57 protein-coding genes (1 of these 57 running past the window's edge) are annotated in these 57,671 nt (G+C 31.9%); 19 read left to right on the top strand and 38 right to left on the bottom strand.

Going from position 1 to position 57,671, the window contains the following annotated elements; translation table 11 throughout:
* The 7 genes from FOF46_RS14110 to uvrC all read right to left on the bottom strand — a co-directional run.
* On the bottom strand, window positions 1-1,021 hold the 5' portion of the coding sequence (locus tag FOF46_RS14110; protein ID WP_143916879.1) for a peptidoglycan DD-metalloendopeptidase family protein. The gene continues 233 nt to the left of window position 1, outside the view; only the first 1,021 of its 1,254 coding nucleotides appear in the window; it begins with the start codon at window positions 1,019-1,021; its stop codon lies beyond the left edge, outside the window.
* 12 nt (window positions 1,022-1,033) lie between these two features.
* Window positions 1,034-1,999, bottom strand: a complete 966-nt coding sequence (locus FOF46_RS14105; RefSeq protein WP_109434986.1) for a tryptophan 2,3-dioxygenase family protein — start codon at window positions 1,997-1,999, stop codon at window positions 1,034-1,036.
* On the bottom strand, window positions 1,996-2,778 hold the full coding sequence (locus FOF46_RS14100) for a DUF3108 domain-containing protein (protein WP_143916878.1): 783 nt from the start codon (window positions 2,776-2,778) through the stop codon (window positions 1,996-1,998). Before FOF46_RS14100 ends, FOF46_RS14105 begins: the two co-directional genes overlap by 4 nt.
* Window positions 2,779-3,176: 398 nt before the next feature.
* Window positions 3,177-4,316, bottom strand: coding sequence for a 4-hydroxyphenylpyruvate dioxygenase (gene hppD, locus FOF46_RS14095; RefSeq protein ID WP_143916877.1), 1,140 nt, complete (start codon window positions 4,314-4,316; stop codon window positions 3,177-3,179).
* 162 nt (window positions 4,317-4,478) lie between these two features.
* Complete coding sequence (locus tag FOF46_RS14090) at window positions 4,479-5,636, bottom strand: homogentisate 1,2-dioxygenase (protein ID WP_109434989.1); 1,158 nt, start codon at window positions 5,634-5,636, stop codon at window positions 4,479-4,481.
* Window positions 5,637-5,816: 180 nt separating this feature from the next.
* Window positions 5,817-8,105 (bottom strand): patatin-like phospholipase family protein, encoded by a 2,289-nt coding sequence (locus tag FOF46_RS14085; RefSeq protein WP_244299617.1) that lies wholly within the window; start codon window positions 8,103-8,105, stop codon window positions 5,817-5,819.
* Between the two features lie 2 nt (window positions 8,106-8,107).
* Window positions 8,108-9,907 carry an excinuclease ABC subunit UvrC gene (gene uvrC, locus FOF46_RS14080; RefSeq protein ID WP_143916876.1) on the bottom strand — a complete coding sequence of 600 codons (1,800 nt, stop codon included), beginning with the start codon at window positions 9,905-9,907 and terminating at the stop codon, window positions 8,108-8,110.
* 166 nt (window positions 9,908-10,073) lie between these two features.
* On the opposite strand from uvrC, the gene FOF46_RS14075 reads away from it, so the two are divergent.
* The 5 genes from FOF46_RS14075 to FOF46_RS14055 all read left to right on the top strand — a co-directional run bounded on the left by FOF46_RS14075 (window position 10,074) and on the right by FOF46_RS14055 (window position 13,393).
* Complete coding sequence (locus tag FOF46_RS14075; RefSeq protein WP_109434992.1) at window positions 10,074-10,502, top strand: ATP-dependent zinc protease family protein; 429 nt, start codon at window positions 10,074-10,076, stop codon at window positions 10,500-10,502.
* Window positions 10,502-11,374, top strand: a complete 873-nt coding sequence (gene rimK, locus FOF46_RS14070; protein ID WP_109434993.1) for a 30S ribosomal protein S6--L-glutamate ligase — start codon at window positions 10,502-10,504, stop codon at window positions 11,372-11,374. The genes FOF46_RS14075 and rimK overlap by 1 nt, the downstream gene beginning before the upstream one ends.
* 4 nt (window positions 11,375-11,378) lie before the next feature.
* Complete coding sequence (locus FOF46_RS14065; RefSeq protein WP_109434994.1) at window positions 11,379-12,359, top strand: succinylglutamate desuccinylase/aspartoacylase family protein; 981 nt, start codon at window positions 11,379-11,381, stop codon at window positions 12,357-12,359.
* Window positions 12,352-12,921, top strand: a complete 570-nt coding sequence (locus FOF46_RS14060; protein ID WP_143916875.1) for a 5-formyltetrahydrofolate cyclo-ligase — start codon at window positions 12,352-12,354, stop codon at window positions 12,919-12,921. The genes FOF46_RS14065 and FOF46_RS14060 overlap by 8 nt, the downstream gene beginning before the upstream one ends.
* A 70-nt stretch (window positions 12,922-12,991) precedes the next feature.
* Window positions 12,992-13,393, top strand: coding sequence for a response regulator (locus FOF46_RS14055; protein WP_143916874.1), 402 nt, complete (start codon window positions 12,992-12,994; stop codon window positions 13,391-13,393).
* Between the two features lie 119 nt (window positions 13,394-13,512).
* Here FOF46_RS14055 and FOF46_RS14050 read toward each other — a convergent pair whose 3' ends face one another.
* From FOF46_RS14050 to FOF46_RS14020, 7 genes are all read right to left on the bottom strand, one after another.
* On the bottom strand, window positions 13,513-13,911 hold the full coding sequence (locus tag FOF46_RS14050) for a hypothetical protein (RefSeq protein WP_143916873.1): 399 nt from the start codon (window positions 13,909-13,911) through the stop codon (window positions 13,513-13,515).
* Window positions 13,912-14,069: 158 nt separating this feature from the next.
* On the bottom strand, window positions 14,070-14,672 hold the full coding sequence (locus tag FOF46_RS14045; RefSeq protein WP_109434998.1) for a lipoprotein signal peptidase: 603 nt from the start codon (window positions 14,670-14,672) through the stop codon (window positions 14,070-14,072).
* 178 nt (window positions 14,673-14,850) lie between these two features.
* Window positions 14,851-16,287, bottom strand: coding sequence for a S41 family peptidase (locus FOF46_RS14040; RefSeq protein WP_143916872.1), 1,437 nt, complete (start codon window positions 16,285-16,287; stop codon window positions 14,851-14,853).
* Window positions 16,288-16,386: 99 nt separating this feature from the next.
* A complete protein-coding gene (locus FOF46_RS14035; RefSeq protein ID WP_109435000.1) occupies window positions 16,387-17,100 on the bottom strand; it encodes a DUF4097 family beta strand repeat-containing protein in 714 nt (237 codons plus the stop codon).
* Between the two features lie 59 nt (window positions 17,101-17,159).
* On the bottom strand, window positions 17,160-17,915 hold the full coding sequence (locus FOF46_RS14030) for a DUF4097 family beta strand repeat-containing protein (RefSeq protein ID WP_109435001.1): 756 nt from the start codon (window positions 17,913-17,915) through the stop codon (window positions 17,160-17,162).
* A gap of 26 nt (window positions 17,916-17,941) precedes the next feature.
* Window positions 17,942-18,733, bottom strand: a complete 792-nt coding sequence (locus FOF46_RS14025) for a HEAT repeat domain-containing protein (protein WP_109435002.1) — start codon at window positions 18,731-18,733, stop codon at window positions 17,942-17,944.
* 6 nt (window positions 18,734-18,739) lie between these two features.
* Window positions 18,740-19,273 (bottom strand): RNA polymerase sigma factor, encoded by a 534-nt coding sequence (locus FOF46_RS14020; RefSeq protein ID WP_143916871.1) that lies wholly within the window; start codon window positions 19,271-19,273, stop codon window positions 18,740-18,742.
* Window positions 19,274-19,492: 219 nt separating this feature from the next.
* Between FOF46_RS14020 and FOF46_RS14015 the strand changes: the two genes are divergently transcribed.
* Window positions 19,493-20,386: a carbonic anhydrase gene (locus FOF46_RS14015; protein ID WP_109435004.1), complete on the top strand. Its 894-nt coding sequence runs from the start codon at window positions 19,493-19,495 to the stop codon at window positions 20,384-20,386.
* A 120-nt stretch (window positions 20,387-20,506) separates the two neighbouring features.
* On the opposite strand, the gene FOF46_RS14010 is transcribed toward FOF46_RS14015, so the two are convergent.
* Window positions 20,507-20,890: a TraR/DksA family transcriptional regulator gene (locus tag FOF46_RS14010; RefSeq protein ID WP_109435005.1), complete on the bottom strand. Its 384-nt coding sequence runs from the start codon at window positions 20,888-20,890 to the stop codon at window positions 20,507-20,509.
* A gap of 4 nt (window positions 20,891-20,894) precedes the next feature.
* Complete coding sequence (gene ileS, locus FOF46_RS14005) at window positions 20,895-24,299, bottom strand: isoleucine--tRNA ligase (RefSeq protein WP_143916870.1); 3,405 nt, start codon at window positions 24,297-24,299, stop codon at window positions 20,895-20,897.
* A gap of 631 nt (window positions 24,300-24,930) precedes the next feature.
* On the opposite strand from ileS, the gene FOF46_RS14000 reads away from it, so the two are divergent.
* Window positions 24,931-25,713, top strand: a complete 783-nt coding sequence (locus FOF46_RS14000; RefSeq protein ID WP_143916869.1) for a nitrilase family protein — start codon at window positions 24,931-24,933, stop codon at window positions 25,711-25,713.
* A gap of 46 nt (window positions 25,714-25,759) precedes the next feature.
* Here FOF46_RS14000 and FOF46_RS13995 read toward each other — a convergent pair whose 3' ends face one another.
* Window positions 25,760-27,112 (bottom strand): short-chain dehydrogenase, encoded by a 1,353-nt coding sequence (locus tag FOF46_RS13995; RefSeq protein ID WP_143916868.1) that lies wholly within the window; start codon window positions 27,110-27,112, stop codon window positions 25,760-25,762.
* A gap of 205 nt (window positions 27,113-27,317) precedes the next feature.
* Here FOF46_RS13995 and FOF46_RS13990 point away from each other — a divergent pair, with 205 nt between their 5' ends.
* Window positions 27,318-27,620: an ArsR/SmtB family transcription factor gene (locus FOF46_RS13990; protein WP_143916867.1), complete on the top strand. Its 303-nt coding sequence runs from the start codon at window positions 27,318-27,320 to the stop codon at window positions 27,618-27,620.
* Window positions 27,621-27,667: 47 nt separating this feature from the next.
* Complete coding sequence (locus FOF46_RS13985) at window positions 27,668-28,621, top strand: proline dehydrogenase family protein (protein WP_143916866.1); 954 nt, start codon at window positions 27,668-27,670, stop codon at window positions 28,619-28,621.
* 27 nt (window positions 28,622-28,648) lie between these two features.
* On the opposite strand, the gene FOF46_RS13980 is transcribed toward FOF46_RS13985, so the two are convergent.
* Both FOF46_RS13980 and FOF46_RS13975 read right to left on the bottom strand, forming a co-directional pair.
* Window positions 28,649-30,265: an Ig-like domain-containing protein gene (locus FOF46_RS13980; RefSeq protein ID WP_143916865.1), complete on the bottom strand. Its 1,617-nt coding sequence runs from the start codon at window positions 30,263-30,265 to the stop codon at window positions 28,649-28,651.
* Window positions 30,266-30,398: 133 nt separating this feature from the next.
* Window positions 30,399-31,079, bottom strand: a complete 681-nt coding sequence (locus FOF46_RS13975) for a ComF family protein (RefSeq protein ID WP_143916864.1) — start codon at window positions 31,077-31,079, stop codon at window positions 30,399-30,401.
* Between the two features lie 76 nt (window positions 31,080-31,155).
* On the opposite strand from FOF46_RS13975, the gene FOF46_RS13970 reads away from it, so the two are divergent.
* From FOF46_RS13970 to FOF46_RS13960, 3 genes are all read left to right on the top strand, one after another.
* Window positions 31,156-32,037, top strand: coding sequence for a hypothetical protein (locus tag FOF46_RS13970; protein ID WP_109435013.1), 882 nt, complete (start codon window positions 31,156-31,158; stop codon window positions 32,035-32,037).
* A gap of 121 nt (window positions 32,038-32,158) precedes the next feature.
* Window positions 32,159-33,694 carry a glycine--tRNA ligase gene (locus FOF46_RS13965; protein WP_143916863.1) on the top strand — a complete coding sequence of 512 codons (1,536 nt, stop codon included), beginning with the start codon at window positions 32,159-32,161 and terminating at the stop codon, window positions 33,692-33,694.
* 318 nt (window positions 33,695-34,012) lie between these two features.
* Window positions 34,013-37,006 carry a T9SS type A sorting domain-containing protein gene (locus FOF46_RS13960; RefSeq protein ID WP_143916862.1) on the top strand — a complete coding sequence of 998 codons (2,994 nt, stop codon included), beginning with the start codon at window positions 34,013-34,015 and terminating at the stop codon, window positions 37,004-37,006.
* Window position 37,007: 1 nt separating this feature from the next.
* Here the strand turns inward: FOF46_RS13960 and FOF46_RS13955 are convergent, their stop codons facing one another.
* Complete coding sequence (locus tag FOF46_RS13955) at window positions 37,008-37,367, bottom strand: hypothetical protein (protein WP_143916861.1); 360 nt, start codon at window positions 37,365-37,367, stop codon at window positions 37,008-37,010.
* 158 nt (window positions 37,368-37,525) lie between these two features.
* On the opposite strand from FOF46_RS13955, the gene FOF46_RS13950 reads away from it, so the two are divergent.
* The gene (locus tag FOF46_RS13950) at window positions 37,526-38,302 is read left to right on the top strand and encodes an exodeoxyribonuclease III (RefSeq protein ID WP_143916860.1); all 777 of its coding nucleotides are present in this window, start codon (window positions 37,526-37,528) and stop codon (window positions 38,300-38,302) included.
* A gap of 236 nt (window positions 38,303-38,538) precedes the next feature.
* Window positions 38,539-39,498 carry an OmpA/MotB family protein gene (locus FOF46_RS13945; protein ID WP_143916859.1) on the top strand — a complete coding sequence of 320 codons (960 nt, stop codon included), beginning with the start codon at window positions 38,539-38,541 and terminating at the stop codon, window positions 39,496-39,498.
* Window positions 39,499-39,575: 77 nt separating this feature from the next.
* Here the strand turns inward: FOF46_RS13945 and FOF46_RS13940 are convergent, their stop codons facing one another.
* Entirely contained in the window at window positions 39,576-39,986 is a 411-nt protein-coding gene (locus FOF46_RS13940; RefSeq protein WP_143916858.1) for a hypothetical protein, read from the bottom strand.
* 301 nt (window positions 39,987-40,287) lie between these two features.
* Between FOF46_RS13940 and FOF46_RS13935 the strand changes: the two genes are divergently transcribed.
* The 3 genes from FOF46_RS13935 (at window position 40,288) to FOF46_RS13925 (ending at window position 43,271) form a co-directional block, all read left to right on the top strand.
* Complete coding sequence (locus FOF46_RS13935; protein WP_143916857.1) at window positions 40,288-40,800, top strand: hypothetical protein; 513 nt, start codon at window positions 40,288-40,290, stop codon at window positions 40,798-40,800.
* A gap of 304 nt (window positions 40,801-41,104) precedes the next feature.
* A complete protein-coding gene (locus FOF46_RS13930) occupies window positions 41,105-41,785 on the top strand; it encodes a TerB family tellurite resistance protein (protein ID WP_109435020.1) in 681 nt (226 codons plus the stop codon).
* Window positions 41,786-42,059: 274 nt separating this feature from the next.
* Window positions 42,060-43,271 carry a site-specific integrase gene (locus FOF46_RS13925; protein WP_143916856.1) on the top strand — a complete coding sequence of 404 codons (1,212 nt, stop codon included), beginning with the start codon at window positions 42,060-42,062 and terminating at the stop codon, window positions 43,269-43,271.
* Window positions 43,272-43,275: 4 nt separating this feature from the next.
* On the opposite strand, the gene FOF46_RS13920 is transcribed toward FOF46_RS13925, so the two are convergent.
* Together FOF46_RS13920 and FOF46_RS13915 are read right to left on the bottom strand one after the other, a co-directional pair.
* Window positions 43,276-43,515 (bottom strand): hypothetical protein, encoded by a 240-nt coding sequence (locus FOF46_RS13920; protein WP_208746779.1) that lies wholly within the window; start codon window positions 43,513-43,515, stop codon window positions 43,276-43,278.
* 35 nt (window positions 43,516-43,550) lie between these two features.
* Window positions 43,551-43,673, bottom strand: a complete 123-nt coding sequence (locus FOF46_RS13915) for a LuxR C-terminal-related transcriptional regulator (protein ID WP_143916894.1) — start codon at window positions 43,671-43,673, stop codon at window positions 43,551-43,553.
* A gap of 607 nt (window positions 43,674-44,280) precedes the next feature.
* On the opposite strand from FOF46_RS13915, the gene FOF46_RS13910 reads away from it, so the two are divergent.
* Entirely contained in the window at window positions 44,281-44,763 is a 483-nt protein-coding gene (locus tag FOF46_RS13910; RefSeq protein WP_143916854.1) for a hypothetical protein, read from the top strand.
* 380 nt (window positions 44,764-45,143) lie between these two features.
* Here the strand turns inward: FOF46_RS13910 and FOF46_RS13905 are convergent, their stop codons facing one another.
* The 5 genes from FOF46_RS13905 to FOF46_RS13885 all read right to left on the bottom strand — a co-directional run bounded on the left by FOF46_RS13905 (window position 45,144) and on the right by FOF46_RS13885 (window position 48,705).
* Window positions 45,144-45,890: a hypothetical protein gene (locus FOF46_RS13905; protein ID WP_143916853.1), complete on the bottom strand. Its 747-nt coding sequence runs from the start codon at window positions 45,888-45,890 to the stop codon at window positions 45,144-45,146.
* Between the two features lie 87 nt (window positions 45,891-45,977).
* Entirely contained in the window at window positions 45,978-46,622 is a 645-nt protein-coding gene (locus tag FOF46_RS13900) for a response regulator transcription factor (protein WP_143916852.1), read from the bottom strand.
* On the bottom strand, window positions 46,619-47,398 hold the full coding sequence (locus FOF46_RS13895; RefSeq protein ID WP_143916851.1) for a sensor histidine kinase: 780 nt from the start codon (window positions 47,396-47,398) through the stop codon (window positions 46,619-46,621). The genes FOF46_RS13900 and FOF46_RS13895 overlap by 4 nt, the downstream gene beginning before the upstream one ends.
* Window positions 47,377-48,030 (bottom strand): hypothetical protein, encoded by a 654-nt coding sequence (locus FOF46_RS13890; protein ID WP_143916850.1) that lies wholly within the window; start codon window positions 48,028-48,030, stop codon window positions 47,377-47,379. The genes FOF46_RS13895 and FOF46_RS13890 overlap by 22 nt, the downstream gene beginning before the upstream one ends.
* A gap of 6 nt (window positions 48,031-48,036) precedes the next feature.
* A complete protein-coding gene (locus FOF46_RS13885) occupies window positions 48,037-48,705 on the bottom strand; it encodes a hypothetical protein (protein ID WP_143916849.1) in 669 nt (222 codons plus the stop codon).
* 250 nt (window positions 48,706-48,955) lie between these two features.
* On the opposite strand from FOF46_RS13885, the gene FOF46_RS13880 reads away from it, so the two are divergent.
* Window positions 48,956-49,210 (top strand): hypothetical protein, encoded by a 255-nt coding sequence (locus FOF46_RS13880; protein WP_143916848.1) that lies wholly within the window; start codon window positions 48,956-48,958, stop codon window positions 49,208-49,210.
* 175 nt (window positions 49,211-49,385) lie between these two features.
* Here the strand turns inward: FOF46_RS13880 and FOF46_RS13875 are convergent, their stop codons facing one another.
* The 10 genes from FOF46_RS13875 to FOF46_RS31570 all read right to left on the bottom strand — a co-directional run bounded on the left by FOF46_RS13875 (window position 49,386) and on the right by FOF46_RS31570 (window position 57,158).
* A complete protein-coding gene (locus tag FOF46_RS13875; protein ID WP_143916847.1) occupies window positions 49,386-50,168 on the bottom strand; it encodes a hypothetical protein in 783 nt (260 codons plus the stop codon).
* Between the two features lie 494 nt (window positions 50,169-50,662).
* Complete coding sequence (locus FOF46_RS13870) at window positions 50,663-51,061, bottom strand: hypothetical protein (RefSeq protein ID WP_143916846.1); 399 nt, start codon at window positions 51,059-51,061, stop codon at window positions 50,663-50,665.
* A gap of 40 nt (window positions 51,062-51,101) precedes the next feature.
* Window positions 51,102-51,446: a hypothetical protein gene (locus FOF46_RS13865; RefSeq protein ID WP_143916845.1), complete on the bottom strand. Its 345-nt coding sequence runs from the start codon at window positions 51,444-51,446 to the stop codon at window positions 51,102-51,104.
* 44 nt (window positions 51,447-51,490) lie between these two features.
* Window positions 51,491-51,934 carry a hypothetical protein gene (locus FOF46_RS13860; protein WP_143916844.1) on the bottom strand — a complete coding sequence of 148 codons (444 nt, stop codon included), beginning with the start codon at window positions 51,932-51,934 and terminating at the stop codon, window positions 51,491-51,493.
* A gap of 36 nt (window positions 51,935-51,970) precedes the next feature.
* Window positions 51,971-53,227, bottom strand: coding sequence for an ImmA/IrrE family metallo-endopeptidase (locus FOF46_RS13855; RefSeq protein ID WP_167571839.1), 1,257 nt, complete (start codon window positions 53,225-53,227; stop codon window positions 51,971-51,973).
* A gap of 432 nt (window positions 53,228-53,659) precedes the next feature.
* Window positions 53,660-53,854, bottom strand: coding sequence for a hypothetical protein (locus FOF46_RS32330; RefSeq protein ID WP_208746778.1), 195 nt, complete (start codon window positions 53,852-53,854; stop codon window positions 53,660-53,662).
* A 215-nt stretch (window positions 53,855-54,069) separates the two neighbouring features.
* Window positions 54,070-54,654 (bottom strand): hypothetical protein, encoded by a 585-nt coding sequence (locus FOF46_RS13845; protein ID WP_143916842.1) that lies wholly within the window; start codon window positions 54,652-54,654, stop codon window positions 54,070-54,072.
* 156 nt (window positions 54,655-54,810) lie between these two features.
* The gene (locus FOF46_RS13840) at window positions 54,811-56,049 is read right to left on the bottom strand and encodes an antirestriction protein (RefSeq protein WP_143916841.1); all 1,239 of its coding nucleotides are present in this window, start codon (window positions 56,047-56,049) and stop codon (window positions 54,811-54,813) included.
* Between the two features lie 171 nt (window positions 56,050-56,220).
* The gene (locus FOF46_RS13835) at window positions 56,221-56,991 is read right to left on the bottom strand and encodes a DNA adenine methylase (protein WP_143916840.1); all 771 of its coding nucleotides are present in this window, start codon (window positions 56,989-56,991) and stop codon (window positions 56,221-56,223) included.
* On the bottom strand, window positions 56,991-57,158 hold the full coding sequence (locus tag FOF46_RS31570; protein ID WP_167571837.1) for a hypothetical protein: 168 nt from the start codon (window positions 57,156-57,158) through the stop codon (window positions 56,991-56,993). The genes FOF46_RS13835 and FOF46_RS31570 overlap by 1 nt, the downstream gene beginning before the upstream one ends.
* Window positions 57,159-57,671: the final 513 nt, after the last annotated feature.

The raw sequence follows: 57,671 nt of genomic DNA, 5'->3' as shown, positions 1-57,671 counted from the left end.
CACCTACTTTTACTGCTTGTCTGCTCATATGCAGATATTGAGTATCATAGGTTGCATTATGTCTTATTTTTACATATTTTCCATTGCCTCCTCTGCGTTCTGATTTGGTAACAATTCCGTCTGCCGTGGCTAATATAGGAGTTCCTATAGGTGCAGCAAAATCTGTTCCCCTGTGAGGTCTTATTTTATTTCCGTAGTATTTGATTCTTCGTCTAAGGTTATATCTTGAAGAAATTCTACTGAATTTTACAGGAGCGGTAAGAAATGCTCGTCGTAAATTGTTAGCTTCTTCGTCAAAATAATCTACTCCCCCTGTTATCGAATCATCTTTAAATCTAAATGCATAAATGGGTTTGTTGATATGCTCAAAATAAGAAGCTTTGATTTGATCAACCCCTGCAGGAATGGTATCATCAATAAACTTTTCAACATAAATGATTTTAAACCTATCGCCTGCTTGTAATCTTGTAAAATCTATAGTCCAGGCGTAAATATCTGCCATATTGTATGCAACCAGAAAATTGAGATCTAAATCATCAAATGTTTGCATTAGGCTACTATTAATAATCCCAGATGCAGTTTTTTCTACAAGTTTTACCGGTTTTTTTCTTTTTTTGGCAATTATACTATCTCTAAAATCAATTACAGTGTAATCGATTTTATTGTTCTGATATACAAATACCTGCGCTTTTTCTGTAGTATCTTTTGATTTAAGGAGCATATATGGTTTTCCAGCCATAATTCTTGCTACATTAAATGTGTCTTTAATCTTATTTGTAATTTCGAATACTTTAGTTCTACTTATGCCATGAGTATCCATAATAGCTCCAAAACTATCACCGGGTCTAATGGTGTCTTTCACAACATTAAAATTATCTAGAACATAGCCAAATTCCTTAATTACAGGAGGTGCCTTTTTTTCTTCAACTACCTCTGGAATAGTGACTTTAGTTTCTTTTTTTTCTTTTTGACATGAAAATAATACTACCACAATTAGTAGTAAGTAACCTATTTGTTTCAACTGACGACTATTTTATTTTGCGGTATTAAATTGATGAGTAACCCATTGTTGACCCCAGTTTTCTTTTTCTTCTTCATTCCAAAGATTAGGGAAAAACATAATTCTTTGAAAGCTAGGAGGTAAGAAACTTTTCCAGTTTGTTCCTCCCGTGGCCAAAACTTCGCCTTTATCTTTATTAAGGTATCTAAAGGCGGCACCCATATGCATTAATAACCAATTAATATTCACATTGGTGTCAAAAGTACGTAATGCTTCGATAAGGTGCACATTATTTTGCTCTTTTTCTGGTAGTTCGAGATATTTATGGAATATTGTGCTATGTTGTACTTGTTTAGCAATACGCATCATTCTGGGAGTATACCGATATTCGAATTGTTTAAGAGTAAGTGTTTTTTCACCTGTTTCTTTATCGGTTGCACCAGATTTCCAGTATAAATGCTCAAATACTTCCCCAAGAGGGTCTTTTTCTGAAAATTGGGTTCTCTCCTTTGTATTTACAAGATTTGATAAAGGAGTGGAGTAAATTTCAATAAGTCTGAATTGTACAGATTGAAATCCACTGGCAGGAAGAAGTGACATTCTGTATTTAAGAAATTGATCTCTATCCATTCCTTTTATCATGACATCAAAAGAGTTGATTAAAACTCTAAAATATCGATTTACCCGATTGATTTTGGCAGTAAAGAACTCTGCAGTTTGTAATTTATCATCAATAATTTGCTTTAATTCATGTATAATGAGTTTAAAATAGAGTTCTGTAATCTGATGATAAGTGATGAATATTTCTTCGTCGGGGAAATGTGTTCTGGGTATTTGTAAGCTTAATAGCGTGTCAAGATGTATGTAATCCCAATAGGTAAGATAACGATCATGAAGAAGACCATCTAGATATGATCCTAAATCTTGACCAGAGTTTTTAAATTTTTTTTCTAATTGCTTTATTTTCTCAGCAATTTCGGGTTTGATGATTTCACTCATTGATCTATTACAATTTTGAATGGGTGTTTGAGTCCTTTAAATGCATCCAGGTCAGCTTTTATTGAGCCAACAAGGATGTCAGCTTTTATTCTCACTGGCATTCGGTTGTCATCATCACTTACCCATACAGTCATACTTTCTTCTTCTTTAAAGATTCTATCAGCTTGTACATAAGGCCTGAACTTTAAACATGCAATTTTACCCATTTTAGTTTTAATGATCTCTCTTCCTAAGAATTTTAACTTAAATCGGTAGTTTTCGTTATCAAAAAACATGTTTACATATTGTTCATCTCCTTTTTTTAATGAAGTTGTATTGATATTATTACGCAAATAATAAAAAGAAGACATCATATCCTGCACATTAGACTTTACAGGGAAAGATTTTTTGGTGTTATATTTTTTGTTAAATACTAAAGCTTCGCTTTGGTTGTGATCAAAATTAATTTCTATATCCTTAGTATGCCCTCCTTCATTGATTTTTCGAATAAACCTGTAGGGTTTAACTTCATTTTTATCGATATAGGTTTCATAATAATCCTCAACTTTAAAAAACACACTTAAAAGACCAGTAGATTTACCAGTGCCTACTACATGATGAACAGGCTTGTTATTGATAATATCATCTTTAACTTCTAGTGTTGCATAGCTTGCTGTAAAAACTCCATAATGGATCCTGAATCTAAACCATTCACCTGCATCAAAGGCTTTATGGCTTTTCTGAGCTATTGCAGGAAGAGCGATTATAACCAAAAGGCAAATTGTGATATACTTTTTCATAGTTTAGGGTATTGTTGAATTTGATATACATGCTAAATTGGTGATGTAAATACAATATCCATTCCAAAAGTACTATTTAATGTGAAGAGATAAAAATGAATACTGTTATCAAATGTAAAAATATGAACAAAAAAAGAGAGCCACCACAGCTCTCCTTTTTACTTTTATTAACCAACTAAAAACTTAAATTATGAGAATAATTATTGTTTTAGATATAAGTGGTAACCACTCCACCTATGATTACAAAAATGAAATTTTTTTGCATAATTATCAAACGAAAACGTTTTTTTATTATGAGTTTTAACAAAAATTTATAGTAAGTCGTCTAAAAATTGCATATTCCTCAAAATTTAACAAAAGTGGTTTTAATCCATAAAAAGGAATATATTCGATGTTTTTTATAAAGTACCTCTTTGTTGTTGCTCTCTTTCTATGGCCTCAAATAGAGCTTTGAAATTACCTTTTCCAAAGGATTGAGCTCCTTTACGTTGTATGATTTCAAAGAACATTGTAGGACGATCTAAAACAGGTTTGGTAAAAATTTGAAGAAGATATCCTTCATCATCACGATCAATTAAGATTCCCAATTCTTTTAATGGGGCAAGATCTTCATCTATTTCACCAACTCGATCCAGTACTGTTTCATAATAACTCGCAGGAACAGTAAGAAATTCAACTCCGCGATTTTGTAATGCAGAAACAGTCTCAATGATATTGTCTGTTGCTAATGCCATATGTTGTACTCCTGCACCATTATAGAAATCAATATATTCTTCGATTTGAGATTTTTTTCTACCTTCTGCAGGTTCATTGATAGGAAACTTGATTCGTCCATTACCATTACTCATCACTTTACTCATTAGAGCAGTATATTCTGTAGAAATATCTTTGTCATCAAAAGAGACTAGTTGTGCAAACCCCATTACTTTGGCATAGAACTCACACCACTTATTCATTTCATTCCAACCAACATTACCTACCATATGATCGATAAATTTTAAACCTGTAGATTCTGTTGTATATGGTTTATTCCATGGCATATAACCTGGTAAGAATGCTCCATGGTAATTTTTTCGCTCTACAAAAATGTGAACTGTTTCTCCATAGGTGTGGATCCCTGAAAATACAACGCTACCATTTTCATCTTCCTCTACCTTGGGTTTCATGTACGATTTTGCTCCTCGTTTAATGGTTTCTTCATAGCTTTTAGTAGCATCATCCACCCAAAGAGCCACTACTTTTACTCCGTCACCATGTGCATTGATGTGTTTATTGATGTCACCATCTGGTTGTAAAGGAGAGGTAAGGACTAATCGTATTTTATCCTGTTGCATCACATATGATACTTTGTCTTTTCTACCAGTTTCTAAACCGGCGTAGGCTACTGGTTGAAATCCCCAGGCCGATTGGTAATAATAAGCAGCTTGCTTGGCATTACCAACATAAAGCTCTACATAATCTGTTCCAAGTAGCGGTAGGAAATCTTCTGCTTGAGGAACTACTTTTTCTAAATCCTGAGGTGTTATATTAGTCGACATATTTTTTGTTTTTTTAAATTAGATAATGAGAAAATTGTACTGTGCGCTGGTTGTTTTTAGTCAAAACTTACCACATAGCTCTAAGGTGGGCTGTAATGTCTTTTCTATAATTTAGCATCATTCAGATTGTTTAAATTCTTTCATTATTCATTTTCTAATGGTTTACTCTAACCATGATTTATGATACTCTTCATCAGCTATTTTCATGGCCTCTTCGGTAACCATTAAAGGTTTAAATGTGTCGACCATAACAGCTAATTCATCGGTTTTTGTTTTACCAATGCTTCGTTCTGCTGCTCCTGGGTGAGGCCCATGTGGTATTCCTGCTGGATGTAAAGAAATATGACCAGCATCAATATCGTTTCTGCTCATAAAATCACCATCTACATAATACAATACTTCATCACTATCAATATTACTATGGTTATAGGGAGCAGGGATACTGTCTGGGTGATAATCATATAATCTAGGTACAAATGAACAAACTACAAAAGCATCTGTTTCAAAAGTTTGATGAACTGGCGGTGGTTGATGAATTCTTCCTGTTATTGGTTCAAAATCATGTATTGAAAAAGCATATGGAAAATTAAAACCATCATACCCTACAACATCAAATGGATGTGAAGCATATATCATATCAAAAATCTCATCTTGCTTTTTTACTTTGATCAAAAAGTCCCCTTTTTCATCATTTGTTTCTAATTCATAAGGAGCTCTAAGATCTCGTTCGCAGTATGGAGAATGTTCTAATAATTGACCAAACCAGTTACGATATCTTTTTGGAGTGTAAATAGGTCTTCTGGACTCGACTATAAATAAACGATTATCAGTAGAGTCAAAATCAAGTTTATAAATTGTTCCTCTTGGAATAACAATATAATCACCGTACTTAAAATCGAGATTTCCTAAATGACTACGAAATTTACCACTTCCTCGGTGTACAAAAATCAATTCATCTGCATCTGTATTCTTATAGAAGTAATCAGATGTAGATTCTTGAGGTGCAGATAAAATGATACTCGCATCACTATTAGTCAGGACATTTTTTCTGCTTTGTAAATAATCTTTTTCAGGATTTATTTTAAATCCATGAAATCGATAGGATTTAATATTGTTATTAATTGCTATTTTGGGAGCTACGCTATAACTTCCTTTAATTTCTTTTACTTGTGTTGGCCTTTGACAATGGTATAGATTAGTTGACATTCCGTCAAAACCTATTGTTCCGAATAATTGTTCGTAGTAAAGACTACCATCTGGTTTTTTAAAGATAGTATGGCGTTTGGGGGGTATTTTTCCCAGGGTGTGATAAAAAGGCATGATGTTGCAAGTTTAAGGTATTAACTATTTTCTAATAAGACAATAAATAGCAAGTCTACCTTATTCGGGATTGCGCTTAATAAGGTAGTGTAATAATAATAGTAAATCCTGCCAAAACAAGTTCATAATATTACAAATATCGTAAATATTTCTGTGATTTAAGCTATTAGTATCATCCATTTAAAACCAAAAACCAACACTAAAGAACCATAGACTTTCATCTAATTCTGGAGAATACGTATATTTTACTTGTATTGGGCCGGCAAAAGTATCCAGACCATATCCTAAGGCATATCCAGAATATTCTGGATCTTCGAACCATCTTCCGGTACTAAATAATTTGTTACCGGCATTTGCAAAATTAGCTGATGCATTAAGATGATGGTTTTTTAATATTTCGTAATCAGCTGTTATCAATGCTTTTGCAAAACTTTGCCCGGTTATTGCTAAAAAGTCATAGCCATAGAAAGGGATGAAGTTATTAATGGTTTTAGCTCCAAAACCACCAAGTAGAAAGTCAAGTGAATTAATAGCATTGTTTCCTATTTTGGTTCCTGCTTCTGCCGTAAAATTTAAAGTGAGATTTTTGTATAGTGTAGTGGCATACCCTAATTTTGCTTTGGCAATAGAAAATTCATCAAAACTATTTGTAAAATCAGAAGAAAAAAGATAAGTATGAATATCACCTTCGAACAAGATTCCTCGTTTTGGAAAATATTTATTGTCATAGGTATCTAATTTGATATATCCTAAAGCACTCCAATAATCACTATTATCAAAGACAGTTCTCGGGATTTGGTTTTCATCTTCTCCAAATGTTTCTGAAATTATCCTAAGCCTTTTATATTCAGCACCTAGACCTACAGAGAATGTTTGTCTAAAAGGTGTTTCAACATAAGCCTGAACATTAAAATCAGTATAATCGATATCAATTGTATTAATATTTAAATCTGGGATTTCTCCAAATTGACCTATAAAGTCAAAATCAAATGCCTTCTTAAAATTGTTATAGCTGTATTTTAGTCCCGGACTTAGGTAGAACCCTTTGTAGATATGATAATCCAGATTATATCGGATATTATCTCCCAAAGCAGCATCTAGTGAAAGAACATCGTTATTAAAAAACAATCCTTTTCGCGTTACATTGACTAAAGCAGCAGTTTTGTATAAATCATCATAATGCAATGCAAAGCGTAATAGCATTTTATTTTCACTTTCTGTAACAGAAAGCTTGAGTTGCTTGCCTTCTTTTGTATCTACTAATCGATGACTTACACGATCAAAATTTCCTGTAGCGGATAGATTGTTTATTCCTTCGTTTAGTTTTTCATAGGTTGTGACCCGAGGAACTTTTAATTTTAATTTTCCCTTGATATAAGATCTGGTATATTTTTTATTACCAGATATGGTGAGACTATTAATTACAATAGTTTCAGAGTTTTTAGGAATTCTAGCTCTTGGGGCAGTTGGTTTTTGACGCTTTTTTATAGCTCTTAGTTTTTCAAAACTATTAAAAGCTGCTTTTTCACCACTGGCTATTATTTTATCGGCTTTGTCAAATGACATTACAGAAAACGCTTTAATAGATGGTTTAATATATACATCAGTTTCAGAAACTTTTGCTTTCATAGCATTGTAAGTCCTGAAATTACTGATTTGTAACATAATATTGGTTACAGAGTTTAACTCTTCTTTAGAAAGTAAACTGTCTTGTACATCAACACCTATAACTATTTCTGCTCCTTTTTCTCTTATTTCCTTTACAGGATAGTTATTGGTTACTCCTCCGTCAGTCATTAGTATTTCATTTAACTCTACGGGACTAAAAATAGATGGCAAAGCTCCACTTGCAGCTACAGCTTCAGGTAGATATCCTTTGTCTAAAAGTACTTGTTCTCCTGTTTCAATATTAGTAGACATGCAGAAAAAAGGAATAGGGAGATCATTAAAATCATGTATATCATTTACATGAGCAGTATATCTTGAAAACTGGTTGTAAAAATTTTGCCCTTTAGACAAACCTTTAGGTAAACCAATTTTAAATTTATCAAAAGGTAAGGTGATCGCGTATTTTTCAGAATCTTCACGTTCATAAAAAGTCTTAGCATCTCTGGGTAGTTCGTCTTGTATAAATGCATTAAAATCCACTGATCTAAATATGGAATCGAGTTCTGATGGACGATAGCCAGAAGCATATAGTGCTCCCACTATTGCTCCCATACTAGTTCCTCCTATATAATCTATGCGAACACCTGCTTCTTCAATTACTTTTAAAGCACCAATATGAGCCAGACCTTTTGCGCCACCACCACTTAAAACCAGTCCTACTTTTATGTCTTCTTGAGTAGATGAAGCATTAGGAGAACTTGTAACCTCTTTTTCTTGACCGCGAATGATATATGGACAGCAGGTCATTACTATAAGTATCAATCTGATCAAAAAGAGTTCTAAGGGGTTGTGTCTGTCCACGTTTATTCTTTTTTAGAAAGATAGTAATTAAACACTTTGGTTGCGCGAGAATCACCTATCACTTCACTTAATTCACTTTTAGAAGCTTCACTTATTCTTTTTACGGATCTAAAAGTCTTAAGTAATTCTATAACTGTTTTTTCTCCGATACCTGGAATCACATCTAATTCTGTATCTAATGCCGCCTTGCTTCTTTTTTGTCTGTGAAAAGTAATTCCGAATCGATGTGCCTCATTACGTAAGTGTTGTATCACTTTTAAAGACTCTGATTTTTTATCCAAATAGAGCGGAATAGAATCACCTGGATAGTAAATTTCTTCTAATCGTTTGGCAATACCAATAATTGTAATTTTTCCTCTTAATCCAAGATCATCAAGTGCTTTTAATCCAGAAGAAAGTTGTCCTTTTCCTCCATCCACAATTACAAGTTGAGGTAAAGGTTGCTCTTCTTCTTTTAGCCGTTTATACCGTCGATAAACAACCTCTTCCATAGAGGCAAAATCATTAGCACCTTCTACTGTTTTTATATTAAATTTTCTATATTCTTTTTTGCTGGGTTTTCCATTTTTAAAAACTACACATGCAGCAACGGGATTGGTTCCCTGGATGTTCGAATTGTCAAAACATTCAATATGTACAGGCTCTACTGGTAATCGAAGATCCTTTTTCATTTGTGCCATTAAACGCTTTACATGTCTATCTGGATCAATAATTTTGATTTGTTTAAAACGTTCTAGCCTAAAGTATTTTGCATTCCTTAAGGAAAGATCTAAAATTTTCTTTTTGTCCCCTAATTGAGGAACTGTAATTTTTAATTTTTCACCTAAATCCAATTCAAAAGGGACAAATATTTCTTTTGATTTAGAACCAAAACGTTGACGTAATTCGATAATTGCTAATTCTAAAAGCTCAGCATCAGATTCGTCCAGTTTCTTTTTAATTTCAGTAGTATGTGATCGTATAATAGATCCATATGATAATTGAAGAAAGTTTACATATCCATAGGATTCATCTGAGATAATCGAAAACACATCTACGTTGCTAATTTTTGGATTAACTACTGTAGATTTTGCTTGATATTTTTCTAAAACTTCTATTTTTTCTTTAATCCGTTGTGCATCTTCAAATTCCATCTTCTCTGCATGTTCTGCCATTTGCTTTTTAAAACGACCAAGAGAATCTTTAAAATTACCTTTTACAATTTGCCGAATAGCTTCAAGGTTATCCATATATTCTTTCTCATCCTGCAAGTCTTCACAGGGGCCTTTGCAATTTCCTAGATGATACTCGAGACACACTTTATATTTACCATTATTGATTTTTTCCTGAGATAAATCATAATTACATGTTCTAAGTTGATATAACCCTTTGATAAGATCTAATAGCGTATTTACAGTCTTAAAATTGGTGTATGGGCCATAATATTCTGAACCGTCTTTGATTAAGTTACGAGTGGGAAAAATTCTGGGGAAACGTTCTTTTTTAATACATATCCAAGGATACGTTTTATCATCTTTGAGCATTACATTAAAACGAGGCTGATGTTTTTTGATGAGATTATTCTCTAACAATAATGCATCGGTCTCTGTTTCTACAACAATGTGTCTTATAGAGTGGATTTTTTTTACGAGAACTTTGGTCTTATAATTATCATGATTCTTATTAAAATAAGAAGACACTCTTTTTTTTAAGTTTTTTGCTTTTCCAACATAGAGTAATTTATCATCTTTATCATAATATTGGTATACTCCAGGTCCAGTTGGTAGTATTTTAATCTGTATGTCTAAAGTGGCTTCTTGCATAATCCAATGGTAAAGTTAAGGGTTTACCGTAATTGTAAAACAAAGATTGCGGATTTAATTTTTGTTAAATCAGTATAAAAATAACACCATTTATTAAAAAAGAAGGATAACATACAATGCATCTTGATTTTTATTACATTAGTAGTCCCAATATCAATCATATCTTTTGGAAAAAGAAAAGAAAATAATTGGCAGGACTGATAAAGCAGATTTTCCTCTTTTAGAATTGAAAAATATCGATGCTAAAATCGATACAGGAGCTTATACATCATCTATTCATTGTATAGATATCAAGGAAATTGATCAAACATTACAATGTAGTTTTCTTGACCCGATGCATCCAGAATATAATGGCAAAAGATTTACATTCAAAAATTATGATATTACTGCAGTAAAAAGTAGCAATGGTAAAGTAGAAATGCGATTCACTATTAGAACACAAATTATCGTATTTGGTAACACATATCCAATAACGTTTACATTATCTCCACGTGATGATATGCGTTTTCCCGTATTGATAGGGCGTAAATTTTTAAGCGGAAAATTTTTGGTAGATCCTCAATCAGAAAATCAGTCATATAATCAAAAATTGTAATGAATATTAAGATTTTGTCGCGTGGTGCGAATTTATATTCGACTAATGCACTTGTTCAGGCTGCAGTAAAGCGTAAACATAATGTACAGGTAATAGATCCTTTAAATTGTGATATTGTAATTGAGAGACAAAAACCTGAAATTTATTATCGGGGAAGAAAATTAGACCATGTTGATGCTGTAATTCCGAGAATAGGATCTTCTATTACTTTTTATGGAACTGCTGTGGTTAGGCAGTTTGAAATGATGAATGTATTTACTACTTTAAAATCACAGGCACTGATACAATCCAGAGATAAATTAAGAAGTTTACAAATTTTGTCTAAGGCTGGTTTGGGACTTCCTAAGACTGTATTTACTAACTATTCTAAAGATGTCTCTGAAGTAATTTCTCATGTGGGAGGAGCACCATTAATTATTAAATTGTTAGAAGGTACTCAAGGCTTAGGTGTAGTTTTAGCAGAAACTAAGACGGCGGCAGAATCGGTTTTAGAAGCTTTTAATGGATTGCAGGCTAGAGTTATTGTTCAGGAATTTATAAAAGAAGCAAAAGGAGCAGATGTTAGAGCTTTTGTTGTAGATGGTCAAGTAGTAGGAGCAATGAAGCGACAAGGTAAAGAAGGGGAGTTTAGGTCTAATTTACATAGAGGAGGTACAGCATCTGTAATTAATTTGACCAGACATGAAGAACAGGCTGCTATTATGGCCGCAAAAGCATTAAAAATGGGTGTAGCAGGAGTAGATCTGTTACAAAGTAATAGAGGACCTCTTATTTTAGAAGTGAACTCTTCTCCAGGGTTAGAAGGTATAGAAACTGCAACTGGAAGAGATATCGCAAAATCTATTATTCGTTATATTGAAAGAAGTTTGTAATACAATGACAAAAACAACTAATAATAATGTACTTAGTATTCTGGGAAATGAAGTATTACCCGGAATTAGTACTACCATAAATTTTAATATAGCAAAACTATATACTTCTACCAAGGTAGAAATACCAATCATTATAGAGAGATCAAAAATACCGGGCCCAACTGTACTTATTACAGCCGGTATCCATGGTGATGAAATTAATGGAGTAGAAGTTGTACGACAAATCATAGCAAAGAAAATCAATAAACCTGCAAAAGGCAGTATTATATGTATTCCTGTTCTTAATGTATTTGGTTTTTTAAATATGAATCGTTTTTTTCCTGATGGTCGTGATCTCAATCGGGTTTTTCCTGGCACCAAAAATGGCTCTCTTGCAAGTCGTTTTGCGTATCAATTTATAAATGATATTTTACCTGCTGCAGATTTTTGTTTAGATTTTCACACTGGTGGAGCCAGTAGGTTTAATGCGCCACATATTAGAGTAGATCCCAAAAACGAGAACCTCGTCGCATTGGCTAAAATTTTTAATGCACCATTCACCTTATTATCTAAAAACCTAGAAGGTTCCTATCGGTCGACCTGCGCTAAAAAAGGAAAGAATATATTATTGTTTGAAGGAGGAAAATCTCAAAACAGTAGTAAAGAGATTGCCATAGAAGGGGTTCAGGGAACGATGAGGATATTAAGTTACCTGGGTATGCTGAAAACTGAATTTGAAGTACCTGTTCGAGATTCTGATACCTTGCTAATTAGTACAAGCTTTTGGATAAGAGCAAAATATAGTGGTTTGTTACATATTAAAATACCTATTGGGAAACATGTCAATAAAGGTGAGATTCTAGCAACAATTACAGATCCTTACGGTAAAATGAGGCATGTTGTAAAAGCTACAAATGAGGGGTATGTAATTAATGTAAACGAAGCGCCTATTGTATATAAAGGAGATGCTATTTTTCGCATTACAAAGGAATTAGTAAATGAATAAGAAAGAGCTAAGGACACATTATAAAACATTACGATCTCAATTAAGTGATGAAGAAGTTGAGAATTTAAGTGTAGATATCGCAAATCAATTACTTCAATTACCAATTTGGGAAAAATCGTATTATCATATCTTTCTTCCTATAGAAAAACAAAAAGAAATCAATACAGAATATATTCTTCATATTCTTCAGGGAAAGGATAAAAATATACTAGTGTCCAAAAGTAATTTTGAAAATAATACGCTAGAGCATTTTTTACTAACAGATGGAACCAAATTAGAAGTAAATTCCTGGGGAATTCCTGAGCCAGTAGATGGAATCCAAATACCAGAAAAAAAAATAGAAGTAGTTTTTATACCCTTATTAGCATTTGACCATATTGGTAATCGTGTAGGATATGGTAAAGGTTTTTATGATAAGTTTTTAGCCAAATGTAATTCTGATACGTTAAAGATCGGACTTTCATTTTTTGATGCAGAAAAAGAAATTCAAAATGTAATCCCTACAGATATAGGTCTCGACCTTTGCGTTACTCCAACAGAGATATATAATTTTGGGAATTAATTAACATTTTTTGTGTTCTATGATACTTTATGCTATATTCGAGACTTTTAATTGTTAGTAGCCCCTTAGAATGTCCCAAAATATAGAGCGTGTTTGCATCATAGACGATGACAATATTTATATAAGTTTAGTTCGTAAAATTATTGAATTAAAAAAACTATCAGATGTAGTTTTGGTTTTTAATAATGGTAGAGAAGCGTTGGATTTTTTTCTAAAATCCCTTGGCGATGAACAAAAAGAAGAAGTTCCTCAAGTAATTTTGTTAGATCTCAATATGCCTATAATGGACGGATGGGAGTTTTTGAATGAATTTTCTAAGATTAGAAATAAGATTAGTAAAAAAATAGACCTTTATGTGGTTAGTTCTTCTATAGATTCTAGAGATATAGAACGAGCAAAAGCGATAGATGTAGTATCTGACTATCTTACAAAACCCATCAAATTGAATGACTTCGAAAGGATACTAGTATGATTTAATAAAAGTCAGAACTTGTTATTGATTTCTCTAATTACCATATAACCTCGTTATAACAATTTATAAGGAGAAAAGGTATTTTAAAAAAGGGTATGAGGGATATCTGTTGTCATCTCTTAAAAGCGAGAAACTACTAAACGGTATAATTTGGATGTCTCATAATCAATACATAAACCTACATCTTCAAAAGTATCATATTCTATTTCTTCGATCTCAATAATTACTTCAATAGTAAAATCTCCAATATCTGTTGGGTATCCAGAGATTTCGATAGTATCACAATCATATATATAATAATCTAAACCTCTTGGAAGATCTAAAATAAATACATCAGAAATACAATGATCAAAAGGAATCTTTGCCGAAATTAATTCAAAATAATCCTCCTCATAACTAGCTACAGATAATTCCTTATCCCTAAGCTCTGTAGTAGTACCAAATACACAACGTACAGTATCTTCGCAGCCGATAGATAAAAATACAGCTAATACTAATAGCATCTTAAATGATTTCATAAGGTTTTATCATGAATAAGTTGAGCTCTATATTTATCAAGAGTTATGCCAACCTTTAGACTCATTTTCTTTCTGATCTATGTCTGCTGCGGAAACTACTGGTATAAGAAGTTAGAGGATACCGATAAAAAAAGGAAATTATAATTATCTTTTTGAAATCATTTTTTTGGAAAAGCTTTTTTATTGAAGATAATCAATAAGAAAACTCCAACGCTTATTGCAGAATCAGCAATGTTGAATACTGGATCAAAAAATGAAAAATGATCACCGCCCCAAAAAGGAATCCATTCTGGTAGGGTATCATCGTAAAATGTGAATTGGATCATATCAACCACTTTACCATAAAAAATGCTTTCATAACCACCACCTTCAGGTAAAAAACTTCCAATCGTTACTGGTGTGCTTTCGCTAAATAATAAACCATAAAATATAGAATCAATAATATTTCCAAATGCCCCAGCAAAAATCAATGCTATACAAAAAGTAAGAATTGCGGGGCTATTTTTGCGAACCGAATCATAAAGCCAGTATCCAATCCCAGTAATAGCTACTAGTCTAAATAAAGAAAGTACTAATTTTCCATAACTCCCAGGAAGTTCAAAACCCCACGCCATACCTTTGTTTTCGACAAATATGATACGGAACCAATCAAATACCTTCATCTCTTCATGAAGAGAGAAATGAGTTTTAATATAGATTTTGGTGATTTGGTCAATCAGTAGAACTAAAATTATTACTAAAATAGATTTCTTTAAGGACATATAAGTATTGGTTTGTTTTGGGTATTAAAACCGACGGACAAAAATAGTGTTTTATTTTGTTTTATAGATACTTATGTTTTTATGAGTTTTTAATTTTAATATTATACCCGATACCCTTTAATTTTGGGATTGATAGACCTCAAAAAATGATTGTCCTATTAGATATAAATTATAGTTACTATTTAGCTTCAAGAATCTGTTGCGTATATTGGATCCATTTGTGATCAGGAATGCTTTTATGGATATAATAATCAGGTTGAATACCCTTATCATCTATTGTCATTTCTGGGATTCTCATGCTTTTGGATATACTGTATCCGAGCTTTAAATCTTTACATGGAAAATCGACTAAATGCATATTAAAAATGTCTAGAACTCCAACGGTTGTGGTTCCGAAAAGCTTAACCTTTTTGCTTTGTTTCGCAGCTAATAAAAATTGTTCGGCCGTGCTTCCATTGCCTTTGTTGATCAGTATTGCAACATTTTGAGGAAAAGAATAAATGGTATCTAATTTTTTTGTTTTGACTATGTTATCATTAAGGTTAACAAACTCTCCCATATTTTTATTTAGTTTTTCTAAACTTTCCTTTGCCCATTTTTTATCCTTATCTGACCAATTTGGATCTTTCATGAATTTTTCCATTCTACTGTTATTTAGAGGGGTGGAGAGCAATTTGACCCCTACAGTTCTTATGGGATTAGTGTATAAATATGGAATAATTTTCTCATAAGAAATATCGCTGCCTCCACCGTTATTTCTAATGTCAATGATGAGGTTTTTCTTACTAGTTAATTTATCGTGATTCGCCAGTATAAGACTATCAATACTTTTTTTATTAGAATGAGAAAAAGAAGGAATTCTAAACAGTATTGTGTTATGACTTAATTCCTTGATTAATGGAGTAGGAGTTTTAATTAGGGAATAGTGTTCTTCGATTGTTTTGTCAACTTCAAAGTTTGGTTTTAATCTCTTCAGGGTTATAGAGCCTATTTTTAGATGATTATTTCCTAATAATTCTACTTCTGTAAAATTTCTCACAGAATGATTTCTCATATAAAAAGTAGCTTCTTTTTTATTGTCTTTAGTGTTTTTAATTCTAAATTTCACTTGGTTTTTTCTCCAGTAGATTCCATCAGCTTCAAGTATAAAACCAACATACCCTGTTTTGGTTTTAATAACCCCTATTTTATAAGGTTTGGATTCCCAGATCCCTTCATACCCTGGTTTGTTGAGTTTAGAAATGTATTTTTCAAAAGTAGCTTCTTCTATTTTATATTTTTCCCAAGTACTAAACCGTTTAATAATTTCTTCTTCTGTTTGGTTTTCTTGTTCTGCATTTTCCTGGATGATTAAATGTCCTGATCTAAAAAATAACAACCAATTATTTAGTACTGAAATACATTCCTCTTTTTGTTTGATTGCTTTTACGCTGTTCAGGGTTTTTGTATTATGAGTTTTATATGCATTTTCTCCTTTTTGTTCTAGAGCATAGGAAAAACCAGCGTCATTTTCTTCAAATGTTTTTTTAAGCCAATTAAAATTATCTTCACAAGAACATTGTTGCGAAAAACCAAAGGAAGTAATAAAAACGAATAGAAAGGATAACTTTTTCATAGCAATTACACTAATAAAACCCCACTTTTATCTTTTGAATTAAAATCGAAATCACAGTGGTAAAGTGAGGTTTTTGAATTAACACTTTTGAAAATAATTTTATTGTTTTCTCAGGAAGATACTACCGCTTATAGTTTTAAGATGTAATTCGTTTTTTACATCTCCAAAAGTTCCGGTTACTTTACTTCCTACCACACGGTTTTTTCCATGATCAAATTCCATATCTTTATCAGAATAAATCATTCCAGAAATAGTTTCGGCTTTTAGTTTTGATTTGGCTACATTAATATCAATATCTCCACTTATAGTTTTTAGATTTAAGTCTCCGTTATAGTTTTTGATGTCAATATTTCCACTTATAATATCAACAATCAACTCTCCCTGGTAATTCTCAGATTCGACATCTCCAGAAATACTTTTTACTCTTAACGTTGAGCTTTTTGGAAGATAAAGAGTATAGTTGGCATCAATGTCTAAGTTGTTACAAGGGTTCCAATTATTATTACGATTAGATCCTCGCTCTTTATTCCATTTGTCAAATAAATCTCCATAATCTGACTCGATATCAAGCACAGAGGATGTATTTTCTATTTTCAGATTAAAATAATCATCAAATTCGCCGCCGTTAACACTAACCTCTGCCTTTAAATATATATTATTCTTATCCCAGGTTTTTATAATAATATTATCAGCGAATTTGAATTCTACCTTAGTTAGACTGGTAGGAGTTTTAAGTTCTTTTTCGATTACTTTCTGTGCATTTATTTGTAATGAAACAAGGCACAATACCATAAATTTTAATACAGTTTTCATATGAGTTGTTTTTTGATTAGTGCCGAAACAAGTTCGGCATGAGTTGATGATGACCTCTTTTATTTTTTTCTTAAATAAATACTTCCTGTGGATGACCTTAGAGCAATGTCCACTCCTCCGTTATTGATTTTGGTATTTATTGTTCTTCTTCCCCCGACTACTTTCATGTTATTATTTTCAGCAGGAAATTTTATATCAAAATCGGTATAAATCTCTCCCATAGATGTCTTTAATTCTAAATTGGCTGGTGTTCCCGAAGGTAAACTTACATCGATGTCTCCTGTAGCAGATATAATAGAAATAGGAGATTTCTGGCTTACCTTATTAAATACAATATTAATCTCTCCTGTTGCAGTTTTGGCAACAATAGGCCCTGTAACATCTTTTAATGTGATTCCACCTACATTGGTTCTGGCTTCTATTTCAGAGGAAAATCCGTTAAAAAATAAACTTCCCAGGTTACTACTCTCTGTTGTTATATGAATATCTTTAGGAAGATAAATTTCTAAAATTTTACTATGCATATTTTTTAGATTTCTAATAACAAGAGTTTCTCCATCCTTTTTGACATATATGCCAATTCCCGTATTATCGCTCCCACCAGAATAGACAGCTTTGAGTCCTTTTGCTTTTTCGGGTGTTTTTCTTCCATCTCCTTTGATCAAAAGCTCACTTTTGTCATGGGTTTTTGCTTTCACTCCTGATTCTGAAGAGATCCTTACCTTTTTTATACCTTGTAAAGACTGAGTATAATCTTGTGCCTTTAGAGTTCCTATGGTTAGAAGTGCGATTGCTATAATTGCTATTTTTTTCATGATTATTTGTTTTCTGATTGAAATTTTTAAATTAAACTTGGTAATCCAATTTTTACTTGATCTTTTACATAATCAGGTGTTTCTTCATTCTGAAGTAATTTTTCCATAGAAGGAATTGCGCGTTTTTCCTGAATGGATACTAATATTTGAATTAATTCAATTTGCATACCTGGATCTTGTTCTTTATCCAGAGCATTAATTAATGCTTTACGAACTATTTCGTTATCCGAAAATTTTGCAAGTGCTTCTGCTGCAGCTAGTCGCACATTAATATGATCGTCAAAATGCATTTTATTGATTAAAGCGTTTAAGATATCATTTCCCGGTTTTTCAAACTCTTCTGCGTAGTTCACCGCTTGTAAACGCTTACTTGCAGATTCATTTTCGATTAAAGAAATGGTCATTGTTTGCTTCATTTGTTTTTTTTCTTTTTCTAGTACTGCCATTTCTTGTGAGAAAGATGTTGTATTCTCGTGTTTTCCATAGAAATACCCAGAAATAACAAGCGCAATAGTTGCAGCGATCTGTAAAGCGATTTTCCAGGAACCTTTGCTTTTTTTGTTCATTACAATGACTTTTTGATCATTGTTTAGTTCTTTTTCCTTTGCCAACATTTGTTCAAAGTTTATTTGTAAACTTTTGTCTGGAAATTGTATAGGATCACTATCCACAGCTTCAAAAACAGTTTGAAGTTCTTGTAAATCGGTACTACAATTTTTACAACTTTGGAGATGTGCATCAAATTTTTGATGTGTTTCATGATCCAAATTGCCATCTATATAATCGATGAGTTGATCTTTTATGTGGTTACAGTCCATGACTTTCTATATATTTTGTAAATAATGATCTTTTAATTTATGAATAGCTCGATGTACTTTGGTCTTAACTGCTCCAGCAGTTGAGCCTGTAATCTCAGCGATCTCTTGATATTTAATGCCTTGATATCTATTCATAATGACTAACTCTCTATCAACATTACTTAGTTGATTCAATGCTCTTTTTAGTTCTTCATTAGTTTCTTTTATATCCATTTGATCAGGCTCCTTTTGTTCTATCTTGTATTCAATAGTATCAAATCGTTCATCTTTATTTTTTTGACGCTGATAATAATCAGTAAAAATGTTTCGAGCAATAGTATAAATCCATGATGAAAACTTTCCCTTTTTATAAGAAGCTCGATACTTAATCGCTTTGTAAAAAACTTCTTGTGTGATATCCTGACTAACCTCTTTATCTCTTGTCATTTTAAATAAAAAGTTAAAGATCTTAATGTGATACCTGTCAAAAAGAACACTCATCATATCCAAATTACCATTGGATACCAGAATCATTAATTCTTCGTCATTTAGATTTTTCAAGATGTTACTCTTTTTTGGTTAGCTTCTATTACTTATACCTTAAATTTTAAAAAAGGTTACATGAGATATAAATTATTTTGCGATTTTATTGATTAAAAATTGATTTTAATCAATAAAAGCCTTGATTAAAATCATCAGATCTATTGATTAATGGTGAATGTTGATTTTTTTATAAATGTAATTTTGACACATAAAAATGTTAACCAAATTTAAATTGTTATGAAAACCACAAAGTTACGTATACATCGTGTACACTTAAAAGGATCAATTTTAGTAGTATTTTGTATAATACTATTATCTATTTTAACTTCCTGTGAAGGGGAAGAGACAATACAAGAACCAATTGTAGATAATACCAATAGCAATACTCGTGGAGTAAGTGAAATGGAACTTGCAAATATCTACTATGGAAAATCTTCATCTACAGATTGTAATTTTGAATATGAAGGTCTTGAAGGACCTGAGTTTTGGGCTAATCTTTGCGGAGATGAATGGGTAGATTGTGGAGGTAATGCTCAATCTCCTATTAATATTATTACTAGTGCTGTTACTGAAGACGGTAGTATTAATAACATAAATATTAATTATGGTGAAAGCACAACAGATATCATTAATAATGGACACACTGTTCAGTTCAATTATGATATGGGTAGTTATGCATCTCTTGATAATATTAATTATGACCTTCTGCAGTTTCATTTTCATACGGGTAGCGAACACACTGTTAATGGTAAAAGATATCCAATGGAAATGCATTTGGTACATCAAGATCCCATTACAAAACTATTGGGAGTAGTTGGTGTTTTCTTTGAAGAAGGAGAAGAAAATGATGTTTTAGAGGAATATCTTGATGACTTACCAGAACAGAAAGGTGATCATTTTACCAATACATCTACATTTAAGGTTGAAGATTTATTACCAGGGGATATGGATTTTTATACATATGGAGGTTCGTTAACAACTCCTGGCTGTTCAGAAATTGTAACTTGGTTCGTTGTAAAGGAATCTATAACAGCATCTACAGAGCAATTAGAAAAGTTTGAAAGTATCATGCATAAAAATTATAGACCAACACAAGATTTAAATGGTAGAATAGTGAAAACAAAGAGCTAAGATGGTTATTTACTTAGGTTAAGTATTAAGATCGTTTAAAACATTTTTAAATGGTCTTTTTATAAATACAAAAGGATGTCTATTAAGACATCCTTTTGTTATACTAATTTAATTTGTTTCTTAGCTCTGCATATTCTTTGCTTCAATACTCAACGTAGCATGCGGAACTAATTTTAATCGTTCTGGATTAATTAATTTACCCGTTACACGACAAATTCCATAGGTTTTGTTTTCGATTCGTAATAGTGCATTTTTTAAATCACGTACGAATTTTTCTTGTCTAATGGCAAGTTGCGTATTAGCTTCTTTAGACATTGTTTCACTTCCTTCTTCGAAGGCTTTAAATGTTGGAGAGGTATCATCTGTACCATTATTACCATCATTTTTATATGCACTTCTAAGTAATTCCAAATCTTTTTGTGCTTTTTCCACTTTATCAAGGATAATTTCCTTGAACATCGCCAAATTAGCGTCACTGTGCCTTACTTTGATATCTTCTGCCATATTCTTAATGTTTTTTAATTATCAATTGAGTTGCAATGTCGTCAAACGCAATTTCTGTACCGTTTATTACATCCGAAGCAAATTCAATTGTCTCAGTTAAGGTTTCATTTTTAATATAATTCTCATTACTAGCAATAGCTTCCTGGATTTCTTCATTTTCCTGAAAAACAATTTCTATTTTATCAGTTACCTCCAGACCACTATCCTTACGAATATTCTGAATACGATTAATAAGTTCTCTTGCAATTCCCTCTTTTTTAAGATCTGGACTTATTGTTACATCTAATGCAACAGTCAAAGCACCAGAGTTTGCTACTAACCAACCCTCAATATCCTGAGAACTGATTTCTACATCATCGGTACCTAAAGTAATAATTTTATCATTAATTTCTACATCAAAACTGCCAGTTTGTTCAAGAATTTTGATGATTTCTTGATCGAAAGATTGTATCTTATTGGCAATCAGTTTCATGTCTTTTCCGAAACGAGGGCCTAATGCTTTGAAATTAGGTTTGATTTGTTTTACTAGTATCCCAGAAGCATCATCAATAAGTTCTATTTCTTTAACATTGACTTCACTTTTTACCAAATCAGCAATATCATTTATCTCCTTTTTTTCAGCTTCATTTAGCACCGGAATCATTATGCGCTGTAATGGTTGACGTACTTTGATCTTTTCTTTTTGACGTAAAGAAAGCACCAAAGAAGAAATAGTTTGTGCCTTTTGCATTTTATGCTCAAGTGCTTTGTCAACAAAAGTCTCATCATATATTGGAAAATGAGCAAGGTGAACACTTTCTGATGTTTCTCGTTGAGTACCGGCTACCAAATCCTTATACAATCGATCCATAAAAAATGGTGCGATTGGAGCTCCAAGCTTAGTTATTGTGAGCATACAGGTATATAATGTCTGATAGGCAGAAATCTTATCTTGTTGATAATCTCCCTTCCAATACCTTCTTCTACTTAATCTTACAAACCAGTTACTTAAGTTTTCTTGCACAAAATCAGAAATAGCTCTTGCAGCTTTGGTAGGTTCATAATCATTATAATATTCATCTACATTTTTGATTAATGTGTGTAACTCACTTAAAATCCAACGATCAATTTCTGGACGTTCGGCTAATGCTATATCAGCTTCGGTATAGGAGAAGTTATCGATATTAGCATATAAGGTAAAGAACGAATAGGTGTTATAAAGTGTACCAAAAAACTTACGCCGTACTTCTGCAATACCTTCAGAATCAAATTTTAAGTTGTCCCAAGGGTTGGCATTGCTAATCATATACCAACGAGTAGCATCAGGGCCATAGGTTTTTAAAGTTTCAAAAGGATCAACAGCATTGCCAAGTCTTTTAGACATTTTCTGACCATTCTTATCCAATACCAAGCCATTAGAAACTACATTTTTATAAGCTACATCATCAAAAATCATAGTACCTATTGCATGTAAGGTATAAAACCAACCACGAGTTTGATCCACTCCTTCTGCAATAAAATCAGCTTTTCTTTCACCTGATTCTACTTTTTCTTTATTTTCAAATGGATAGTGCCATTGCGCATATGGCATTGATCCAGAATCAAACCATACATCAATTAAGTCACTTTCGCGATTCATTGGTTTTCCTGATGCAGAAACTAAAGTGATTTTATCAACTACATTTTTATGAAGATCTACTTTATTATAGTTTTCTTCACTCATATCACCAATTACAAAATCGGCAAAAATATCAGCTTCCATTACTCCCGCTTCTATAGCTTTTGCCATCTCTGTTTTCAATTGTTCTACAGAGCCGATCATAAGTTCTTCTTTACCATCATCTGTTCTCCAGATAGGTAAAGGAATTCCCCAGAAACGAGAACGAGAAAGGTTCCAGTCATTCGCATTAGCTAACCAGTTACCAAATCGCCCTTCTCCTGTAGCTTTGGGCTTCCAATTGATACCAAGATTAAGTTCGTGCATACGATCTTTAAAATCAGTAACTTTTATAAACCACGAATCCAGAGGATAGTATAATACAGGTTTATCTGTACGCCAACAGTTAGGGTAACTGTGTACGTATTTTTCTACCTTAAAAGCTTTATTTTCTATTTTAAGTTTGATAGCGATTTCTACATCTACAGATTTCTCTGGAGCTTCTCCATCGTCATAATATTCATTTTTTACATATTTACCGCCAAGATCTCCCATTTCCTTAATGAATCGACCTTGTAAGTCAACAGTAGGAACAAGATTGTCGTTTTCATCCATTACTAATAATGCAGGGACTTCTGGAGTAGCTTGTTTAGCAACAAAAGCATCATCTGCACCAAAAGTAGGAGATGTGTGTACAATACCAGTACCATCTTCTGTAGTAACAAAATCACCAGCGATTACTCTAAATGCATTTTCTGGATTATGATAGGGTTGTACATAGTCAATAAGTTGTTTATAACGAATATCAATAAGGTCAACTCCTTTACATTCTTTTAAAATGAAATAAGGGATTTTTTTATCTCCTTCTTTAAAAGCATTAACTTCTTCTTCGGTCTCTACCTGAACAAATTTTCCAGAAAATTGTTTCCCTACTAAGTTTTTAGCAAGAATGACATTAGTGGGCTCAAAAGTATATTGGTTCAATGTTTTTACAACAACATAATCAATTTTTGGACCAACAGTTAACGCTGTATTTGATGGAAGTGTCCATGGAGTTGTTGTCCATGCTAAAAAATAAATTGTTCCTTCAATATCTTTAAGAAAAGAAGGCAACGTATCTTGTTTGGTTTCGAATTGAGCAACAACCGTAGTATCTGTAACATCTTGGTATGTTCCTGGTTGATTAAGCTCATGAGAACTTAATCCTGTACCTGCCTTAGGAGAATAAGGTTGTATTGTATAGCCTTTATATAATAAACCCTTATTGTAAATTTGTGAAAGTAACCACCATACACTCTCCATGTATTTGGATTTGTAGGTGATATATGGATCCTCCATATCTACCCAATATCCTATTTTTTGAGTAAGGTCATTCCAGATATCGGTATATCGCATAACGGCTTTTTTACAAGCTTCATTATACTCTTCTATCGTGATTTTTTTACCAATATCTTCTTTGGTAATACCCAATTCTTTTTCTACTCCAAGCTCAACAGGAAGTCCGTGAGTATCCCATCCTGCTTTACGTTGTACCTGATATCCTTTTTGTGTTTTATAACGACAAAAAATATCTTTAATAGCACGTGCCATTACATGATGAATTCCAGGTAATCCATTTGCCGAAGGAGGGCCTTCGAAAAAGACAAACGGTTCTGCTCCATCACGCTCACTAATACTTTTGTCGAATATGTTATTCTGTTGCCAGAAGTCTAGTATTTCGTTAGCTACTTTAGGTAAGTCAAGTCCTTTATATTCAGGAAACTTCGTACTCATTTGATCGTTCTTTCTATTAAGTCTGCGAAAATAAGGATTTTCTGGAAAAAAGAAGCCTGAAATGATACCGTGATATAAAATAAATGTTAGGTAAATATGATTTTTTAACAAAGCTTTTCTTTTTTTGGCAAAAAATCATTAAAAATGCAATAAAACGGTTTAAGTGGATTTAGGAATGAAAGATATGTAATAGCATTTAATAGATAAGAACCGAGTCTATTCTAAAATTGTTCATTTGAGATGAAAATCTTATGAGTTTTATTGGAAATGAAGGAAGTAAATCCACTTTAAAAAGTAGATCTTTATTTAAAAAAGCTTTTGAAACAATATCAGGAAAAACCAAATTCTCCAGAAAATTTTAAACAATAATACTAATGTTTTGTCAAACTCTCTTAACCAAGAATTAAATTCTTTTAAACATTTTCTTGAACACTTATTTTTTCTAAACTTTTTAATCGCTCATAATACCGTACGTCTAGCGTATCTTTTTATTAATTAAAGCACAAAACTAATGTAAAATTCAACTACCTGGTCCTTAGGTTTGCAATTGTTTTTAACAAACTAATTAACAACAATAATTCTATATTAATTTTAGAAACTACGTTATTTTATATTTCATTATTTTTATCCTATGAACCAAACCTTACAAATAGCGCTTATACAATCTCATCTGGCATGGGAGAACCCAGTACAGAATCGAAAAATGTTTGCTCAGAAAATTGAGGCGATAACTCAGGATGTAGATTTGATTATTCTCCCGGAGATGTTTACCACAGGGTTTACTATGAATGCCCCTGAGGTTGCTGAGACCATGCGAGGAGATACTATGGTATGGCTTGCAGCAATGGCTAAAAAGGTTAGTTGTGCTATTACAGGAAGTATAATAGTCAAAGAAGAAAATAAGTACTACAATCGTTTGATCTTTATGTTACCTGATGGTACATGCAAGTGGTACGATAAACATCAATTATTTACTTTGGCCAAAGAGCATGAAGTATTCGAATCAGGTCAGGAAGAAGTAATTATCGAGTATTTGGGGTGGAATATTAAGTTGCAGGTCTGTTATGATCTTAGATTTCCTGTTTGGGCGAGAAATACTACAGGCTATGATGTATTATTGTATGTAGCAAGTTGGCCAAAACCCCGTATTAATGCGTGGGATACATTGCTTAAGGCCAGAGCTATCGAGAATATGTGTTATTGTATTGGTGTAAATCGAATTGGTTTAGATGGAAAAGGATATGAATATAATGGACATTCTGCAGTGTATGATGTTCTTGGTCATTCTGTTATAGAAGAAGAGTTAGTCGAAAAAGAAGCAATTTTATACGCTTCTTTAGACAAATCTCATATTGAAAAAGTTAGAGGTAAATTGCCTTTTCTTGAGGATAGAGATGATTTTAAGTTATATTAGTTTTTGTTTGTAAATGTGACTGTAATCTCAGATATGAGAATATTGATTAGTCATCTGACTCTTTTTTGGATTCATCCTCTGATTCATCATCATTAAGAAGCCCTTTGGCTTTATCCCATAACTTAGAACCTTGATTTTTTATCTCATCTCCGGCATTTTCAAGACTCTCCATGCTAGAATATTTGTCAATGTTTTCTATAAAATTATTGAAGGTGTCAATAATCTTAAATGTCTCATCTGTATATGGAATATTCTGTTCTTTCATCAATTTTTTCCAATCTACTTTTGCCAGAATTGATATCATGTATTTTGTAGCTATTTTACTTAAGAAGTATTTATCATAAATGCCATTAAGTACCTTGTCTGGTTCTCTATCTTTAAGATAAGTAATCGATTCTTCGATAGATTCTTTTTCTTTTTTAGAAAGCAATATGCTGGATTTTAATTTTTCCAGGGAAGAAATCGCTTTTTCACTGTTTTCTTGTTTTAGATGCAGATAGGTTTCTATGGACCAAATGATTTCGTTATCAAGACCTATTTTTTCTGCATCATTAAGGAATTCTTCAAAGTCGAGTAGTGCTCTTTCCTGATCAATGTCACGTTCCATCATCAATCTATCAAAACCTCTAAAAAGATGATTAAGTGCATGTAAACCAATATGAGTTTTTTGATTGTCAAGATTTCTCCATTGAAATATAGCCCTTGTAAGTGGTAGGTCTGTGTCTGGATTATTGTTTAGCCAAACTATATTTCGGGAGATTTCATCTTCTGATAAGTAATATAATTTTTTTTCGAAAAATAGAAAACCTCTAAAATATTGCATCAAGGTTTTAATTTCACTATCAGGGAGTAATTCAGGATTTGTTTTTGAACTTTCATATAGAGAAATTTCTTTTCCAAGATCCCGGCTTGCAATAACAATTGCACTTAAAAAGGCGTGCTCAATATTTTGCATAACTATCTTTTCTTCATTGCTAAGTAAAGGGGCTGTTTTGGTTATAGAATCTCCATATACTTTGGTTAATGCTTCAGTTAAAGTTGGAAATATGTCTTCATCTGTTTCTTCTACAAAGCTCTTCATTGCTCTGTAATCTCGATATATTGAAATATAGTCCATAAGAGAAAGCTCTTCGGAATTTTCAATATCATAGGAAACAACTTTGTTAAAAATTTTATCAAATTTTGTTTTAAACTCCTTAAACTCGGGTGATACATCATTTTGTGCAGCAGAAGATCGGATACATATTTTTCCAAATTTGTAAGCTAATACTTTATCAGAATCTAGTTGTTCAATAAGTTCTTCCTTGTCTTTTTGTAATAAAGCTTCGTCAGTTTTTTCATCAGAACAACTTGTTAGAAGTAAAACAACTAAAACAAAAAGAATATGTACATGCTTCATGTGCCAAGTTTTATCAAGTATATATAGTTTAATAATAAGTAAAAATAATTAGAGTGTGTTATTTATGATACCCTCTTTTCAGTGAAACTTGCTTAAGCTACTCTGGAATATTTTGTTGAGAAATATAATGATTTCTGGACTTTGGCTAAGTATAGTGTATCATTTTTTTCATTTATATCTCGATTTATTGATATATATTTATAACATGAATTTTTTAGAAATAAATAAGGTATTGTCAAATAAGGTGCGAGTTGATATTCTTTATTGGCTTAAAAAACCAGAAGATAACTTTCCTCCACAAATCAATGTACCTGATTTTAATAATGGTGTCTGTGTTTGTCATATCCAGGATAAGACGGGTCTGTCTCAATCTACCGTTTCACATTATCTTACAATGATGCATAAAGTAAATGTTCTTACTGCAACAAGAATTGGAAAATGGACCTATTATAAAAGAAACGAAGAAGAAATACTTAATTATATAAATTCATTGAGGAGTGAACTTTGATTTTTTTAGATGACTAAAATTCTTAAATCAATAATAGAAATATAAAGATGGAACAAGAATTACTTTTAATGGGTGCTAATGCTTTAAGAAAAGCTGCAGTTAACGAAGAGGCAAAAGATTTTATTCTTTCTAACGAAGCACTATTTAAAACAATTAAAAAAGCTGCTAATAGATATATCGGCGGAGAAACACTTGAAGAAACAATACTTAAGGTTAAACACCAGAATAAAAACAAATTCAAGTGCTCAATAGAGTTTATGGGAGAAAATACACTGACCGAAAAAGAAGCAAATGATGCAACTAGCGAATTTATTAGGATAGTGCATGAGATTAAAAACCAAAATCTTAATTCGACTGTTTCTCTTGACCTTTCTCATATTGGGTTGGCAATTTCAAATGATTTGTGCTTAAATAATTTGATCTCAATATGTAAAGAAGCCAGTAAAAATAATATTGAGGTAATTATTAGTGCAGAGGGTATCGATAGAACAGATGCAGTGCTCAATACATATAAAACCATATCAAAAACCTATAAAAATACTTCAATAACGCTTCAGGCATATCTTCACAGAACAAAGGATGATTTTAAAGATTTAATACAAGAAGAAGGAAGAATTAGAATGGTAAAAGGAGCTTTTGAGACCCCGGCACACCTTTCTATTCCCAGAGGAAAAGAATTAGACGAGAGATATTTATATTTTGTAGATCAATTATTATCTCAGAATCATAAATGTTCAATAGCAACACATCATTCCAAAATTCAGCAAGAAGTACTTAAACTTATTCAAAAATATAAAATAAGTAAGGATATTTACGAATTTGAAAGCCTCTTTGGAATCCAAACAGAACAGCTAACTCTTCTAAAAGAGCAAGGGTATCCAACAAAATTATACTTTGTATACGGTAAAGAGTGGTATTTGTATTTATGTAATAGGATAGCCGAATATCCGATGAATTTATTTAGAGCTCTAAATGATATTGTTGAGCCTATTTCTGAATAACAGAGTTAGAGCCTAATATACTTTGCGTTACTCTTCTAATGTGAAGGTTTGTTTTATTTCCCAATTTGCTCGTAGTTCTATAGGCTCAAGGAAATAACGCATTTCTTCTGGCTGTATACCTTTTAAGAAATTACCAGTATCCCATTTACCATTATTATTTTGATCAAAAATTACTCTAATAAAATATTTGGAAGGGTTGAGGTATTCAAAAACAAGGGTTTCTTGGCTTTTTGCTATTTTTTCTGAAACTACTTCTTCCTTATCGTTTGTGATCTGGACTATTACCGGATAGGCTTTGACATTTTGAAGAGTCAGAAAAATTGTACCATAATCGGTAATTTTTTTTGTTCTGAAATTAAATTGTACCGTATCATTAACATTACCAATAAAATCTTTTATTGCATCAGGAAGTAGTTTTAAGTTGTAAGCATTACTTTCTGTTTTTTCAAAAATAAGTTGTGCTTCATTTTTAGCTTTATCTAATGTTATAGAAAAATGAACATCCAATGTATCCTTATCGGTTAATGAGATTAAACTCTCATTGATACTATCCAAAGGAGTATTGGCCGAAAAGGTAAAGTTCTTATTAGGTTCAAGACTGGATTTTACAGATGAAATTAATTTAAGTGAATCTTTATATTGATCCTTAAATCTTGCAACTAATGTATCTCGATAATTTTTAGAATTGGTGACTTCAAAAATCAATGAGTCGGCTTCAAAAAATGGTCTAAACCAATAATGTAATGTATCTTTTTCTTTATCCGGAAAAACCTGAGTATCGTAGTCATCCGGTATATCACTAAGTATTTTTACATTCATACTATCTAAAAGACCTTCATAAGGAAAAAGAAATTCGTTTTTTGATACCTGTTTTGGTTTTAATGCCTTAAAGTCCAGAATTTCCTTAAAAATATTAAGATTAAATACTTTTGCTGTATCCTCTGGAAGCGTGATAATTTCTTCATAAAACCCTATTTTATCCTGTTTAGGTTCATATAAATAATTATTTGAAACATCTTTTAAAGCAACAAGTTTAAATTTCCCTTCTTTTAGATTATGTAAACTAAAACCAATACTATCTAGCGTATTGGTAATGTATCGCGGAACAGTTTTGTAAACCAGTGAATCCGAATAATTTTCATCAACCTCATATAGTGCAACGGTAATATAGGAATCGGGTTCTTTTTGGTAAGCGTCACTTATTGTGCCTTTTACACTTAAAGAATCAAGAAAGTCTCCTGTAGTAAAAACATATCTAAAAAAAGAGTTTGGGTTTTCTTCATTATTATCTACAATACTTTCTCCAAAATTGATACTATAGGTGGTGTTTTCTAATAAGGTATCAATAAATTTAATTTTAATGTATTTGCTGGGTACTCCTAGAGGTGTAATTGTCGGCTTAGGATCCATAGGAGGTGAGACGATGATTTGTTTTTGAGCATCGTTTAGTTTTATATATTCATCAAAATAAATTCGAATCTCATTTCTGTCAAAATTTGTTGAAAAATTGGGAGGTAAGGCTTTAATAAAAACGGGAGGTGTCTCATCCTTAGGGCCACCAGTAATCGAACCTTTTTTGGCACAATTTACTACCAGAAGTAATGATACCAAGGTAAGCAATACCATATTTAATCTTTTGCTCATATGCTCCGAGATGATTTTAAGTGACAAAGAAACAACTATATTTAAAAAACAAAAAACATAATGAAATACTATTTTAGAGGTTTCTGTTAGAAAAAACACTAAAACTTTATATTTAATTCATCTTCATGTTAGATTACTCGGTTATAGCCATTGTTGCAATACTAATTTTAATCCCTGGGATGGTATTTAATTCCTTTACACAAGCTTCTATGGTAGCACCGGTTGTAACAATGTCATCAATCAATAAAATATGTTTATTTACAAGTAAAGACTCATTTTCAACCTTAAATGTTTCAGATGTATTGATCCATCTGCTAAGTCGCCCGTGTTTAGATTGTTTTTTATTGTAAGATTTTTTTTTCAATACAGAATCAATGTACTTAGCACTCAGTTTTTTGGCAATTTCGATTCCGAATTTTTCAACTTGATTATACCCTCTTTCCTGTAATCTTTTTTTATGTAGTGGAACAGGGATTATGATATCAATATCTTGATATTCAGTTATTTGTGATAAATCAGAGCCTAACCATTGCCCTAATTCTGTTCCTATTTCCTCTCTACCCCTATACTTAAGGTTATGAATTAGGTTTTGCACCAAACTATCCTTATGAAAAACAAATAGAGAAGTTGCATTTTCAATTTTGGCACGACCATAAAATACTTTTTCAATTTTTTTTGCGTTTACGTTATGGAAATTGCCTAAAGGGAGCTCGTGTCTACAAGAAGTACATAGTAACCTTTCATTTTTATATAGAGGACTGTTACAGGCAGCACAATATATAGGATAGAGTAAATACGCTAAGTCTCTTAGCATTTTATTAGGGAGATTAACATTAATTATTATATTTAGCTATTAAAATAACCATCAAAAATTATAATAAATTTTAATTATGACAACTCAAAACAATAACTTGACCCTAAAAATTCTAATTGGTGTTCTAGGAGCACTGTTGCTTATTCTAGGGATTTTTACGTATAAGTTTTACAACGAAGAGAAGCAAAATAAAGCAATTTTGCAACAAGAAAAGGATCTTATTGAAAGCGAATTAGGAGAATTGATCACAAAATATGACAATGCTATCGCTCTTAATGAAGTAATGGATGATCATTTGCTTAAGGCAAAAGAACGTATTGTTGTACTATTAGATAGTGTAAAAGACAATGATGCTAATCTTGCTTTGATCTCTCGTTACAGAAGAGAAGTAGGTAAACTTAAAAAAGAACGTGAAAGACTATTTAAGCTGGCAGATAGTTTAACAGCTGCTAACACGCAGTTGGCTACAGATCTTGATAGTACTTCTGTAGCATTAAATAGAAGAATTATTTTATCTGATTCTTTACAAACACAAAACACCAAACTTGCTGATATCGTAGAAAGAGGTTCTGCACTTACTGCTGCAAATATCAAAGCAGAAGGAGTACGTGTACGTAACAGTGGTAAAATATCAACTTCTTCTAAGGCAAGTAGAGCAGAAAAAGTAAGAGTATGTTTTACACTTTCTCCAAATAAATTGACAGAAAAAGGAGATAAAGATCTTTTTGTTCAAGTAATTAATCCAGAAAATAACTTGATCGGAGATAAGATATCTGTAAATTTTGATGATGCTGTACTTACTTATAGTGGACGCAATAAAGTATTCTATGAAAATGAAGCTTTAGATGTTTGTGTATTGGTTGATGCTGCACAAGGAGAGCTTGTAAAAGGGAACTATGTGGTTAACTTATTCTCTGGGCCAAGAATGATCTCTAACACACAGTTTGAGTTAAAATAATGTATTGAAATAAATATTAGAAAACCGTCATATTGTTTAAAAATATGACGGTTTTTTTATGCTTTCGATAGAAATTAATTTTGTAAGTGTTTAATTAGATAAATTCAATTATTTTTGCGCAATGGCAAAGCAAGAAGATAAATTTAAAAAGGTTATTGCCCATGCTAAAGAGTACGGGTATATTTTTGGTTCTAGTGAGATTTATGATGGACTAAGTGCAGTATATGACTATGGTCAAAATGGTGTAGAACTTAAAAAAAACATAAGAGAATATTGGTGGAAAAGTATGGTAAATATGCATCAAAACATTGTTGGTTTAGATGCGTCAATATTTATGCATCCAACTACCTGGAAAGCTTCTGGTCATGTAGATGCATTTAACGATCCCCTAATTGATAATAAAGACTCTAAAAAAAGATATAGAGCCGATGTACTCATAGAGGATTATGCAGAAAAACTAAATCAAAAGGCTCAGAAAGAGATTACTAAAGCCAAAAAACGTTTTGGAGATTCTTTTGATGAAGCACAATTTGTAACTACCAATCCTAGAGTAGTAAAGTATCTATCCAAAAAGGAAGAAGTTGTGCAACGTATGGCAAAATCTTTAGAAAATGAAGACCTTGCTGATGTAAAAGCATTAATAGAAGAGTTAGAAATAGCAGATCCTGATACTGGGTCCAAAAACTGGACAGAAGTTCGACAGTTTAATCTGATGTTCGGAACCAAGTTAGGAGCTTCTGCAGAGTCTGCAACCGATTTGTTCTTGAGGCCAGAGACTGCTCAAGGTATTTTTGTTAACTTTCTAAATGTCCAAAAAACTGGAAGAATGAAAATTCCATTTGGAATAGCTCAAACAGGAAAAGCATTTAGGAATGAGATTGTAGCGCGCCAGTTTATTTTTAGAATGCGCGAATTCGAACAAATGGAAATGCAATTTTTTGTGCGCCCCGGAGAAGAAATGAAATGGTATGAGTACTGGAAAGAAACCAGGTTAAATTGGCATTTGTCATTAGGATTGGGTAAAGAAAATTATCGTTTTCACGATCACGATAAATTAGCACATTATGCAAACGCTGCTGCTGATATTGAGTTTAATTTCCCATTTGGATTTAAAGAATTAGAAGGAATCCATTCCAGAACAGACTTTGACCTTAAAGCACATGAAGAACATTCAGGTAAGAAATTACAGTTTTTTGATCCAGAATTAAAAGAAAGTTATGTGCCTTATGTAGTCGAAACCTCCATTGGGTTAGATAGGATGTTTCTAGCGGTATTTTCTACAGCATTACAAGATGAAGAATTAGAAGATGGTTCGAGCAGAGTGGTGTTAAAATTGCCAGCTGTTGTAGCTCCGGTAAAAGCTGCAATACTTCCATTAGTTAAAAAGGATGGTTTGCCAGAGATCGCACAGCAGATTGTTGATGATTTAAAATGGAAATTTAATGTAATCTATGATGAGAAAGATGCGATCGGACGCCGATATCGAAGACAAGATGCCAATGGAACTCCGTTTTGTATTACTATTGATCACGATACTGTAAATGATAATACAGTTACTATTCGGGATCGAGATACGATGGAGCAAAAACGAGTGCCAATCACTGATCTAAAAAATCTTATTGCAGAAAAAACAGATGCCGAATATTGGTTAAAATAATATAGTAAGACATTTTTTGCTGAAGCTGCCTTATACAGGGCAGCTTTTTTATTTTAGAATAGAATGTATTGGGGTATAATTATTGATACACCGTTACTTCTAAAATGACAATTAAACTACAAAACAAAAGGCTTTTTCTTTATGCCTAAGGATAAAGTACTTTATCATAGCTGTATTTTGAAGTTTAGTTGTATTTTAGTCATAGAACTCATCTTAGTGTAATGTTATGGTATAAAGAATTTTATCTTTCATGCAGAAGGTTGATCAAAATGAGTTTTCTATATAAAATGACCAAGTCTCATATATAAATTATTGCTCATGCTATTAAAGAAGATTGTAATTATTACTTTCCTGTTTTTTGTTACTGTTGGATTCTCTCAAAAGAAGAAAGAAATCATGAATGCAACTATGATTAGTTCGGCAGAATATATGAGAACGGTTGATCCTTTAGGAGGTAAAAAACTAATTCCGGGTAAACCAAGAGAAGGTAAAATAAACCCCAGAAGGACAGGTGCAAATAGAATTGTTCCGGGAAAAGGTTTTCCGAGAGGAATGGACCCTTTATTGGCAAAAGGAAAAAGCGCAGGAAGTACAAGGGCAACAAAAGCACCTTCTCTTACATTTGATGCGAACACAAGTTCTTTTTCACCTTCAGACCCAACAGGAGCTATTGGTCCTAATCACTATGTTAGTGCTAAAAACTTTGAATTTACGATACACGACAGAAGTGGGAATGTACTGGTTCCTTCTTCATCCTTAGAAAATATATTTCCGGGAGAAGATCTGGGAGATCCCATAGTGTTTTATGATAGTTTTGCAGATCGATTTGTAATTACACAGTTTTCTGATACCCCCAATGGATTTTTGGTAGCAGTAGGACAAGGACCAGACCCTGTAAATGATGGATGGTATATCTATCGATTTAATACCGGAAGTTTTCCCGATTATACCAAATTTTCTATATGGTCTGATGGATATTATGTAACCGCAAACAAAGATCAGGGGTCTGTACAAACAAGTGAAGTTGTTTTTGTGATCGAAAGGGAAAAAATGCTAAGAGGAGAAGCAGAAGAAAATGTAAAAATAGTAGGATTCCCTCTCCCAGGTGCCAGAATAGGAGGTTTTTATAGTCCGGCATCCTTTAACGCAATAGGAAATGCATTACCTCCTGATGGGGATGCCAGAATAATTTATTTTCAGGATGATGACTGGCAAGGAGTTACCCAGGATATGTTAAAACTCTGGAAAATAGATGTAAATTGGGTTTCACCTACTGAATCTACTATAGCAGAAGCAGAAGAAATTGCAGTAACCATGTTTGATTCTACTTTTGATGGGGGTTCTTTTGGAAATATACCACAACCAGGAACCGAAGGCCAGGATATTGACGTACTACAAGGAGCAGTAATGTATGCAAGTAACTATAGAAGGTTCTGCGATTATAATGCTGTTGTACTCAATTTTGCAGTAGATATAGATCCTGATGCAGATAATGTAGCGGGAATACGTTGGTATGAATTAAGACAAAATGGGGATGGACAACCCTGGACAGTATTTCAAGAAGGAACCTATACCTCTACAGATGGTAAAAGTGCATGGTGTGGGAGTATGGCTATGGATATTTTTGGAAATATAGGCATGGCATATACAACCATGGGAACTACTGATAATGGAGCAAGTGCAGATAGCTTTGCTTCAATACGATACACAGGTAGATTAGCAGGAGACCCATTAGGGACGATGACCTTTGCAGAAGAAACCATTGCATTAGGAACCGGAATTGATCGAACAGATGAAAATCGATACGGAGATTATGCACAACTTACTGTTGATCCTGTCGATGATCAAACGTTCTGGCATATTGCAGAATATTTTGTCGATGTCCCTGCTAGTTATTCAAGAAATGCTGTTGGAGTATTTAAAATTGCTGAAGATGTTACTGCCGATGTTGGAGTTATACGTATTGACGTACCAGAAGATGATGCTACGTTTACTAATAACGAAACAATTACCGTAACGCTAAAGAATTTTGGATCTACTACACAAAATAATATTGCTGTTAATTATTCTATTAATGGAGCAGCAGCGGTAACAGAACTATTCGCTGGTCCTATTGATCCGGGAATGACCGCTTCCTTCTCATTTGGTACAACTGCAGATCTTACTGCAGAGAGAACCTATACCATTACTGCAGAAACCAATTTGGCAGGAGATCTTAAGCCAGAGAATGATTGTAGTGATAAAACACTTCTTAATTTGTTTTCTATTGATGTTGGTGCAGGAGAATTAATAACCCCTTCACTAGATAGTGGACTTTCTGTTTCTCCAGAGTCAGTTACAGTTACTTTATATAATTATGGAACCGTGGCACAGACCAATATTCCTGTTTTTTATATGTTAAATAATGGAACAAGAATTGAAGAAACCTTTACAGGAACCATTCAGCCTCAGGAAGAGGTATCCTATACATTCAATACACAAGCAGAACTTATTGGTATAGGTAATTTTGAATTTACTATAGGAACGACTTTAGCAACCGATGAGAATACTGAAAATGATAATATTACAAGAGTCATTGAAAGAGAATTTTGTAGACCAACTTCAAATTGTTCGCAGTTTGGAGACGGGATTAGATCTTTTGAGTTGTCAAATGTTACAAATTCTCCAATAACCTGTAATACAGGTTATGAGGATTTTTCAGATGATTTTAGTATTAATTTAAATAGATCAATAGGAACCTATACGCTTACAGTACAAACCGGATTTGCAGATCAGAATCGATCAGAACGAATCTCTTTATGGATTGATTTTAATGACAATTCTGTTTTTGAAGAATCAGAACTTATATTAAATAATGTAGTTGTAGAAGAAGCTGATACCGACCAGGAGTTTACAGTAACAATCAACAACCAAGCTGCTTTAGGAAGGCATTTACTTAGAATTCGTGCAGGGGACGTGAATACAAATAACGGGGCTTTATTAAACGATGCTTGCGGTTCTATGGATTTTGGAACTACTCATGACTATACTGTTGAAATAGGCGAAAATAAGGATTTGGATACGGGATTAATAGTAATTAGTGAGCCAGATAATCAATTCCTGATTACCAAAGCAGATTCTGGACCAGAAACACAAGTAAGAATTTATGTTTTTAATATGTTGGGGCAAGTGATCGTTTCTAATATGATTACTAAAGATGCTAATGGAAGATTTGTATATGAACTAGATATGTCCTTTGCGAGTTCTGGAGTTTATTTTGTTCGATTTGGTAAGAGCAGAAAAGCAGATGCTACAAAGTTTGTTGTACAATAATTTACTCTTTACGTGTATTGATTTCTAAAATAGAGACTGGTCGAGCATCATTACATCTACTAGGTCTTCTTAAACTAGCAAATTTTACCCAAACTTGTGCAGGAACTTCAGTTTTAAAAAAATCACTAAGATTTACAGGATCCAAATTATCGTTATATTCCTCAACATTTAGAATATAAGGGCAGTCTTTAGATTTACTGCTAATAATAGTGCCTTTACTAAATCCCTTTTCAATCATCTCTTTAGAAATATCTTGTTTAACAATGGTATTGGAGGAAGTATTATCATTATTCCCCATACTATTTGTGGGTTTACAGTTAGATACACTTAAAAGTATAACCAGGATATATAACTTGCTCATTTTTGTACATTTAAATTGGATACATAAAGATCATAAAAAAAAATTAGAATATAAGTGTAATTGGTATAAGCTTGCAACATGCTAATATTTGTTTTGTATTTAGTATAGATAAAATAGTAGTAAGTTTTATTTTTACTAAAATTTTAAATCAAGATACAATGAAAATCGTCTCTTATAATGTAAACGGAATTAGAGCAGCGCTTAACAAAGGATTTATAGAATGGTTGAAACAAACCGATCCAGATGTTATTTGTCTTCAGGAAATAAAAGCTAACAAAGAACAATTGGATCTGGACATATTTGCTGAAGCTGGATATGCTCATAATTTCTGGTATAGTGCTCAGAAAAAAGGATATAGTGGTGTTGCGATTTTATCAAAGACCGCTCCAGATCATGTAGAGTATGGCACAGGAATAGAGTATATGGATTTTGAAGGCCGTAACATAAGAGCAGATTTTAATGGAGTTTCTGTAATGAGTTTATATCTGCCAAGTGGAACAAATATAGAGCGATTAGAGCACAAGCTGAAGTATATGGCAGATTTTCAGACGTATATCAATGATGTAAAGAAAGATTATCCAAATCTGGTTATCCTTGGAGATTATAACATATGCCATCAGGCCATCGATATTCATGATCCGGTACGTAATAAAAATGTGTCTGGATTTTTACCCGTAGAGCGAGAATGGATCGGTAATTTTATGGATAGTGGTTTTATTGATTCGTTTAGGCATTTTAATACAGAACCACATCAATATTCCTGGTGGAGTTATAGAGCCAATGCCAGAGCGAATAATAAAGGATGGCGTTTGGACTATGGTATGGTGGCACGACCATTACAAGATAAACTCAAAAGAGCCGTTATTCTATCAGAAGCAAAACATAGTGACCATTGTCCGATTTTGGTAGAATTAGAAGGAGTATATAATCTATAAGGATAAGGAAGCTAAATAGAATTTAAATGTCACACTGAGCTTGTCGAAGTGTTGTTGAAGTAGAATTGAACGAAGAATGTATTGGTCTTTGACAGACTTAGACCGACAACACAAAAATGTCTGAGGTCAGAAGTTGGAAGCCTGAAGAGGAGTTAATTTCATATTAAACTTAGATTCTTTGCAACTTTGCTTCTTTGAGACTGAAAATTAAAAACCCCTTAAAACTCACAATAAAAATGATTAGAAAAATTGCACTCTTAGTACTGGTAGGAACCTTGATGACATCATGTGTTTCTTCAAAAGTATTTAAAGAGCTAGAAGGTAAGTATGCCCGTCTTAAACGAGAAAATCGTAAAATGAAAGACGAATTAGGAGCGTTAGAAAGAACAAGTAGTGCAGACAAGAAAGCATTAGCAGAATTAGATGCTAAGTATCAAAAGCTCAAAGCAGAAAGAGACGATCTTGAAGGAAAATATAATGCAGCACAGGCTAATTATGAAAACTTAAAAGAGTCTTATGATGCCTTAGAAAAGAATAGTTCTGCAGCTATTGCATCCAATAGTAGAAAAAATAGAGAATTATTAAGACAATTAGAAGAAAAAGAACGCGCCTTGGCGGCAGAACGTAGTCGTCTGGATAAATTGCAGAGTGACCTAGAGGCGCGCTCCAAACGTGTGAATGAATTAGAGGGATTAATTGCTGCCAAAGATGCAAAAATGCAAGCGCTAAAAAATGCAATTTCCAAAGCACTGCGAAATTTTGAAGGCAAAGGCCTTACGGTAGAAGAGCGTAATGGCAAAGTGTATATTTCTATGGAAAACAAACTCCTTTTCGAATCTGGTAGTTGGGCTGTTGGAGCTCAAGGACAAAAAGCGGTAAAACAATTAGGAAAAGTATTGGGTGAAAATCCTGATATCGCTGTTTTGATAGAAGGACATACCGATAATGTACCTTATACAGGAAATGCGCAATTATCTGGTAACTGGGATTTATCAACAAAGAGAGCGACTGCTATTGTAAATATTTTGGTGCAGAACCAGAAAATAGACCCGCAAAACCTTACAGCAGCCGGTAGAGGCGAGTTTGCTCCTGTGGCGTCTAATGATAACAGTGCTGGTAAAAGTAGAAATAGACGTATCGAAGTGATCTTAACTCCAAAACTAGATGAGATTACCAAATTACTAAATGATATATAATCAATCAAGATGAGTATAAAACAAAAAGAGCGACTCAATTGAGTTGCTCTTTTTATATAATAGAAGATAACTTTATTTTATAAACCTTCCAATATATTATCAATAGCTTTTGTATTGTCCTTATCAAGACTTTCTTTTACTTTGACTAAAACATTTTTAAATTTATCAAGAACTTTTCCGGTTTGTCCTTTATTTAAAATGATGCTTCTTCCTGTTGAAGTCAGTAAAATAAAATCATAAAACTCTACAGGTAGAGACTTATCTCGTTTTCTTTGAAAAGAAGTAGTTCCATTTTCTTTTACAATAGATATAACATTTTCATTAGCGATTACTCTATCCGTTTTTTTACTTATTTCAGTTGCTAAGCTATATAGAGTTGTAAATTCTTCATTGCTTTCTGACCATTCTTGTCCAGAATTGTCTGTACGTTGAGCCTGAGTGGTTAATCCTGCGCCTAGCAGTAATACAAGTAGAAATAATTTTTTCATAATGTTTGGGTGTTTAATAATGTATTAAAAGTTTATAGGTTAATTACACCGGTTACTTTAACGGGACAATTCTTTTTTTATTGTTAAAATAACCTTAAAAATCGAGTCAAAATACTCATTTTAATTGATAAAAACCAAAAAGTGTGCCACAGATTTAGTTAACAAAAATAAAATCCTTAATTATGCATATAGCAAAAAAGTATACGGGTTTTATATAAAAGCACAAAAATACAGAAGACAGATAACAAAAGGACGTTGCCAGACGTTTATTATACCCAATTAATTTAAAACTATAAAACAAATGAAGAGGCTACCCATTTTTGTAATGTTAATAGTATCTGTGATCAAAGGAGTGAGTCAAGAAAGTGAAGAAGAATACCAGAACGAAGAAGAAGTACAAAGTGAAGAAGAGGTGCAGGAGGATGAAAATGGAGAAAGCAACTACCTTGACATCTATGGATATTTTAAGTTCACCAATGATGAGTATTCCAATGCCTTAGATAAGGTGAATGATATGTATCCAGAAGATCAAAATGTTCTATTTACTTTGGTCGTAGAAGTCCAAAAAGATATAGTATTAAAAGATCGCTTGTTTAGGGAGTTGATTGCAAAACCCAAAAAAAAGAATCCTTTCAAGGGTAAAGACAGCCCGGGGTTTGTTTGTATTCTACGTGGCCTTATAGAAAACAAAACCATATATAATGAAGCTATTAAAGACGGAAGTTCTGAGGGCCATGCCAGAAATGCCGCAGCCTTAGCCGAAAGAGCTGCCCGCAGAAAATGTGGTATCGCCAAGAAAGTGAATAAGTTATAGTATGGGCTGTTTCCATATATTGGCAAAAAACATAAGTTTTCCTGCTACTCCAGTTCAAGTATAGCTTGAGTTCTTATTAAATATATACTTTTACCATATCTTATGTACTCGATCTTATGCTGCACTCTTTTGAGTTGTCATTCCAGACTTGATCTGGAATCTACCAGGTGATCATGGATTCTGGTTTACACTAGAATGACAATCAAAAAAGGTGGTAATTATAGCATCCAAATCATATCATTAGGTATTTTGGATTATTATAGTATCTTTATCGGCAACCTAATCCATTAAAAACCTACGTATTATGTTTATTATCTTCGGAACAAGAGGGATAAAACACACTGTGAGTGAAAGTCCTGTATTATCAAATTCATGTCCAAACTGTAATGATGGAAATCTGGTAAATAAACTGTATCGCAGATGGTTTACCCTATTCTTTATTCCTGTAATCCCATTGGATACAGTGGATAGATTTTATGAATGTGATCGCTGTAAGAGTGCGTATAATGAAAGTATAAAAACAGTATTACAGCGCTCTCAGGAAGAGATTAGCGAAAACCAAAAACGGGCAACTTCTGTCTATGCAAAAGCATTAGTGGCTTCTATGACGCATATGTCTGTAGTCGATGGTAATTTTGCTCCAGAAGAAGAACGTGAGATTATGGATGCTATCGAGGGTTTTCCTGAAATGAAAGATGAGTTAATGGCAATACATAAAAATGTAAAGGTAAATGCTAATAAAGATAATCAGGTGTTTGATTTCCTCAATAGCGCACGAAGTGAGTTATCATCAGAAGCATTGATCAATATTTTGGCCCAGGCAGCTGTAGTATTATTAGCAGATGGTGCTATCGAAAAAGAAGAAGAAACGTTAATGAAAGAATATTTAATTGCTTGCGGGTTGCCAAAAGAAATGTATCAGACCTTGATCGATAAGTTGAAGCAAAAGGATATGACCGAAATCAAAAAAGAACAATTGAATTAGAAAAAAAACATATTTATGCTGTCATTCTGGTGTAGACCAGAATCTATAATAAGGTACTGAATTTATACTACAAATCTTAGACCTGTCAGGTTTTAAAATTCTAATAGGTATGTATATTAAGTGACACTAAGAAACGTAAATCACTAATAATCATTGTCATTAGTAGTTTTACATTGTTTGTTAGTGTTGCTTAAAATCATTTAAAACCTTCAAATAGTTTAACCTATGTTTAACCGTATTGATTATATTTGTCTTGAATACAAATAGTTATCATATGGCTTCAGTTAAAATTTTATTATATAAAAGTAAACAAAATTCTAAAGGGCAGCATCCAATAGCTTTACGGATTACTAAAGATCGTATTCCAAAGTATAAATTCTTGGAATACATAAAGCTTAAAGATTGGAATGAAGAAAAAACGGAAGTAAGACAATCTCACCATAGCTACAAACGGTTAAATAACCTTATTGATAATGAATATGTACGTGCTAAGAATTTAATCCTTGACTTCGAAGCTAAAGATAAAAAGTTTACTGCTGGTCAATTGATGACAATTTTAAAAGGGAATCGAGATTCAATGACTTTTTCAAAATTGGCGGAAGAATATCTTAAAGAAAAAGAGTTATCCAACAAACGGGGTTATTCTTCAGATGTAAGCAGAGTAGAAAAGTTTAAAAACTTCCTAAATGGAGATGATATTCATTTTGAAAATATTACAGAATCTTTGCTCAAGAGATATGAGGTATATATGAAAGCAAACGGTCTCAAATCCAAAACTTCAAGAGCAAATTGCTTATCAGTAGTAAGAACTATATTTAATAAAGCCATTACTGAAGGTATTGTAGATGCAGAATACTATCCTTTTGGAAAACGTAAGCTGAAGGTGAAGCCTGGTAAGACTTTAAAAATAGGATTGGATAAAGAGGAAATAAAGAAGATTGAAATTCTAGAATTAGAAGAAGGCTCAACCACATGGCATACCAGAAACGTATTTCTTTTTTCCTTTTATCTGGCAGGCATTCGTATTAGTGATACATTACACTTAAAGTGGAACGATATTCAAAGTGGGAGATTGTATTATCAGATGGGCAAAAACGAAAAACCGGATTCACTAGAACTTCCTGAAAAGGCACTACACATATTATCTCGTTATGAAAATGATAAAATGAATCATAATGATTTTGTATTCCCTGAGTTAAAAAAAGCAAACCTAAAGGATCCTAGGGATATCGAACGAAAAATAAATGCAGCAGCAGGAAAATTTAATGTACATCTAAAGAAGATTGCCAAACAAGCTGAAATAGATAAAAAGATTACCAATCATATCTCTAGACACAGTTTTGGGAATATCGCTGGATCCAATATTCCAGTACAAATGCTACAAAAATTATACAGGCATTCTCATTTAAGTACAACTATTGGATATCAGTCTAATTTTGATCATACAAAAACTGATGAAGCATTGAATAATGTTCTGGATTTTTGATCGTTTATTTAGACTTTATGAAAGGTAATATTTCATTATTGTAAATATTTAAAATGTCCTTTTTGTTTCCCATGAAGGACTCATTATGCTCATAATTACCAGTAAGCTCAATTTCTGAATCATTCCACCATACAGAAATTACAAAATCTCCCGTTTCTAAATTATCATCTAAGCTTACTTTAAGATGATTTAATTTAGATTTTAATATCTCTTCGATTTGCTTTTGAATTTCTTCTAATTTCATTTTGATCGTTTTATTGTACTTTTTCCAAAAATCCATTATTTATCCTTATTTGTATATCCATTTTCAATATCATACACTGCTAACCTGACACGTGTGCGGACATTCAATTTTTTGAATATACTATCCCTATAATTTTCAACGGTTCTTGGGCTGGATATCTAGAATAGTAAAAGCGAAGACCTAATTCTTTAATTCCCCTATTCATTAAACTAGATTTGTATTCAATATGGTAAATGAATTTTTTCAAAGTTTCCAAATCAAACCATATTGAGTGGGCATCATCTTTTTGAGAACGTTTGATGGAAGCCAACTGATTGTCCTTATACCCTTTGGTCATGTTATGGATTAAGTTCACTTTTAGTTTATTAATATTTTCGCTGGAGTAATCAGAACATAGTCTTGTATTTGAATGATAGTTAGAGGAATGTACTTGAGTCTGAACCGTTTTTCTTAGTGGCAATTTGTAAATGTAAAACCCGAAAGTAATACTGATAAATATAAGAGTAATGAGTAGCATATTGTTTTGTTTAAAAATTAATATGTAGCAAAGAAAAAACTTTTAGCTGATTAAAGTTTACAAAATAAACCCATTATAATGGGTTTATCAACCCTATTTTAAAAGGTTTAATGTGCATTGATTTCAGGTTGTTCGTTTTGTGGACAATTGAATTTATTTCGAGAATTTTGAATCCAGATTGCAATTCCAATTTTTACCCTCTTTACTACAATACAATACGTCTTAATGCCGCGGAATCCGAAAAGCGAATGAGTAGGAGAATTTTTATTATAAATAAGATGAAAAATATAAAAATTAAAGAAAATGCTTTATTAGCCGAAATGCCTTTCGAACAGGAAGCTCCAAACACTATAGCTGTATTTGGGTATGTGAAACATTATAATAAAAAAATACATTTATACTATGATCTGGAGCTATTGGTCTATATGGAAATCGATAAAGGTGATGTGATTGCACAACAGGAATCTGATAACGTTGAAGAACCAAGTATTCTTTATATAAAGTTGGATGCCAAAGTCAGGGAAGTTATTGTGCCTTCTAACTATCGAACAATTCAAAACTTAATGGAACAGCCTACAGTTGAAGATCTGATAGAGGAACTGATTAATGAGGGTAATTCTACTGAGGATCAAAATCAAGAATTTAGAAGACCTCGCCCGAGATTTCCTCGACGTACAAGACGACTTCTTCGTCGATTCCGAAGAGGAAGATGCTTTAAATGGAATTGGTAATCTATCTTTTTCTTCAAAAACAGATCTATTATTAAGGCCATTGTGATTAAAATCCAATGGCTTTTTTTATTATTAAAATGATATCCAATTTTATCCGTTATGTTTTTGATTTCGAAGCTAATATATTTTTCATTTTCTTCTCTTTCTCCCCAAGCAAATGAAACATTACTAGAAAATTTTTGATAATCAGTTTTGTTTAATGAACTTTAATTATATCTGGACAATTATTATCATCGTCTGAAGAACAGTATAGTACTGAAAACCCTTTTAAAATTGCAAATAATAAATTATATTTCTTCATCGGTTTATTGAACTTTATAAGATTGTTTAACATTAATATTATCTGGTAAACTTATCTTTATCTTAAGCAACGTTGTTTATTAAAGCCAAAAGTGACTTAGAAAACTAGAATATTCTTTGTCTTTGTTGTAATAATATATTCCGAATAAAATTTTATTGTTTCCTAATATCTTTTCGTTAGAATTTTCTCTTTCTATTTGCCATTCTGTTTTTTTTAATATTTTAATTAGTTTTTGATCCATATCATTTCCAAATCCACTAACTTTTTTTACTTTTCTTACAGATAAATTAGATCTAAAGGTAATTTCGTATATCTCATATTTTTTATCAAGATCTATTCCATTAAATTGGTCTAGCTCTTCACTTAGATTTCCCATTTCTATGTAGGTCTGATAGTTGGTAAGAGATATGTTTTTTGACTTAAGGTCTTTTAAAATTTCAAATTCTTTGTTATGCTTTTTATTTTTAAAATAGGTTAATCCAGAACACATACCAATGCCAAAATTTCCATTTTTGCTTTTTCTGGAATACATTATTAATCTTGTTTTTTCCGGAATAAAAATATCACAAGAAGACAACCTCATTTTATTATCACTTCTGCCATAAATCCAAATAGATTCTATATGTTCACCCTTAAATAATTCGTTGATCTTTATATCTGCTTTATATTTGCCCTCACCTCCAAGATTCTTGTACACTTTAGTTACCGTTATATCTGCAACAAATTCGGATCTAACATATTTAGCTGTTAAACTCAAAGTAATAAAATCACACACAAAAGTAGGAGTAACGGATAATAAAGCTAATGAGAATAGAATTGATTTCATTAATTTTCCTAATTTTTAATTTATCGTTTATTTGGACTTTTAATTTAAATCTATCCCAATTTTATAGATTCTAAACATCAAGTGATTTTATTCTGTGCCATATCCATTTTTCATAGCATAAATGGCTAACCCAACTCTGGATTTTAGATTTAGCTTTTGAAACAAGCTATCTCGATAATTTTCTATAGTCCTAGGGCTACAATACATTTTTTCTGCAATTTTCTTATAGCTCATCTCACTTACAGTATATTTCAAAAATTCAATTTCACGGTCAGAAAGAAAAATAGAATTAGGAGCATCTTTATCATCATCCAATAAACTGTTAAATATCTTATCTGATGCCCATTCTGGGAAAAACCTACCTTTATTTATTAAAATGTTTAAACCTTTCTCTAATTGATCGGGTTTAATATTTTTTAGCATATATCCTTTCGCCCCATTTTTAATCATCTTAATAAGACTTGATTCATCATCCTGCATACTTAGAGCCATTACTAAAACATCCGGATGGTTTTCCTTTAACCATTTAGCAGTCTCAAAACCATCCATAATTGGCATACTAACATCTAAAAGTACAACATCAGGAATATTACCCTTCTCGAAACTACTCATTAGAACTTGACCACTTTCACAAATAGAAAGAATTTCAAAATTTTTAAAATTGGATATAATCTCGCCTAAGGCATTCGCGATCAAAACGTGATCGTCCACTATGGTAATTTTTTTCTTCATATGTAAGGAAAGATAAGCGTTAATTTAGTTCCTTTATTGAGAACACTTATAAAGATTATTTCACCGTTTATTAGATCAGCTCTTTTCCTCATATTCTGGATTCCGATGCCTTTAAAATCAGATCTCTCCATGTTAAAACCAATACCATTATCTTCAATCTCTAATTTAAAATTTTCTGTTAGATTAGTTAACCTAACTACTATGGAAGAGCATTTACTATGCTTTAGGCTGTTCTGAATGAATTCCTGAAAAATCCTATATACTACACTTTTTTTTGAGTACGATAAGGAATAGTTTGCTTTAGGTACAATGAATTCCATTTTACAGAAACCAGAATCATTAACTCGCTTACATTCGCTTAAAATTAGTCTTTCTAATGAATTAATTTTTATAGAGTCGTTGGTTAAAGACTTGGATAAAAGTCTTAGCTCTTTTAGAGATTCATCAATAATAGTATTCACTTTTCTGATTTCATCGTGCTTTATATATCTATCTTCATTAAATAACATTTGTTGCGCTAATAGACTTGCTAAGGTTAATTTTTGACCTACATTATCGTGAATTTCTCTTCCTATATATTGCATAGTATGGGTTTGGATCTCCATTTGAGTTTCTAACAACTCTTGTTTATGGTCTTCATCTTTAGAAATAATGATTTGCTGATGTATTCTCTTTTTTAGTCTATATTGTTTTATAAAAATTATTATTCCTCCGATAAAAGCTATAAAGATAACGTTGAAGAGAATTAATGTTACTATGACTGGTGTTTCCCACATATAAAAGATAAAGCAAATAAAAGGTACATTATGATATTAGATAATAAAAAGTATAAATAATAAATATTCCAGATTGGGATATAGGGTTCTTTAAGTAATTCTTGGTAAAAAGCGAAAAAAGGAAAAGTACCGATGTAACCTAGGATAACGCCTGCATTAATATAAAACATTTTATTCTCTTTAAATCTTAGAATATTATCATTTTTAATCTGTTTTAGAAACTCTAATATAACTAATAGTATAAGAATTATGCTACCTATATCCAGGTTAATGGAGTATAAAGTTGCTATTTTTTGATTTAAGATTCTTAAGGGCACAAATGAACTTAAGTACAGTATGGCACAAAAGAAAAAGAGTTGCTTTTTTCTTAATGACTTATATGCATAAAGCCAATAAAAAAATAAATATTGTACTGGTATACCAAAATATGCATAATAGTCTTGTTTTCTGAAGGGGAAAAGTGACGGAAAATAATTACCGTATAAATCTTGTAATGCTATAATCCAAAGATAAAAGACAAACCAAATCCAATAGGTGTTGTTAACTTTTGCCCAATGTACAAGAGCTACGACGGCTGCAATAAATTCTGCCCCAAGCATAATGTCATTCAGTACAGGATAATATTTTATCATATGCTATTAAATAGCTTCTCCTGATCCATCGGCAGGAGGAATAAGTCCGCCGTGATTTTGAGAAATAGTAGAACGATTATTACTGCTGCTTTCAAAGATACCAAGTGCAGGTATCGAACTCCCAGAATTAGATGCAAAATAAGTTTTAAGCTTTTCTTTACTCAGTGTAAACGATTTCTCGTCAATTGGGTTAAAATCCATATGAATATTGTCTCTAAGCATGGTGGGTAGCATTATCAAGGTATGGCGCTTGTTATAATTTGTAGGCAAAACATTCAAATCCGGATATAGTCCATTGCTAATTTCACTTGGATAACAAGAATAATATATTCTGACCCCAAGTTTTCCTATTCTCATCTGATCTTCTTTCGATAGTAATTTTTTTGATTTCTCAGTATGGTGTTCGATATGGTATATAAATTTTTTTAATGTTTCTAAATCAAACCAAATAGAGTGTGCATCATCCCCAATATCTCTAAGTATGGATTGTAATTGATTATTACGATAACCTTTAACCATAGTATGTATAAGGTCTAACCTAAGTTTGCTTACAATTTTGTCAGAATAATCTTCACATATTGAGTTAGAATTGGTAGAACAATTAGTTGGGGGGTGTTTAATAACATAAACTACAAATGCAATTGCAGTGAGGGCTAATAGTACTGGTAAAATCATTTTTTTTCAATTAAATATTAATGATACAAAGAAAGTTGATTCTTATAAAAGAGAGTAAAATTACAAACCCTAAATTATAGGGTTAAACAACCTTTTAATTAGGGTTATAAATTTAGGAAAACAGGGTTTTTCATAATCTTTTAAATATCAGGTTTATACAACAGCAACGCTTATCTACTTTCAAAGACGATACACTAATGCGTGCTCATGAGAAAAGTTTACAATAGGCCTTGTTAAAGCCTACTATAAAATGATCGTTCCCAATCTATCCAATACCGTACTTTTTAAATACATTGTATATTTTCATGATGGTAAATCCAGAACGTTTTATTCTTTAGATAGAGGTCATAAACGGGCGAAACCCAACAAAGCACTTGGAATACGAAGATTAGAAAAAATACTGATGATTCGTTTCAGAGGAACATGGGAAACTGCGATTATCTACGAAAACCTCCCAAAAGGAAAGGAAATTGCGAAATATAAAAATGGTATTCGAGTGCTGTAACTCTTGTAAACATTTTTGTAAACACGAGACAGTTTGATAATATTTATATATGCAATTCCATTGTCAACATCAATATAAATAGGGGTTTGCATAAAATATTGTTTTGTTATATCCTGTAAACCAATACTGTGCTTTCTAAACTGATTAATTTAGAAAGCACAACATATAAAAAAAATTAATTTTTAATGGCTGCTCCAATAGACGACCCAACTCCAGTTGCTAACGCTGAACTTAAAACTTCTGATCTATTTCCTCCCCTGATAAATCCATCTACTGCACCCTCGGCAGCACCAATAAAATCGGCTACCACGACTTTTTTAACTTTTTTCCAAAACTTTTTCCACCACCCTTTTTTAGGACCTTTTGATACTATGGAAAATTCTCCTTTTAAATTTGTTTCAGCTTTCCAGTCTCCATAGTATTCATACCAGTATTTTGTAGAATACCCCATTACATCAACTGCATGTTGCCAGGCTAATTTTTCAAATTCATCTAAATGTTCCGGTGGGGTATTGATAATGCTTTGTGAGTACTCAAATATTTCCTGATCCCCATTTTCATTAGTTTCTGTTATCGCTTGGTCTACATAATCAATCAGCTTCTGTAATTCAATTTGTAAAGGTTCAGATATTACAGTTTCTTCAGTCCCATTGTAATGTGAAACAAACATTTCGTCAATAACATTTGAATTAATGATTTCATTGTTGGAATGTAAAAACGTTAAACCATCTTGGATCACTTGTTCGTTCATATCACTATCTGAATCATAGTGTTGGTTTAATAAGCTTTTTTCATAAACATATGCCAATCCTTCATTGTGAAGTTTCCCCGTTGTAATTACCGGATTGTTTTTAATATTGGTTTGGTCATCAATAGTTTCTTCTTTTTCGCTACATGAAAAAGTAATTGCTAGAAATAGCATTACAAATGGAATGCTTTTAAAGGCTCTATTAGTCATAATGATATTTATTATACCTCGCTCTGTTGATTTTGTGAAGAGTTTTGGCGGTTTATATATACACTTTTCTAACTCACTATCGCATTACATAAAGTTGTTGTTTTAAAGCTCGGAGAATATGTTTTGATATTTTACTTGGTGGTGTTTTCATCAATCCCACCATTTTTCATAAAAGAGGAAGGTTAACCCTATAATTTAAACCATAAAGTTGTCTTTAGATTTTAGAATAAATAATTTCTTTAAACCAAAATTCAGATTTTATTTATTCTAAATCACTAGTTAACTAACCCCAAAATACAGGTGTAAACAACCTTATTTTTTTAGGTTACTTAACCTTTTAAGTAAGGTTTTTCATATTTTGAGAAACAGGAATACTTTGATAAAAAGCTCCTTCTTGAATTAGTTTCATGTTTTTTCTACAAATTTGCTTTCAAGCTACGCAATTATTTTGCGCACTAGATCGTTTTATTTATACTTTTATGATAAGAGTTAAATTAAATATTTGGTGACTTCGAAAATATACCTGAAGCTCCCGTTTCATCAACTTCATACTCTGTTTTTTTTAAGATACTTTCTTGTGCAACATTTTTTATTTCCACTTTTCTTGGAACTCTATTCCGTTGTATAAAACCAGACATTTTTGTATCGGGTGTTAATGATTTATATCGACTTTTAACATATGGTCTTGCACCATCAGCTGGATGAAATTTCTCATTTAAATACTCAATCTCATCATTATATAATTCACGTACAGTTCCATCATTATTTACATACACATATTCAAATCCATTTTCTTGTGGGCGCAATGGAATAAAATATCTCAAATAGACAATTCCTATACTTAGAAGAATTACTCCTATAACAACTCCGATTATGATAAATAAAATACTCATTGTCAATTATAATGAATTAACCCCTTTTTTAACAATCGGTTTATTGAACTTTTAAACTTGATAATATTTCTAATTTTTTAAAATAACTATTGTATAATTCTTTCTTATTAAAATTAGATGGATTTGTATCATCACTATAAAAAAACACCTTGACAATTTTTCCATCAACTAATTGAATTGAACCTGGAGTATCTGCTAATTTTTTGAGAACATTTTCAGTTAAACCTTTATATTTTGAATAAATAAAATCCTTTGGATCAACATTTGTAAAAATATCTTTATTGCTTAATGGCTTATACTCTCTATTAAAACAAGTCCATTCGTTATTTTGGTTTTTCATCATTCCGTAAGGAAGATTAATTTTAAAAAAATTATTTAATGACATAATTTAGGTTTTATATATAAACGTTTAATTATACTTTATAGTTGTTATAATAAGTGTAGCACCATTTTATTATCAGAAAGGCAATAAGGTTCTAAATGAGAAATTAACCATTTTGGGATATATCCAATACTACGTGCTCCATGTTTGTTTGCGCCATCTGAATGCTCCATTACCAAATTGTGAAGTTTATCGTGCGGATATAAATACCAAGTCATATTGTGGTCAGAAAATGTGATGTAAATTTCCTTATCAAGATATTTGCTGTCCACGGTAAATCTTCCCTTTAGTTGCACTTTGAGCATTAGGTTACCGTCTTTATGAACGGAAATAAAATCTGCTCCCCTCCAATCGTCAGTTAACCACATCGAATTAAAACCAAAATCGGAAAGTTTCGCTGCAATTTTGTGAAAATTAAAGCTTTCTTTTTGTCGAGCATTTAATTCAGCATAATCTATTCTATTGATGATATATTTTGATTTCAAACTCATCATTTTTTATCAAAAAAAGGGCGTTGTGCAACTTTTTTATGTAAACTGTTCAAAATTAAATTCTTCAATTATTTGCTTTATAGATTTAGTTCTTGATTCTTCTCTTAAAAGTTTATATTCCTTTAATCGATATATTACACTTGTCTTGGAAACATTAAAATGTAGAGATAAGTATGATACAATACTTTGAAATTTTTTATGAGAATCTATTGAATCGTTCAAAATATAATCACCTTTAGCTAAACCTCTTCTTATCATTGATTGCCATAATTTAGCGGTCAAAGAACTTTGAGGCAATAATAATGATGTAGAAAAATAATTAGCTTGCCATTCAATCCATTGTCTTGGGTTTTCAAGGTCATGTTTACCTTTAGAAAAGTCAAATTTGGAATCATTAAATGAATCTAATAGATTTTGATTTATTACAACCTTTTGATGAAGTAAAAAATGTCCAAACTCGTGCCCCAAAACAAACATTTCTCTTGGTGTGTTTACTATTTTTTTACTAATACCAATAGTTTTTGCGTCAATGTTACAAGTCCCTAAATATTTGTGCTCTTTGGGGTCAAAATGTTGAATTTTGATTCCATATTCATTATTTAAATATTCGCTTAATTCTTTAATATTTAGTCCATAGGCTTTTCTCAGAATTCCTTGACTTATCTTGTTTAGTTCCTCTCTTGTTATTTCATTAATATCTTCTTTTGAAAGTTTATCAATTCCATAAGTTAGATTATTCTCTGATTTTGTTAGAATATTAAGTAATTCTCTGTCAATAACATTCTCAATTGATTTTAAACCTTCATCTATTAAACTATGAACTAACGATTTTTCTATAAAAGGAATTTTTGTTTCATTTTCAGATGAACGCTTATAATGAATAATATTGAAGTTATTTACTGATTCTCCTTCTATAATCATCATTCCCGTAGACTCAGCAAAATTGTAAGCAGACTTTTGAAAAGCACCTCTACTAATAATAATCCCTTTTGCATTAACCCCCGAAACTTGTAAAATATCACTATGAAATTTTTGAACCTGTTCGACAGGTACTCTTTTACCATAATTTTTACATTCTATGAAGTAAGTCATCATAGGTCGGTCAGCATTAGGAGGTTTGAATTCAATGATTAAGTCAAATTCAATTTCAGCTTTTCTTAATTCAGAATAACGTTTAGCCTTAGGAGTAATTTCAATAAAATCTTTAATTCCAAATAAACCGCGTTCTTTTAAGTTTTCAATTATTTCCAGAGATTTTTCCTCAAATTGATTTCCTTTTTTAACGTTATTCATAAATGAATTGTAGATTTTTTTTAATGTTGCACAATAACAAAGTAAAGAATACATGTACTTTGCATTCCATATATTTTCATTTAGTTTTCAATAAACAAAACACCCATACCCAAAGAATTCTTCAGACATGGGATGATTCATAATTTTTTGTTGCTTCTAAATTAGAAAAATATAATTAAAAGACTATTTTTTTCCCTCAATATTTATGCATTTTTTGTAAAACACCTTTTACAAATCAATTCTTAAGAAGAGAGCAAAAAAAGTATATCCAAATAAACACATCTGTTCATTTATGTGTTAATTCGTAAACTTAGAAAATGAACCGTTTTATTGAACTTGATAGGTTTTATTCTTCTGTTTCTAACCAATAGCTCATTAAAACCACCATTTTTTTAAGCCTTTGAATTGATAATAATTAGCTTAATTTTTTTGTCAGAAAACTTCTATAATATTTTTACTAAAAATATTGTACTTAATCCCTGTTACGCCATATCGATTTTTAGAAGTAATGACATAATTATTTCTGAAGGTATCATCTGCTTTGATGATTTCAATATTAATGTCTGCATCAAAAAGAGGAGCTGTCCCTTCTCTAATTGTTTTTTGTGTAACACGTTGAAAGATCACGATGAATATGATATTTGGCCATTCCCTTCGTAATGATCAAAATCTTGTGAAGGCAATCCTGTTTTGTTCCAACTATCAATAATAATCAGATCAAAGTCTTTGACTACTTTCGAAATTATATTATAACCATCAGGCAACCGATCGGTAATAATAAAGAGTTCTGTAATTTGAATAAAAACTTTATGATTTAAAAAAAGTAAAAGGCAATATGTCTATTAAATATTTCTAACTTCCAACCATTTAATAACTCTATAGTACGTAGTTTTAGAAAAACCAAATTTATGACAAATCTTATCTATATTAATCTCAGGGTTTGTGATTTCTATATATTTTTTAATCTCAAGAGTTTTTTGAATAGAATCTTCGCTTGGTCTATTTCGCCTACCTGATTTAACTTTATTTTTAAAATATATACGACTTTTAAGCTCCCTCAAATTAAAAAGAACATCTTCATTCTCTAAAAACTCCATTCCTTTTTTTGTACTAATTACCCTAGAAGTCAATGAAACAATGGTATCTTCATCATGCTCTCGTATATAATTATAAACAAAAATAGACACATTACACCTTTTATAATCTTGCACTAATACTTTACCACCTATTAATTCGAGAATGTACCTTCTTTCTTTACTAATGAAATCATCCTTCTCAACTTTAATCACTTTGGGTTTGGGGCTTTTTATATACTTTCTACTATCTTCCCATTTCTTTCCAGCAATAAAATCGACAAGGGTATCTATCTCTTTTTTTGTTGCAAGACGTAATTCGAAATTATATTTATCTTTAAGATTTGTAATCATTATTTTATTTTTTTTACAGCAATAAGTATTTAATTATTGTGGGATCTGTATCAACTATTTCATATAGTATTATGGTAATAAGGTCACTAATATACTGATAATAGTCTTAAGGTTTGATTGGAAAGAAAGAGCAGCATAATAACAAAATGTTATACATTACATTTCTACTTTTGAGTTTCCTACGGTTGATTCTGAAATAGCCTCTGCAGCACCTATAATGGTTTTATTAAAAATATTATACTTAATACCAGTAATACCATATCTGTTCTTAGTAGTAACAGCATAATTATTTCTGAAGGTATCATCTACTTTGATAATTTCAATATTAATCCCTGCATCAAAAAGAGGAGCTGTTCCTCCTCGAATTGTTTTTTGTGTAGTACGTTGAAAGATCACAATGAATATTGTATTTGGGTGTTGTTTTCGTAAGCGATCAAAATCCTGTGAAGGTAAACCGGTTTTGTTCCAACTATCAATAATGATCACATCAAAGCTTTTTGTAGCATCCTCTATACTTTTATATCCTTTGGGAAGTTGATCCGCTATAAAAATCTGATGTTGATTTTGAGGCTGGAGATATTCTTCTTTCATTCGAGTGATCAGATCTGATTTACTGCCTATTTCTAAAGAGAAAATAGCCACATCATGTCCAATATATGCAAAAGCATCTGCCAATTGATAGGTAAATCTTGTCTTTCCTCCGCCCTGATCTCCTTCTATGGTAATAGCTAACTCAAAACGTTCTATATCTCCCAACAGAACCCCTAAATCTCCTTTAAGGTTAAATGTATTATTGTTTTTCGAATGGGATTGTTCATTCATTGGAGAAAAAAGACTTGACGTTTGTTTTGATGCTATTGCGTTAGAGTTATCAATAGTTCCTAATTCTTGATTATTGTCTCCCCTTGAAAGATCAGTTTTTATGATTTTTCGAAGTCTTTGTAACCATCTTCTATTAATCACAATTTTGAGTGGATCTTTAAAAAGCTGATCATTATGTAGGTGGATAAGTTTCTTCTGAATTAAGAGGATCTCCCCTGCTACAGGAGAATTTTTGGTGATTTGTTTTTTTGAAATAGCTTTATGAAGATCAAAAATATACGTTTTTAATTGTTCTTTGGTTTGAACTGTTCTATGCATATCCAGAAATCGTTTAATAAATTCGATTTCTAATACTGAAATTTCATCTTGAAGTGGTTCCTCTCTGGATAAATAGGCATTCAGATGTTCTAAATACATATCTATAGTCTCACGAATGGTTGGTTCTGAATGATAATACAGTTTAGCTTCCATAAAAAACCAATGTCCTTTTTGCAAAGTTTCAGGAAGTGTATCCACCTGTACATGTTTCATCATCTTTTCATAGTCCTCCAGAGAAATAAGCTGCTTTTTCATCAGACAATAATACCATGGATGGCTTTGTTGCTTTCGGGATGATTCTGATTGAGTTAGGATGAGTCTTTTTTTGCAAACATTAATTGTAATCGCATTGCTTGTGATTTTATTCCTAAAATTTCTGGCCTCATTATTCCAGAGAGATGATTCGTCATATTTATGATATCATAATTAGCAGTTAGANGTCACGGCGATTCTTTTTTCTAGGGACTTGTGGAACCAATTATTACTTTTTGTATACTTTTCTAGTATATTAGATGGATAACTGCTCAACAAAAATTTTCCTTTGATGGTACTCAGTAGTTGTAATAAATCTGTAAAATCCTTTTCTGAATATCCTTTATAGTGTCCCATATCAGAATTAAAATAAGGGGGATCAATATAAAAGAATGTATCTTTTGTATCCCTACTCTCAATCACCTTAAGCGCATCATTACATTCGATATCCACCAAATCCAATCGTTCACAGATATCTTTGGTAAAGGCTTGTTTTTTATTAAAGATCGTTTTTGAAACGCCATTTGTTTTTCTCTCATAAGCATAGCCTCCAAATATCCGTGCTGAAAAACTCATATTAGTCTGTACCCAAAAGGCCCAGGCTCGTTTTACCTTATCCTTTTCTTGATCGTTTTTTAATATTTCTGCAGCTTGGCTATGTAACTTTCTGCTATGAGGTGTCGCCTGGATTAATTTGTTTAGTTGGGTAAATTGGAGTTTACAGATCTGATAAAAATTAACCACATCACCATTTAAGTCATTAATTACTTCTGCAGGGCTGGGCCCTTTGGCAAAAAAAACAGCGGCACCACCTACAAAAGGTTCACAATACAAATTATTCGTTGGTATTAGTGAAAGGATGAGTTTGGTTAATGCTTGTTTTCCTCCATAATAGGTAATCGGAGTTTTGTTTATTTTTCCTAGACCATCTAATGGAGAATCCATTACAACTTCCCTTCTTTCTTTAAAAGTTTGGAAGCTCTTTTTATGGAATTAGTCCATTGTTCTCCTTTCTTTCTGATCTGCTTGGCTTTTCTGCTTATCATTGTTACCCTTCTTGTATTTGCAGATTTTCCTGAAGTCGATTTTCTTCTTTTTGTTTTTCGTTTCATTATTTCTTGTTTTCTTCAGTAATGGTAGAGAAATAATTGATATTGGTTTCGGGTTTGGGTATGATATGAATTGTCAATATCAAAAAAATAATTCCATAAGAATATTGTTGGAGAAAATACTCGAAAATTTATAAAAATGGTGAGTCATAAAGTTTTTGCTATTAGAAATCAGAAAAATATTATCTTCTTTTTATTAACTCATCAACTCCGTTAAAGTATGAAAGAATCAAGTAAAACATTAACACGAAAAGAACTATATGATTTAGTATGGTCGAGTCCGTTAACTAAGTTAGCTAAAGAATTTTCTTATTCTGACAGTGGTTTACGAAAAATATGTAAAAAACATAATGTTCCATTGCCCAAAGCCGGTTATTGGTCTAAAATATAATAAAAAAGTTATTAAAGTCCCTTTACCAATATCTAAAAAGAATCAGAATGATGAAATCGAAATACGAATAGATAAAGAAAATAACAGAGAAAAAAGTCATCCAAACTCAATCATAGCTCAACTTA

The organism is Aquimarina algiphila (genome assembly GCF_007489275.1).
In the GTDB taxonomy this organism is placed as follows: domain Bacteria; phylum Bacteroidota; class Bacteroidia; order Flavobacteriales; family Flavobacteriaceae; genus Aquimarina; species Aquimarina algiphila.
Note: the sequence above shows the minus strand (reverse complement) of the source record. Positions and strands in the feature narration are given on the sequence as shown.

What these genes read in the sequence shown, in the direction of transcription:
- FOF46_RS13960 (WP_143916862.1), top strand. Translation starts at nt 34,013, where the DNA reads ATGCTATTAAAGAAGATTGTAATTATTACTTTCCTGTTTTTTGTTACT.
- FOF46_RS13955 (WP_143916861.1), bottom strand. Translation starts at nt 37,367, where the DNA reads ATGAGCAAGTTATATATCCTGGTTATACTTTTAAGTGTATCTAACTGT.
- FOF46_RS31570 (WP_167571837.1), bottom strand. Translation starts at nt 57,158, where the DNA reads ATGAAACGAAAAACAAAAAGAAGAAAATCGACTTCAGGAAAATCTGCA.
- FOF46_RS13940 (WP_143916858.1), bottom strand. Translation starts at nt 39,986, where the DNA reads ATGAAAAAATTATTTCTACTTGTATTACTGCTAGGCGCAGGATTAACC.
- FOF46_RS14015 (WP_109435004.1), top strand. Translation starts at nt 19,493, where the DNA reads ATGAAAACCACAAAGTTACGTATACATCGTGTACACTTAAAAGGATCA.
- FOF46_RS13975 (WP_143916864.1), bottom strand. Translation starts at nt 31,079, where the DNA reads ATGCTAAGAGACTTAGCGTATTTACTCTATCCTATATATTGTGCTGCC.
- FOF46_RS14040 (WP_143916872.1), bottom strand. Translation starts at nt 16,287, where the DNA reads ATGAAAAAGTTATCCTTTCTATTCGTTTTTATTACTTCCTTTGGTTTT.
- FOF46_RS14100 (WP_143916878.1), bottom strand. Translation starts at nt 2,778, where the DNA reads ATGAAAAAGTATATCACAATTTGCCTTTTGGTTATAATCGCTCTTCCT.
- FOF46_RS13895 (WP_143916851.1), bottom strand. Translation starts at nt 47,398, where the DNA reads ATGTGGGAAACACCAGTCATAGTAACATTAATTCTCTTCAACGTTATC.
- FOF46_RS13880 (WP_143916848.1), top strand. Translation starts at nt 48,956, where the DNA reads ATGATCGTTCCCAATCTATCCAATACCGTACTTTTTAAATACATTGTA.
- rimK (WP_109434993.1), top strand. Translation starts at nt 10,502, where the DNA reads ATGAATATTAAGATTTTGTCGCGTGGTGCGAATTTATATTCGACTAAT.
- FOF46_RS14010 (WP_109435005.1), bottom strand. Translation starts at nt 20,890, where the DNA reads ATGGCAGAAGATATCAAAGTAAGGCACAGTGACGCTAATTTGGCGATG.
- FOF46_RS13865 (WP_143916845.1), bottom strand. Translation starts at nt 51,446, where the DNA reads ATGTCATTAAATAATTTTTTTAAAATTAATCTTCCTTACGGAATGATG.
- FOF46_RS13920 (WP_208746779.1), bottom strand. Translation starts at nt 43,515, where the DNA reads ATGAAATTAGAAGAAATTCAAAAGCAAATCGAAGAGATATTAAAATCT.
- FOF46_RS13945 (WP_143916859.1), top strand. Translation starts at nt 38,539, where the DNA reads ATGATTAGAAAAATTGCACTCTTAGTACTGGTAGGAACCTTGATGACA.
- FOF46_RS13980 (WP_143916865.1), bottom strand. Translation starts at nt 30,265, where the DNA reads ATGAGCAAAAGATTAAATATGGTATTGCTTACCTTGGTATCATTACTT.
- FOF46_RS14000 (WP_143916869.1), top strand. Translation starts at nt 24,931, where the DNA reads ATGAACCAAACCTTACAAATAGCGCTTATACAATCTCATCTGGCATGG.
- FOF46_RS14090 (WP_109434989.1), bottom strand. Translation starts at nt 5,636, where the DNA reads ATGCCTTTTTATCACACCCTGGGAAAAATACCCCCCAAACGCCATACT.
- FOF46_RS13995 (WP_143916868.1), bottom strand. Translation starts at nt 27,112, where the DNA reads ATGAAGCATGTACATATTCTTTTTGTTTTAGTTGTTTTACTTCTAACA.
- FOF46_RS14065 (WP_109434994.1), top strand. Translation starts at nt 11,379, where the DNA reads ATGACAAAAACAACTAATAATAATGTACTTAGTATTCTGGGAAATGAA.
- FOF46_RS13900 (WP_143916852.1), bottom strand. Translation starts at nt 46,622, where the DNA reads ATGAAGAAAAAAATTACCATAGTGGACGATCACGTTTTGATCGCGAAT.
- FOF46_RS13930 (WP_109435020.1), top strand. Translation starts at nt 41,105, where the DNA reads ATGTTTATTATCTTCGGAACAAGAGGGATAAAACACACTGTGAGTGAA.
- FOF46_RS13965 (WP_143916863.1), top strand. Translation starts at nt 32,159, where the DNA reads ATGGCAAAGCAAGAAGATAAATTTAAAAAGGTTATTGCCCATGCTAAA.
- FOF46_RS13910 (WP_143916854.1), top strand. Translation starts at nt 44,281, where the DNA reads ATGAGTAGGAGAATTTTTATTATAAATAAGATGAAAAATATAAAAATT.
- FOF46_RS13860 (WP_143916844.1), bottom strand. Translation starts at nt 51,934, where the DNA reads ATGAGTTTGAAATCAAAATATATCATCAATAGAATAGATTATGCTGAA.
- FOF46_RS14035 (WP_109435000.1), bottom strand. Translation starts at nt 17,100, where the DNA reads ATGAAAACTGTATTAAAATTTATGGTATTGTGCCTTGTTTCATTACAA.
- FOF46_RS13890 (WP_143916850.1), bottom strand. Translation starts at nt 48,030, where the DNA reads ATGATAAAATATTATCCTGTACTGAATGACATTATGCTTGGGGCAGAA.
- FOF46_RS13935 (WP_143916857.1), top strand. Translation starts at nt 40,288, where the DNA reads ATGAAGAGGCTACCCATTTTTGTAATGTTAATAGTATCTGTGATCAAA.
- FOF46_RS13855 (WP_167571839.1), bottom strand. Translation starts at nt 53,227, where the DNA reads ATGAATAACGTTAAAAAAGGAAATCAATTTGAGGAAAAATCTCTGGAA.
- FOF46_RS14105 (WP_109434986.1), bottom strand. Translation starts at nt 1,999, where the DNA reads ATGAGTGAAATCATCAAACCCGAAATTGCTGAGAAAATAAAGCAATTA.
- uvrC (WP_143916876.1), bottom strand. Translation starts at nt 9,907, where the DNA reads ATGCAAGAAGCCACTTTAGACATACAGATTAAAATACTACCAACTGGA.
- FOF46_RS13990 (WP_143916867.1), top strand. Translation starts at nt 27,318, where the DNA reads ATGAATTTTTTAGAAATAAATAAGGTATTGTCAAATAAGGTGCGAGTT.
- FOF46_RS13905 (WP_143916853.1), bottom strand. Translation starts at nt 45,890, where the DNA reads ATGAAATCAATTCTATTCTCATTAGCTTTATTATCCGTTACTCCTACT.
- FOF46_RS14055 (WP_143916874.1), top strand. Translation starts at nt 12,992, where the DNA reads ATGTCCCAAAATATAGAGCGTGTTTGCATCATAGACGATGACAATATT.
- FOF46_RS13950 (WP_143916860.1), top strand. Translation starts at nt 37,526, where the DNA reads ATGAAAATCGTCTCTTATAATGTAAACGGAATTAGAGCAGCGCTTAAC.
- FOF46_RS14045 (WP_109434998.1), bottom strand. Translation starts at nt 14,672, where the DNA reads ATGTCCTTAAAGAAATCTATTTTAGTAATAATTTTAGTTCTACTGATT.
- FOF46_RS14050 (WP_143916873.1), bottom strand. Translation starts at nt 13,911, where the DNA reads ATGAAATCATTTAAGATGCTATTAGTATTAGCTGTATTTTTATCTATC.
- ileS (WP_143916870.1), bottom strand. Translation starts at nt 24,299, where the DNA reads ATGAGTACGAAGTTTCCTGAATATAAAGGACTTGACTTACCTAAAGTA.
- FOF46_RS13840 (WP_143916841.1), bottom strand. Translation starts at nt 56,049, where the DNA reads ATGAAAAAGCAGCTTATTTCTCTGGAGGACTATGAAAAGATGATGAAA.
- FOF46_RS13985 (WP_143916866.1), top strand. Translation starts at nt 27,668, where the DNA reads ATGGAACAAGAATTACTTTTAATGGGTGCTAATGCTTTAAGAAAAGCT.
- FOF46_RS13870 (WP_143916846.1), bottom strand. Translation starts at nt 51,061, where the DNA reads ATGAGTATTTTATTTATCATAATCGGAGTTGTTATAGGAGTAATTCTT.
- FOF46_RS13875 (WP_143916847.1), bottom strand. Translation starts at nt 50,168, where the DNA reads ATGACTAATAGAGCCTTTAAAAGCATTCCATTTGTAATGCTATTTCTA.
- FOF46_RS13885 (WP_143916849.1), bottom strand. Translation starts at nt 48,705, where the DNA reads ATGATTTTACCAGTACTATTAGCCCTCACTGCAATTGCATTTGTAGTT.
- hppD (WP_143916877.1), bottom strand. Translation starts at nt 4,316, where the DNA reads ATGTCGACTAATATAACACCTCAGGATTTAGAAAAAGTAGTTCCTCAA.
- FOF46_RS14025 (WP_109435002.1), bottom strand. Translation starts at nt 18,733, where the DNA reads ATGGACTGTAACCACATAAAAGATCAACTCATCGATTATATAGATGGC.
- FOF46_RS14030 (WP_109435001.1), bottom strand. Translation starts at nt 17,915, where the DNA reads ATGAAAAAAATAGCAATTATAGCAATCGCACTTCTAACCATAGGAACT.
- FOF46_RS14060 (WP_143916875.1), top strand. Translation starts at nt 12,352, where the DNA reads ATGAATAAGAAAGAGCTAAGGACACATTATAAAACATTACGATCTCAA.
- FOF46_RS13845 (WP_143916842.1), bottom strand. Translation starts at nt 54,654, where the DNA reads ATGATTACAAATCTTAAAGATAAATATAATTTCGAATTACGTCTTGCA.
- FOF46_RS13925 (WP_143916856.1), top strand. Translation starts at nt 42,060, where the DNA reads ATGGCTTCAGTTAAAATTTTATTATATAAAAGTAAACAAAATTCTAAA.
- FOF46_RS13970 (WP_109435013.1), top strand. Translation starts at nt 31,156, where the DNA reads ATGACAACTCAAAACAATAACTTGACCCTAAAAATTCTAATTGGTGTT.